The sequence below is a fragment of the Promicromonospora vindobonensis genome, assembly GCF_042685865.1.
GTDB classification, from domain to species: domain Bacteria; phylum Actinomycetota; class Actinomycetes; order Actinomycetales; family Cellulomonadaceae; genus Promicromonospora; species Promicromonospora vindobonensis.
The window spans coordinates 2,101,350-2,157,446 of sequence record NZ_JBHUOG010000001.1 but is presented as its reverse complement, the minus strand read 5'-3'; the positions used below and the strand labels follow the sequence as shown (position 1 = coordinate 2,157,446).

Below are 56,097 nucleotides of genomic sequence, written 5' to 3'. Positions count from 1 at the left end.
TTGCACGGCGTGCAGCTGTGGACGGCGCTGCCTGGCTCGGCGCTCGGCGTCGACCCGCACTTCGAGCACCACGGCGACCTTCCGGTCGCACGGCACGACGGCGCCGTCGTCCGGTTGTTCATCGGGCGCCTCGCCGTGGGCGGTCAGGCGCTCGACTCGCCCGCGACGACGTACACACCTCTCGTGGGCGCGCAGATCGACCTGGAGCCCGGCGCGGCGGTACGGATCGACGTCGACCCCGCGCACGAGCACGCCCTGCTCGTCGACACCGGCGACGTGACGTTCGAGGGCAGCGTGGTGCCGCCCGCCAACCTCGGTTACGCGGCGCCGGGCCGGCCTTCGCTCGTGGTGCGCGCCGCCGTCGGCGCGTCGGCCCGGGCGGTCCTGATCGGCGGCCTGCCGTTCGCGGAGGACGTCATCATGTGGTGGAACTTCATGGGCCGCACGCACGAGGACATCGTCAGGGCACGCGACGACTGGATGGCGCTGGTCGCGGAGCTGGACCCCGCGGCGCCGGGCGGAGCCACGCGGTACTCCGACGGCGCCGCCGACCGCCGGTTCGGCCAGGTGAGCGGTTATCCCAGCGGGCCGCTGCGCGCACCCGCCCTGCCGGACCTGCGCCTCAAGCCGAGGGCGCGTCCTGGCCAGGGCTGACCGGCCGGCTCAGGCTCTACTGGTTGCGGCTGAGCCTGCGGTTTCGCTCCGGGCGCGTGCCTCGTTCCTCGGCCCGCACCCTGCGCTGCACCTCCGGCTCAGCCGCCGATGTCGTAGCGGAGCATGAACTCACCTGCGTCGAGCACGACGTAGCTGACCTCGACGGGCGTGCCGTCCTGTGTGAACGCCGTCCGCGTGACCGACAGCACCGGCGTGCCTGGCTCGATCCGCAGCTCCTCGATCTCTTCGATCGTCGGCATGCGGCCGACCACGTCCTCGCGGAACCTCACCGGTGCGTGCCCGGCCTCGGTGAGCCGCGCGTGCGTGCCGCCCGGTCCCACCTCCTGGTCCGCGATGGGTGTGCCGGCCGCTATCGACGCAGGCAGGTACGACGTAGCGAACAGCACCGGCTTGCGCTCGCGCAGGTGCAGGCGCTCGCGCACGGTCACCTTGGCGCCGTCGGCGAGGCCGAGCGTCGTGCGGACCTTCTCGGGCGGATCGGCCTCCGCGGTGACGGCGAGCGTCCGGACGGTGAGCCCGGCGCCGGTCTCGTCGGTCTCTGCGGTGACGGTGGAGTCGCCGACCGCTGCGCCGGTGGTGTCCCGCACGATCGGCTCGAAGGCGCGGACGAACACGCCGGAGCCGTGCCGGGTCACTGTCAGGCCCTCGTCCTTGAGCATCGACAAGCCGTGGCGCGCGGTCATGCGCGCCACGCCGTAGTTCGACATGAGCGCTGCTTCGCTCGGAAGACGATCGCCCGGTTTGTAGGTCCCGGAGCGGATCGCGGCACGAAGATCCTTGGCGATGCTTGCGGCAGTCACACGTCCCTCTCTAGACACGGAACCCACCTAACCCGCAGCCAGTGCGTATACGCAACTTTTCGGCGCAGCGGTTGCGACGCCCGGTCGACCCCCAACAGGCTGTCTATGCGCCTAGAGGTAGGCGCGGAGAGGTGGGAGAGATGGCGACGATAGCGGGCAGCCTGGCCGAATCCGCGGCCGGTGCGGCGGACCTGCTGGCGGAGGTAGGGGACGCGCGGATCAAGTGGGTCGAGGTGTTCCGCGATCATCTGGTCGTGCATCCGGCGCGGTTGAGCGAAGGGGCGGACATCGCCGCCCAGCTCGGGATCACCGTCGCGACGGACTACCCGGCCACGAAGCCGGGCTTCACGGTCTGGACCGGGCACTGGAACAACATGGACATGTTCGTCTACGGCGAGCTTCGGGGGACGTCCCGGCTGGTCCGGGCGTGGCCGACGTGACGGCCGGGCCCTGCGACGCGGTTCCGGGCGCCGACGCCTGTCCGACGCCGGGGGCGCATCTCGCGGAGCTCGTCGAGGTCACCGCGCTGATCGCGCACATCTTCGACATCCACACCCTGGATGTCCGGGCGGGTGTCGATCACCTCGACCTGGAGGACGACGTGGTGGGTGTGGTGACCGTGGACGTCGTCGCCGCGCGGATGCGCGACGCCGTGCGGCTCGCCGGGATGCTGTACCTGGCGGAGAACCGGGGGTACCACGACGGCACCGGGCCAGCGGTGTGGCGGTGCTGGACGGGCTGGGTGCCGGTCTCCGAGCGTGGGCTGGCGGTCTCGCTGCGCCTGACGGCACCGGTCCGCGGCTGAGTCCGGCTCTGCCGGCCGAGGTACCCCTGGCACGTCCGTGGCACGAAGCCACCGCTGAGCCATCCGGAAACGACTCCGCCCCAGGTCAGGAAACATCCTCTGACCTGGGGCGGAGCCCTGTGGAGCGGGTGACGGGAATCGAACCCGCGCTATCAGCTTGGGAACTGTCCGCAACTACCTCTGACCTGGGGAAACACGCGCTTGCTGGGTGTCTGAAACGGCCTGGAGCGGCCACATCGGGCCTGGTGTTGGGGCCCATTGGGGCCCGCGCCTGTTGGCTGTCTGACCAACCATGGCTTGCAACGCTTGTTCGAATCATGATCCATACTGATCCCATGCGCGGCGGGAATCGGTACATCGGGTGGGCCACAGGCTTGGAGCCGGTGCCGATGCGGGATTCCGCCCAGGGCGCACCCGGTAAGGCGCGCAACGACCAGCGAGAGATCAAGGCTGCGGAGCCGCTACCAGTGTGGGTGTGGCTCGTCTTGAGCAATCGCGGGGACTACCGGGCCAAGGCGGAAGCGCTGGCCTGGACGGAAGCCCAGGTGTGGGTGCGGTTCATCGACCCGATCGGCCGGGAGGGCTTCGTCTGGGTATGGGCCAACGCTGTACAGCGTCGATGAGGCAAGAACCAGTGACTCCGAGTGGTACGGAGCCCCTGTACGAGGTGGCTTGACAGGCGCTCCAGACCGTGCCCCGCCCTAACTTTGACGGGCGGCCCTGTGGATGACGTTGTGCACGAACCTGTGTACGGCTGTGGATAGACCTGTAGATCTGTGGACAAGGTCTGTGGACAACCCTGTTTGTCACTTGCCGCCTACCTCAGCCCATCGCAGTTTCGGAGGCGTATTCGCAGGTCAGAGCCCACGGGTTGACAGGGTGATGCCCGTGGGGCAGCGTCGGACGCATGTTCGACGGTGAGCGCACAACACTCACATAGCGTCGCGCTTCCGTCCGGTTTGAGTGCAAGGATGGAGCCCAACGAGGAAGCCCCACCCGGTGCGAACGGGTGGGGCCGACGTCCTCGTTTTCGACGGTCATCGAGTGAGAGGAACATTGTGAGTCTAGGCGCTGACCCTGGGAACGCACACCTGCGCAAGTACCGCGCGCAGCTGGTTGTGCTGGCTGGAGTAGTTACCGCGCTCGTGTGGGACCTGAACGGGAGTGGCGAAATCGCGATAGCGACGGCTGCGTTGGTTCTGCAGCTCATCGAGATGACGAGGCCGGGCCCGCTGTAGAGATCGAGGTGGCCCCACTCTCTGAGAGTGGGGTCGCCCAGATCGGACCATTTGCTGGAGCGCGACTACGCGGGGTTGGCGACGATGTCCAGCCACTCGCGCGCCGAGGTTCGGGCCGCGCTGTAGTCGCCGGTTGCCATGCTGTCGCCGATGAGATCAGAGCCGACGCCGAGCGCGACCGCTCCGGCGTCGAGCCAGGAGCGGGCAGTCTCCCGGGTGATCGTTCCGGTTGGCATGATTCCGGCATCGGGCAGTGGCGGTAGGAGCTGGCGGAGGAACTTCGGGCTGTGCGAGCTGGCCGGGAAGAGCTTGACCACTTCTGCGCCCGCTTGGGTGGCCGCGTCGATCTCGCTCGGTGTGAAGACGCCAGGCACGAACCCGATGCCGCGATCCCGGGCGTACTCGATCACCGGCATGGACATGCTGGGTGCTACCAGGAAGTTCGCGCCCGCGTCGATGGCGCGCTGTGCGTCGGCGACGTTCCGCACAGTGCCGGCGCCGACATAGGCGGTGTCGCCGAGGCGTGCGGCGACCTTGGAGACCACGGACAGAACCTCTGGGCCGGCTATCGGGAACTCCAACGCCCGGATGCCCTCGGACACCAGCACCTCGGCGACGTCGGCGAGGCGTTCGACGTCGGCGCCACGCAGGATGGCAAGAAGCCGCGCGCTACGGATCGCCTCGGCCGCGCTGGACGGGCGGGCGGTCATGCTGCCCCCACCACGGTTGCGAGCATCTTGCTCGCCTGGCCCTGCAGTGGCTCGCTGGACGCGGAGTTGTCGATGGTGACGTGGTCCGCCACGGGCTGGAAGTCGAGGTCGATTCCCGCGACGTAGTCGTTCCAGTCCGCGAGCTTGCCCGTGTCGCGGGCGGCTCCGCGACGCTTGAGGTAGGTGTGCATCGTGTTCGCGTCACAGCGGACCCACACCAGGGTGAGGCCGACCCCTGCGGCGTTCAGGCGAGTGCTGACACGGTCGATCCAAGCGACGTCCTGGAACTCCCGGATGAACGGAGCCGTGGCGATCACACCGACACCGACCTCGGCGTTCTCCTGGATTGTCGCCAGCAGAGCCTCGTACTCGTGGGAGCGGACCTGCTCAAGGTAGGTGGCTGACTCGCGGTCGTGCGGCGGCCGGCTGAGCTCTTCGAGGAGCCGTTCTACGACAGGGCGCGTGATCGTGTCCTTGTCGACGATGGCGGCGCCGGCAAGGCGCGAGAGCACCCGGGCTAGTTCGGACTTGCCGCTACCGGCGTAGCCACCGATCAGGAACACGTGTGGCCTGCGCGGTTTGCCGCTCACAGACGGCGTGATGCCGCTGCGGACGATGCGACGCGAGCGAGAGACGTTCTCCACGAGGCCATCGGCCGCGAGGTGCTCCATCGCCTTGTTGACTGTCCAGGGGCTCACGCCCATCTGGTTGGCGAGGTCGCGGGTCGAGGGCAGCGCTTCGCCGTCGCGGAGCCTGCCCGCTTCGATGTCGTTCCTCAGGATTCGCTCGACTCGTTCGAGCTTCTGACCGCCCACATCCTCGGCGCTGTACTGCGACATGTGACCTACCTCACATTGAGATCTCACAACTGACTGGTTTCCGCCTAACAACTGGTCTGTGACCGATCATCCATGCCCTACGCCCGCTTGCCAAGTCCTGTTCAGCGTGACCAAACAGTTGACAGGTTTACCTCTCACGTTGTTAGGTCGCCATACAACAGAACTGTGACCGGCGACATTGAGCCAGATCACAGAAGCCCTGGGCCGATGGGCGGTCCGGGTGAGGCACCGAGGGAGTCCAGCAATGAAGCACAGACGATCTGAGGATCTAGACGTTGCGAGGCGGTACCTGTTCGACGCGTCCGAGGGCCTGACGAAGGCCGGCGGTCTGCTGACGCGCGCCGGGATGCCGGCTGATGGCCGTTCCGCGTCCCGGATGGGCCGCGAGGTCGAGGCGATCAAGGCCCGGGTTCGCAAGGCCCACGAGGCCGCGATCGCCGCCGAGCGTGGCAACGGCAGCAAGAAGTCCGGGGGGTGGAGCTGGTGAACACCCCCGACCTGCTGGCCGTACTCACGCTCGTTGAGGCCCTGATCGCTGCGGGCTTCGTCGGATGGGCGGTGCACGCATGGACCCGCTGACCTACACCGACTTTGACGCGTTCGACGTCGAGCCCACGTTCACCGCTCTCGCCGCCATCGCGGCTGAGGAGCCGGTCATCTCGGCTGAGGTCGCCGTGGTGGACGCGGAGTGCCGTCTGGCGGACTCGCCCGACGAGATCGCCGTCAAGGCTCACCGTCGCGCGGTGGCGGCTCTGAACGTCGCCATGCGTACCGCGATCGAGACCAGCACGAACCGCGCCACGACCACAGCCCCGGTCTTCCTGCCGGGTGCTGCACAGACGACGGGCCTTCGCCGCGTCGTGCTCCGCACATCCACGCGCACCACTGCTGCCTGAGAGGGGCTGCTCATCATGATCACTGTCTCCCTGCTGGTCTTCCTGGTCCTGGTCTCGTTCATCGCCGTGAAGTACGGCTCCGCCAAGGTCGGCACCCTGACGCTGGGTGTGTGCCTGGGCCTGGCGCTGGCGTCCACGTCGTTCGGCATGTGGGGCGTCGACGCCCTGAACGACCTGTTGAACAACCTGTTCACGGGTGCCAACTCGATGGCGGGTGTCTGATGACGACGCCGAACGACGAGCACACGCCGGCCGGGCACACCCCGGACGATGCCGAGCTGGAAGCCATGTTCAACCGTCCCGCCGCCGACCTCGCCGTCCGTGCCGGCGGACTGCTGGACCAGAACCCGGCGGACGAGGACAACGCGCTGTCGGGTGAGGTCATCGACGCCCCGACCGTCCCAGAGCCCGAGACCGCGCCGCGCCCGGCGCGTGTGGTCCAGCACCGCGGGGACCACGCCCCGCTGACGATCCTGCCCGAGTGGGCCAAGTCGCCCGAGGTGTTCCTGGCCGCCGCGTACCGGGAGGCCAAGTTCGTGGCGTCCTGGACCGGCCACCACGGTGTGCGGCTGCCGTTCGTGTACCTGCCGAAGTTCCTCGCCCGTGCCGGACTCGGGTTCGGGCTCTGTGTGCGGGGTCTGGCCCGGTGGGTGACCGACGCGGAGAACAAGGCGACCCGCGCCGCGCTCATGCTCGGCGTCAAGGGCACCTCGGAGTGGAAGACCCTGCGCAAGGAGCACGCCGACGGCGTCCGCGCCCGCCTGGCCGGTGTGGCCGCTGCCGGGTTCACCTCCGGTGTCGCCGGGGTGACCCTGCACACCTACACCGGTCCCGAGGGCCTGGCCGTCGCGGGTGTGGCGGCCGGCGCGGCCGCGCTCACGGCGTTCGGTGTCGTCGGTACCCGGCGTGCGGGCAAGCCGATCACTGAGTCGCACAAGGGCGACGTCCCCAAGCTGACGGTCGACGTCGTCACCGACGCGCTGCTGACCCTGGGTCTGGGGTCGATGGGGGAGGCCAAGCGCGGCAACGCGGAGATCAAGGTCCTGCGGATCTTCCCGACCACCGGCGGGGTCGAGATCCACATCGACCTCCCACCCGGTGCCACCGCTGCGGACGTGATCGAGCGCAAGGACCGCCTGGCGTCCGCGCTGCGCCGCCCCATGGACACCGTCTGGCCCGAGGGCAACCCCAAGGCCCACCCCTCCCGCCTGAACCTGTTCATCGCGGACAAGGGCCTCTCCGAGCGCGACGTGGCCCAGTGGAAGTACCGCACCAAGGGGCAGACGAACGTGTTCGAGTCGTTCGTCATCGGGGAGGACCAGCGCGGCCGCCCGGTCTCCACGAACCTGATGTACAACAACGGCGTCGTGGGTGGCCTGCCCGGCATGGGCAAGACGTTCTTCCTGCGGGTCCTGATCCTCGGTGCGGCCCTGGACCCGCGTACCGAGCTGCACATCCATGAGCTGAAGGGCACCGGCGACCTCATGCCGTTCGCGCCGATCGCTCACGTGTGCCGCGCCGGCGATGACCCCGACGACCTCAAGGCTCTGCTGGCCGACCTCATGGCCGTGCAGAAGGAGATGCGCCGTAGGGCCAAGATCATTCGCGACCTGCCCCGTGACGTGGCTGCGGAGTCCAAGGTCACCGACGAGCTGGCCAAGGTCGGTAACCCGTACGGGTTCAAGCCGCTGCTGTTCGTCATCGACGAGTCACAGCTCGGGTTCGGTGACCCCACCCTCGGTGCGGAGATCTCGGCGCTGACCGAGGACATCACCCGCCGTGGTCGCGCCCTGGGGATCATGCTCTGGCTCGCCACCCAGCGCCCGAACAAGGACGCCATCCCGACCGGTATCAGTGCGCTGCTGTCCCTGCGTGCCTGCCTGCGTGTGGGTGACGTGACGACCAACGACATGGTCCTCGGGACCTCGATGTACAAGGCGGGGCACCGGGCCACGATCTTCTCCCAGGAGGACAAGGGCATCGCCCTGCTCGCCGGAGAGAAGGCCGATCCGCAGCTCGTGCGCGGTGCGTTCCTCGATGGGGCCATGGCGGACAAGATCGTGGAGCGCGCCCGCGCCGTCCGCGAGGCCAAGGGCCTCCTCACCGGGATGGCGGCCGGGGACGAGGCCGCCGACACCGACCACTCCACGATCCTGGACCACCTCCTCGCGGTGTGGCCCGAGAACGACCCCGAGTGGCCCACCGGCAAGGTCTGGTCCGAGGAGCTCGCCGCCCGCCTGGCCGAGTCCAAGCCCGCCCTGTACGAGGGCTGGACGGCCGGGCAGGTCAACGCCGCCGCCAAGCGGCACGGCATCACCTCCAAGTCGATCAAGCACGGCACCGGGCAGAACAACGTCCGACGCGGCCTGGTCCGCACCGACGTCACCAAGGCCCTCACCGACGCCGCCACCCTGCCCGACCCGACCGACGACTGACCCCACCCACCCCGTACGACCGGAAGGAGCACCACCATGAGCACCACCGATCACACCACCACCCGGCCCGGCGGCTCGCGTCGCCTGGTCCTGACCGGAGCCGTCTCCGTCGCCCTGATCTCCACCGCGTCCGCCTACCTGGCGATGGTCGGGTTCGGTACCGACGTCCTCGGGATGGACGCGGCCACCGCGTACACCACGGCCGGCGTGTTCGAGCTGTCGCTCGTGACCGTGGCGCTGCTGGCTCGTGAGGCTGCACGGGACAACCGGCCCGGTGGCACGCTGCTCACGCTCACGTGGGCGCTGTCGTCCGCGTCCGGGGTGTTCGCCGCGATCCATGAGGTCTACATGGGCCACCCGGCCGGCGCGGTCGCGTTCCGGTTCATCGTGCCGCTGCTGGCCGCCCTGATGTGGCACCTCGCCCTGATCGGTGACCGCCACCTCGCGTCCGGCGCGTCCTGGTCCGGGATGCGGCAGTCCATGCGGATGCACGCCCTGTTCCTGACCACGGAGGACGCTGTCCGGGCACACGCCGCCGACGACGGCACCCCCGCCGCCCGCCGTGCCATCGCCAAGGCCGAGGCCCGCCGACGGGCCGCCCGGGCGGTCGCGCTCAAGTCCGTACCTCCGGCACAGATGCGGACACAGACCGGCGAGTGGATGGACTCGCTGTCCGCCGTCGCCGACGCCGTGACCGACGTGGCCCGCCTGCACGTCGAGGCCAACAACCGCGTCGCCGGGTTCGTCGCCGGGCCGGTCGTGTCTGGGCCGGACTACGAGGACAAGGCGGCAGACGCTGTCCGGGCCGAGCTGGCGGACATCGTCACGGACAGTGACCGCCTGTCCGCCACCCCGGCGGCCGGACAGACCACGTCCCGTGTCCGGGCCACCGTCCGACCAAAGTCGAACCGGACTGTCCGCCCGGTGTCGAACGGTGACCGGGCCGCCCGCCTGGACATCGTGTCCGGGGTGCTGGACACCAACCCGGACGCCACCGCCCGCGACGCCCTGGTTGCCCTGGCCGACGCCGGGCACCACGTGACCGACCGGACCGCCCGCCGCCTGCTGTCCGACGCCCGCCCTGCGGACACGGACGCCACCACGGCCACGGACACCGAGGCGGCGTGACATGTCGCCATCTTCCAGCGCGCCGCCCGGGAGCGGTCCGTGTTCGAGGAGATCGGGGGTGCCCCGTAACTCAACAACTTCAACTAGCCATTCCGATGCGGCCGAAAGCCCTCACCTGCGGAGATACGAACCTCCAACCCGGATCCCGCGCTCGAAGCGCTGGAAGCCGAGCCGAAAACCCCACATTCGGCCATTGCATCCGGCATGGCTGTCGGAACGTGCGAGCAACCTGGAGCCGAGGGAGCCGCCCGAGCGCTACTGGCCTATCTCACCAGTCCTGCACCACCCGCCACCCGCAGGAGGAACCGTGAACCGCAACGACAACCTCAGCCCGACCGAGTACGCCGACCTGGTCCGCGACGCCCGGCAGCTCGTGGCCGCCGTCGAGCGCGCCACCCGCCGCACCGCCACCGTGTTCGTCGCCGCCATGGGCGTCACCGTCGCCGCCACGGCCCTCGGGGTGCCAGTCGTCGGTGAGGTGGCCGCCGTGGTCACCGTGACCGCGTTCACCGCCGCGCTGGTCTCGCTCATGGCCCGGATCGCCCTCGGACCGGCGCCCACCGAGGTAGCCACCACCACCACCCCCGCCGAGGCCCTGCCCAGCGCGGCAAACGGTAGCGGGAGGCCCGCTACCGGTAGCGGCCCCGCTACCGCCGAAAACGGCGGGATTCCAACGAAGTAGCGGGGTAGCGCCCCGACGCGGCGCACTCCGAAAGCCCCACCACACGCACCGCTGAGGGCACGGCGGGCCGCTACCGCTACCCGCCGTGCCCCTACCCCCGCCATGCCAAAAACAGGCCGCACACCAGGAACGGAGACCCGCCATGACCACCACACCACGCACCTACAGCCGTCAGGTCATCGCCGCGTGGCTGCACGGCTACGACACCGGCCACAACGTCGGCCACCACGACGGCCGCACGGCCGGGTTCGCCGAGGGGTACGCCGTCGGGCACGCCGACGGCATCCCCGTAGGCCGCGACCTGGCCGACGACGAGGCCGCCGCGAGGTTCCGCGCCTACCGCGCCATGTCCGATGCGATCCGCCCGAACCTCGCCCGCCCCCTGCCCTGGGGCGAGGCCAAGCCGCTGCCGACACGGACCGAGTGTCTGGCCACCTGGCCCGCCCCGGCCGCAGCCCGCGCCCTGCGCACTGCCGCCTGACCGACACCGAGGGAGACACCGTCATGAGGAACACCACCCGCCGCCTGGCCGTCGTGCCGGCACGACCTGTCCGCCACGTCGAGGAGTTCGTGCTCGTCGTCCACCGCCCGTTCAAGAGCTGGGCCTACTACCCGCCGAACGACGGACAGTCCGGCCGGTCCGAGGCCTGCGAGATCCAGCCCGGGACCTACCCCGTGCGCGCCGTGCACATCGAGGGCCACACCAGCGCCGTCGTCGACCTGGACACCGTCCTGACCCGCCGCACCACGCTGCTGTGGCGGATCTTCCCGCGGATCGAGCGCCCCTACACGCGCGTCGTCGAGGTGTTCGCCTGGTCGCCCTCGGAGGTCATCGACGGAGCGCCCATGTTCGACGACGAGCACACCGACCCGGTCGCCACCTGGCACCGCATCGCCTGACCCCGCCCGGACACCGCTCCACGGAGAGGACACCGCCATGAGCACCAACCTCACGACCCCGCGGCACTGCGGGGCGAGCAACGGCCCGCACGACTGCCTCGAACCGGCCGACCACGTCGGCGACCACGTGTGCGCCGGATGCCACGACATGTGGAACCGAGGCCCGTGGGACGACGACCCCGACGACGTCGACCCCTGGGACGGGACCACGTGCCTGGACGACCTGAACGACGAGCTGGACGACGACGACGAGGAGAGCTGCTGATGAGCAACCTGACCATGACCGACCTGTTCTGCGGCGCCGGCGGCAGCTCCACCGGAGCTGTGTCCGTTCCCGGCGTGAGCGTGCGCCTGGCGGCGAACCACTGGGACAAGGCCATCGCCACGCACAACGAGAACCACCCCACCACCGATCATCTCCAGGCCGACATCTCCAACACCGACCCGCGCTACGTGCCCACCACGGACCTGCTGTGGGCGTCGCCGGAGTGCACGAACCACTCCCGCGCCAAGGGCCGCAAGCTGCACACCCAACCGGACCTGTTCGGCGACGTCCTCCCGGACGAGGCCACCCAGCGATCCCGCGCGACGATGTGGGACGTCGTCCGGTTCACCGAGGCCCACAACTACCGCGCGATCATCGTCGAGAACGTCGTCGAGGTCGCCGACTGGTCCAGCCCGACCGGCATCCGCGGCGGCCTGTTCGACGCCTGGCTGTCCGCCATGCACGTCATGGGCTACCAGCACCGGATCATCTCCCTCAACAGCATGCACGCCTCCCACGGCGGCATGCCCGCCCCGCAGTCCCGCGACCGCGTCTACATCACGTTCTGGCGCGCCGGGGAACGCGCCCCCGACTTCGAACCCATGCTTCGCCCGGCCGCGTACTGCCCCACCTGCGACTCCGTGGTGCAGGCCCGGCAGTGGTGGAAGAACGGCAAGGACGGCACCGACCGTCCGGGCCGGTACCGGTCGCAGTACCTCTACCGCTGCCCCAACACAAGGTGCCGTAACGCCATCGTGGAACCCGCCTGGCTCCCCGCCGCGTCGGTCATCGACTGGACCCTTCCGGGGATGCGGATCGGGGACCGGGAGTCGCTGGGGTTCAAGCCGCTGGCGGACAAGACCCGTCGCCGGATCGCGGCCGGGATCGCGCGGTACTGGTCGCCGTTCCACCTCGAAGCTGGAGGCAACACCTATGACGCCGCCGACCCCAAGCACGTCTCCCACGGCGACCCGAACGCCTACTACCGGGCTTGGTCCACCGCCGATGTCCTCAAGACGCTGCACACCATCGAGTCCAAGGCCCTCGCCATCCCCGTCGAGGGCCGCGACGGCAAGACCGCCCAGCCCATGGGACAGCCGCTGCGCACCCAGACCACACGCCTGGAGACCGCGATGGTGGCCCCGTTCATCGCCGAGCTGCGCGGCGGTGGCTCCACCGCCCGCTCCACCACCGACCCGCTGTCCACGGTCACCGCGTCGGGGAACCACCACGGGCTGGTGACCCCGGCGGGAGGGACGTGGAACGACGACGCCCGACCCACCACCGAGGCGCTGCGGACCCTGCACACCCGTGACGCCTACGCCCTGGTCATGCGGAACAACCGCGGCGACGCCGAGATGACCACCCCGGTCGGTGAGCCGCTACGGACCCTGACCACGGCGGGGCACCAGTCGATCCTCACGCCCGGCGACCTCGCCGCCGCCGAGGCTGCCGTGGACGACTGCACCTTCCGGATGCTCGAGCCCTCCGAGGTCAAGCAAGGCATGGCCTTCCCCGGTGAGTACGTCATGGTCGGCAACCGCCGCGAACAGGTCCGCCTCGCCGGCAACGCCGTCACACCCCCCGCCGCCCGCGACCTCATCGCGACCCTCGCCGCCGCCATTACCGGCGAGCACCACAGCACCACCGCCCAGCACACCGCCCTCGCGGCCTGACGAAGGGAACCTGCCATGACTGCCACCACGAGCCACGTGCAGCCCGAGCTGCCCGACGGCGACGCACCTACCAATGGTGCCGCCCTGCTGGACGAGGTCCGCGCCGCCCTGGCCCGGTACGTGATCCTGCCCGACGAGCACGCCATGACCGGTGTGGTCCTGTGGGTCGCCGCCACGCACGCCATGCCAGCCTGGACCCACGCCCCGCGGCTGGTCATCCGTGCCCCGGAGAAGCGCTGCGGGAAGTCGCGCCTGCTGGACATCACCGAGTCCATGTCCAACCGGCCCCTGATGACCGTGAACGCCTCACCGTCGGCCGTCTACCGGTCCATCGGCCTGCTGCCCTCTGACCCGCCCACGCTGCTGCTGGACGAGGCAGACACGATCTTCGGCCCCAAAGCCGGAGACAACGAGGACCTACGCGGCCTGCTCAACGCCGGGCACCAGCGCGGCCGCCCCGCCCTGCGGTACAACGCGGCGGCTAACGCCGTCGAGCCCATCGAGACGTTCGCCATGGCTGCCCTGGCCGGTATCGGGGCGATGCCCGACACCATCGAGGACCGCGCGGTCGTGATCCGGATGCGTCGCCGCGCACCGGGGGAGTCCGTGGCCCCGTTCCGGTCCCGGCGTGACGCGCCGGCCCTGGACCGCCTGCGTTCCCGGCTGCACCAGTGGGTCCGGGCCAACCTGCGAGACCTGGAGCTCGCCACCCCGGACATGCCCGTTGAGGACCGCGCCGCCGACACCTGGGAACCCCTGGTCGCTGTCGCTGACCTCGCCGGCGGGCACTGGCCCGAGGCCGCCCGCGCCGCCACGCTCGCGCTGACCGAGACCCGCGACGCGAACGCCAAGCAGTCCACCCAAACCCGTCTGCTGGCCGACTGCCGGGCCGCGTTCGGGGACGCCGAGGCGCTGCCGTCCGTGGCCCTGCTGGACCGTCTCAAGGCCGACCCCGAGGCTCCATGGGCGACCTACGGACCCAACGGGCTGACCCCGGTGCGGCTGGGCAACCTGCTGCGCGAGTTCGACATCACCTCCCGCAACCTGCGCCTGCAGACCGGGCAGGCCAAGGGTTACACCCGCGCCGACTTCACCGACGCCTGGGCCCGCTACTGCACGCCCGAAACCACCCACGACAGCACAGCGGGAGGGGGGAAGCCGTCCCAGCCGTCCCAGCCGTCCCACACCAACGAAACCGCAGGTCAGGCCCACCTTTTCGGTGGGACGGCTTAGAAAAGCAAGCCGTCCCAGAGCCGTCCCACTTCGGGATGGGACGGCTCTGGGACGGCTCGAATACCTCAAGCCGTCCCACCCATTTACCCCTCCTGACCTGCGCCGTTACCCGAGTGGGACGGCTGGGACGGCTGGGACGGCTCACCCCACCCCGAAACCGCTAGAGAACCTGCCCGATCTGCCCACGGAGGATGACCGATGGATGGCCTCATGACGATCGAGGAAGCCGCCGACTTCTTACGAATGAGTGCCCGGCACGTGCGCCGTCTCGTTGCTGAGCGGCGCGTTGGGTTCTGCCGACTCGGGCGAAGCGTGCGGTTCACCCGAGACGACCTGAACGAGTACATCGAGGCCACGCGCGTCACGCCGATCACGGCATCCGACGTCTGGGCTGATCTGAGGAAGGCAGGCTGAGATGACCAAGACGACAAAGGACAGGCAGAAGCGCTTCTACGGGACTGGATCTATCCGGCAGAGGCAGTCGGGTCGCTTCCAGGTCCGGTACTACGGGCCGGACGGCAAGCGGCACAACGCCCCGCGCACCTTCGAGGACCAGGGCGAGGCAGAGGCCTACCTCGCCCTCATCCGCGCCGACATCATGCGCGGCGAATGGGTGGCCCCGGAGGACCTGAAGATCCGGTTGCAGGACTATGCCGAGCGCTGGATCACGGAACGCGCCGGGCTCAGGCCCCGCACGGTGCAGCTCTACAAGTGGACGCTGGCAAAGCACATCACGCCCTACCTCGGTGACGTCACCCTCGGGAACATCACCACACCGATGGTCCGGCAGTGGCGCGTTCGCCTGGCCGCCGACGGAGTGAGTCCGGGCATGGTCGCGAAGGCGTACCGCCTGCTCCGGGCGATCCTATGGACAGCGGTCCGAGAGGACGAGCTGCTCCGCAAGAACCCATGCCGGATCAAGGGCGCCGATCAGGAGAAGGCTGCCGAACGACCCCACCTCTCGCTGGACCAGGTTCAGCGGCTCATGGATGTGATGCCGGACAAGCGGTACCGGATGTTCATCCTCACGGCCGCGATCGCCTCGCTCCGGTTCGGTGAAGTAACAGCGCTCCGTCGTCGTGACGTGGACCTCGGCCGGCGCATGATCCGGGTTGAGCGCCAGTTCCTGGAGGTCACCGGGGAAGGACTCACCGAGGGGCCTGTGAAGTCTGCTGCGGGGGTCCGTGACATCGCGGTGCCGCGTGAGTTCTTGGACTTGCTCAGCGAGCACTTGGAGGCGTTCGTAGCAGACCGACCCGACGCGCTCCTGTTCACGACAGGTACGGCACGGCCGATACGGCGTGGCGGGTTCGAGAAGCTCACCGGGTGGAGGAAGGGGGTTTCGTCGATCGGCTTCCCTGGACTCCACTTCCACGACCTGCGGCACACGGGCAACATGCTCGCGGCATCGTCGGGCGCTTCGACCCGTGACCTCATGGCCAGGATGGGGCACGACTCAATGAACGCGGCGCTGATCTACCAGCACCGCAACCGCGAGGCTGACCGGAAGATCGCCGATCACCTTGGTGGCGCGTTGCGAGCGTCAGCACAGGAGCCATAGGTCCGTCCGCAACGGCATGCCGCACGGCTTCACCTCAGGTCGAACTTGGCCTGGGGTGAAGTGCTGTCCAACGCTGGGACGCAGCCGTAGGTACCTGGGTAGCCTGATGTGGTGGGTACAACCGATTCCGTCACCATCACGCTCCGCTGTCCTCAGTGCGGCCTCACCGAGCCCGTTCGCATCCTGGACAAGGGGAGTGGGTGGGGTCCCTCCAACTGGCGGCGACCGTCGTTCGAGAGCTTCGAGGCCACCATCAGCGGCGGTGGAAATGATGAACCGGAAGTTGCTGCGCTTTGCCAGGAATGCCGAGTCCCGGCAGAGGTGAGCAAGCGCTACGGCACCTAATGTCGCCGCCCTGGAGTGGCGCCGTGTCGTGCTGATCGCGACCATGCGGGTGACGGTCGACCTATGCCTCAGGCTCTGTGGGCTGCTCGGCGAGAATGTAGTTCAGGACATGCGCACCGAGTCCCGTCGCGCTCCACCGCGTCTCCAGGTTCTCTGTCCTGAACTTAGCCTCACTGGGCCCGGGCCCAGTGGAGTTCAAGCTCAACATGGCTGCTGTCTTGGCGTCCCTCTGATAGCGGTCCAGCACGTTCTTGACGTCTTGTTCGGGTACCGCCAAGCCGTGGCGCTGTAGCGTGCCGAGCAAGCTCTGGAGGGATCCACGGAAACCAGGCCGAGCGAACTCAAGCTCGAACACCTTCCAGCGGGGGCGGGTATCTGGACGCCCATGCGTGCTCGAATCGTCCTTGACGCGCCTGGGGGGCTGCGTCTGTTCGCCCTGCCAGACCCTGCCGGGATAATAGTTGACGAGAAAGTCGAGCACAGTGATGTGGGGGGCTTCTAGATCATCCATAGCTCCGAGGATCAGATGGGTCTCGTCGAGACGGGCATCGTCATCGGCTAGGACTCCGTCCGCTAGTGCCCTGCCGAGCCCGCGGATCTTGTCCTTGTTGCGGGTCTTCGACCCGGCGGCGAACGCTATGCCGCCGAGTAGGCGCCGCACTTCATCTTGGCGGATGCTGTCCGCAAACTCGTCGGGTGTCTTGTCGCTGTACGAGCTGGCCTCAACGAGCACCTGTTCGGCCGATGCTTGGGAGTCGGACGCCAGTTCGTCCCAGACTCGCCTCATGACCGGTTCAAGCATCGAGCCCGCTGTTGCGCCCAGCACGGCTCCAGCAGGCCCGGCAACCGCCGCGCCAGCCAGCGCCCCGAGGCCTGCCGCTGCAGCCTTAGATACGGCATCCTTCGTGCCCTCCGACATGTTCAAAGGGTACGACCAAGTGTTCTGCCACTCGTTGCGTAGCCGGTCTGGTTTCGACGGGGTCGTCGCCGAGATCCGTCGACCACCCCCGCACTGGTGGCGCGTTGGGGCCGGTTTGGGGCCCGAGCCCGCGAGGCTCCCCGTGGAAACGGCTCCGCCCCAGGTCAGGAAACCTCCTCTGACCTGGGGCGGAGCCCTGTGGAGCGGGTGACGGGAATCGAACCCGCGCTATCAGCTTGGGAAGCTGAAGTTCTACCATTGAACTACACCCGCATCGTCCGGTTCTGCCGGGTATCTGCTGTTTGAGAATCCCGCTAGGGTTCCGCAACAGCGCCCGTGAACCTGGCGTGCGACCCGATCATACCCAACCTCGCCCGGATGCCCGAACCGGGTTTCGGAGCGAGTGTCGCCGAGCAGCCGGAGCAGCAGTGACCGAGCACCCCAGCGAGAAGCCGACCGAGCCGATCTACCAGGAGACCAAGCGGCTGCCCCCGCGGCCGTCCAGCCCGCCGAAGCCCCCGCCACCCCCGCCGGGTGACACGCGCGCCCTGAAGACGCCGAGGACCCCGGTCGGCAAGTCCTCGGGGGCGGGCCCAGCGAACTACCAGCAGCAGTACGACTACGACCGCCCCACGCCGCCGGTGGAGCACGTGCCTGGCCGCAAGTCCCGCATCACGGCCGGCCTGCTCGGGATCCTGCTCGGCGTCGTCGGCGCGCACCGGTTCTACCTGGGCTACAAGGGCCTGGGCTGGATCATGCTGCTCATCACCGCGGTGTCCCTGGGGCAGGCATGGTTCGTGCCGGCGATCTGGGGAGCCATCGAGGGCATCCTGTACCTCGTGATGCGCAAGGGGTACTGGTCGGTGGACTCGAAGCACAAGCCGCTGCAGTGGTGACGGTCACGCGATGACGTCGCGGTGCCACCCCGCTACGGGGCGGCACCGCCCCGTAGCGCCCAGTACCGTATCGGGGTGCTCCTCTCCGACCGCGATATCCGTGCCGAGCTCGAGGCCGACCGCGTAGTCCTCGACCCGTACGAACCGTCGATGCTCCAGCCGTCGAGCATCGACGTGCGTCTTGACCGGTACTTCCGGCTCTTCGACAACCACAAGTACCCGTTCATCGACCCGGCGGAGGACCAGCCCGAGCTGACCCGCCTCGTGGAGGCGGACAACGGTGACGCGTTCGTGCTGCACCCCGGCGAGTTCGTGCTCGGCAACACGTTCGAGGCCGTCACCCTGCCCGACGACGTCGCCGCCCGCCTCGAGGGCAAGTCCTCCCTGGGCCGGCTGGGCCTGCTCACGCACTCGACGGCCGGCTTCATCGACCCGGGCTTCAGCGGACACGTGACGCTCGAGCTGAGCAACGTCGCGACCCTGCCGATCAAGCTCTGGCCGGGTATGAAGATCGGGCAGCTGTGCTTCTTCCGGCTGTCGTCGGCGTCCGAGCACCCGTACGGGTCGGACCTGTACGGCTCCCGCTACCAGGGCCAGCGCGGCCCGACGGCGTCGCGCTCCGCGAAGAACTTTCACCGCACCGAGGTGTGATCGCATGGGCCGGACGGGGCCGCTGAGGGGGTTCGCCGGGCGGTAGGCTCCCGGGTGCCCGGCGCGGACCGGGCACCCGCCGTTCGAAGGGACCCCGATGGCCGCTCCCCAGCTCCCGCTCTTGCCGCGCACGGTTGCGCAGGCGCACCAGGCACGACACGTCCTGACCGTGCCTGGCGACGTGGAGCTGGACGAGATAGAGGTCCTCGCACTCTCCCGGTTCTCCGCCACCCGTTGGGACGTGGTGCCTGCGGGGATCCTCCCTGGCAACGTAGCGGGAGCCCCGCAGGGCCGGCGCGCGCAGGGCAAGGAGGTCGGTGTGCTGCGCGTCTCGCGGCACGCCGTGATCAACGGGCCGTACCTACCCGGCGGCGTGGGTTTCGACCTCGGTGTGCCGCCGGGCGCCGCGATGGCCTTCGACGTCGTCTGCCACCGGGAGCGTGGCGAGCCGCCGTTCCCTGCCGGCGACCGCGACGGCATCGGGCGGGCCTTTGCCGCTGGCATGCCCGAGCGCGAGGAGCGCCGCCTCGTCGAGTGGCTCGTCTCGGTGGCGCGCCGCCTCGGCGGGTCGCTCCGCCTGGACGTGGGTGGTCTGTGGGACGCAGCCAACGCTGCCGGCCCGACGGCGAAGCCGGGCGCCGGCGTCGTGCTCACCCCGGACGCAGGGGCCGCCATCGACATGACCGTGTACTCCGACGTCTGGCTCGACCCCCAGGCCGCCCACACGATCCTGCAGAAGGTTCATCCCCGCGCCCGCCTGCACATGGACGGCCAGGAGTGGGGCGGACCGCCCGACGGCATCGCAGAGAAGCCCCTGTTCCCCGGCGACCCCCTGGACCCCGAGCTGCGCAAGAAGCTCCACGCGGCCGCCGACGACTACGACATCAAGGCGCTCACCGGTCCGCGTGTCCTGGACGGGTACGGCCTGGTCGTGGAGCTCGGCGTCGACGGGATCGTCTCGGTGGAGATCAGCGGCGAGGAAAAGCTGCCACGCCTGCTGCGCGGCCTGCCGTGGGCCGAGCAGGGCGCGGTGCGCTACTGGGTGCACTGGGAGCCGCACGACCTCGTGGAGTCGCAGCGGGAGTTCCCGTCCATGGAGCTACGAGTCGCGCGTAAGCGCGCGGCGGAGCTGGTGGCCCGGCTCGCCGGCGCCATCCACGCCGCCGCTGGAGGCGAGATCGCCGACGAGGATGGCTTTCTGGTAGACCCCTCCGACCTCTGAGGTTCCAGGCCCTACCGCCGGGGCCGGGCCCGGAGCGCTCGCTCGTCGCCCCGGGTCAGAGGTACTGGCCGGGGGTCCGGCGCTCGCCGCCCGACTCGTCGTCCTGGCCGCCTGGCAGGGTGGGTCCGCCCGGTCCGCCCGGTCCGCCAGGGCCGAAGGTTCCGGTGCCTGGCGGCAACGCACGGCGCATCTGCGAGAGCTGTGCCTGAGCGGCCATCTGCTGTGCCACCAGCGCCGTCTGGATGCCGTGGAACAGGCCTTCCAGCCACCCCACCAGCTGTGCCTGAGCCACCCGGAGCTCCGCCTCGGACGGTGCGGAGTCGTCCGAGAACGGCAGCGTGATCCGGTGCAGCTCGTCGACGAGGTCGGGGGAGAGCCCGTCCTCGAGCTCGTGGATCGATCGCTCGTGGATCTCGGCGAGGCGCGAACGTGCTGCCTCGTCCAGCGGGGCGTCGCGGACCTCGTCGAGCAACCGCTTGACCATGCCGCCGATACGCATGACCTTGGCCGGCTCCTCGACCTGGCCCACCACGGCCTCGGCCTCGTTCATCTCGTCCTCGTCGTCAGCGCCCTCTGGCGTGCGGTCCGACGGTACGGCGGCGCCGTCGGGGGTGACCACCTGCGGGTGGGCGGTGGTGGTTCCGTCGTCGGGTCGCTCGCGGTGGCCGGAGTGGTCCTCGCGTCGCTCGTCGGGCTGGGGGTTGGCTCGCTCGTCGGTCATGACCCCAGTCTTGCCCGGATTGCCCGTCGTTCGCATGGCAGCGATCGCGCGGGAACGAAATTGTCGGCCATGCCTATATATAGGCACGGGTTGATCAGGGCACCAGGAGGACTTTGCCGAAGGCCTCGCCGGACTCCAGCAGCTCGTGCGCCGACTGCGCCTCGGCGAACGGGATGCGGGCGTGCACCACCGGCCGCACTCGCCCGTCCGCCACCAGCGGCCACACGTGCTGCTCGGTGTCGGCGACGATGCGCGCCTTCTCGTCCGCCGGTCGCGACCTGAGGAGCGTGCCGGTGACGGTCCCCCGCCGGGCGAGGAGATCGCTGAGGTCGAGCTCGCCGCGCCGCCCCTGCTGCATACCGATCACGACAAGGCGGCCACCCCTGGCGAGTGCGCGGACGTTGTCGCCGAGGGCACCTCCGCCCAGCAGGTCGAGCACGACGTCGGCGCCGCGGCCGTCCGTCGCCCGCCGCACCTCGTCCACGAAGTCCTGTTCCCGGTGGTCGATGACCAGGTCGGCTCCGAGCGCCGCGCACCGCGCGGTGCGCTCCGGCCCGCCGGCGGTGGTCGCCACGTGCGCGCCGAGCGCTCGGGCGATCTGGATCGCGATGGTGCCGATGCCGCCGGACCCGCCATGGACCAGCACCCACTCGCCGGGCTGCAGTCGCCCGACGTCGACGACGTTGTTCCAGACCGTGCACGCGGCCTCGGGAAGCGCTGCGGCGTCGACCAGGTCGACACCGTCGGGAACCGGCAGAACCTGGGACTCGCGGACCACTACTTCCTCCGCGTAACCTCCACCTTCGAGCAGGGCGGTGACCCGGTCTCCGGCGCGCCAGCGCGACACGCCGGGTCCGACACGCCTCACAGTTCCCGATATCTCAAGACCCGGCCAGTCGGGGGCACCCGCCGGAGGGGGGTAGTATCCGGCGCGTTGGAGCAGGTCAGCACGGTTCACTCCGGCAGCGGCGACGGTGATCACCACGTCCCTTTGGCCAGCAATCGGTGGATTCAGGGATGAAACGGAGAGTTTCCCTGATGGGCCCGGTCCGGATATCGTGACGGCTCGCACATCGATGAAGCCTACTTCCGTGTGGCCTCACGAGGGACAGCGGAAACCGGGTGCCGGTAACTTGTACGCAGCACCGAGGGGCGTTCGGCGGGCACGACGCACGCCACCCCCTTCCGGATCAGTGATGGAGAGAGGTACGCATGTTCCGCAGGTTGGGAGTGCGCGGGAAAGTTCTTGCGACACTGGTCACGCCTGCCATCGTCCTGGTCATCGCGGCGGCGTACATCATCGGTCTGTCGGTGGTCGACGCGATGCGCGCGCAGCAGACGAGTGATCTCGTCGCCGCGCTGGAGTACCAGGACGAGGCAGGAACGACGTTCGCGCAGGAGCGGTCGTACAACATCGTTGCGATGATCGACGACACCGAGAGAGGCAGCCTGGCCCGTACCGCCCTGTTGCAGGGCGTGCCGGAGATGGAGGACGACGGCGTCACCCAGGCGACCAACAAGGACGGCAGCCCCAAGTGGGCGAAGCCGGCCGCTCAGGCGCAGACGATCAAGGCTCTCGACGAGCGCGACGAGGCTCTCCTCGACATCGACATCTCGATGCTCGACCAGCGCGTCAAGACCGCCGTGGCAGAGACCATCGAGGACCGCGCTGCCATCACCGACGTGCAGAAGAAGGTCGCTGACGGACGGCTCACCGAGCAGGCGGCGACGGATGCGTACGGCGGCTACATCGACGGAGCTCTCGAGGTGATGGACGCCATCGCCGACACGTCGGAGGACCGTGAGCTGGGTACCCGGCTCGAGGCGTACCACTCGATGGACCAGCTCATGCTGACGAACACCTACGAGCGCCCTGTCGTCGCCCTGGCGCTCGGGATCTTCCACAACCACCCGCAGAAGGCGGAAGCTGCCAGGACGATGTCGCTCCGTGCGGCGGACCTGGTGAACCTCGGCGACCGCCAGTGGGACGAGACGCAGGACCTCTACGACCGCATCCCCGGTGACTACCAGGTGCCCGTCATGGACGGCGTCCTCGGCACGGTCCGCGGCTACATGGCGCGGGGCCAGCTCGACGCCATCCAGGGGGCGCAGGTCGACGCCTTCGAGGGCGAGTCCGCCAAGTGGGTGGAGGAAGGCCGCATCGTCCGCGACGCGGTCCGTCAGGATGCCGCGGGCTTCGCGCAGGAGCAGGCCGACGTCGCCGCGAACCGCGCCTACCTCACCGGTGGCATCGCGATCGCGGCCCTCGGCTTCTCGATCATCACGGCGCTCGTCATCGCTCGTCGTCTGGTCTCCCCGCTGCGCCGCCTCACCCAGGCCGCCGGCGTGGTCCGTGACCGCCTCCCCACCCTGGTGGAGCAGGTGTCGGTCCCCGGACAGGGCCCGAGCATCGACCTCGACCCGATCACCGTCGAGTCGTCGGACGAGATCGGCCAGCTGGCCGCGGCGTTCAACGACGTCAACCGAACAACCATCGACGTAGCTCGCGAACAGGCAGCCCTCCGAGGCTCCATCGCCGAGATGTTCGTCAACGTGGCCCGGCGTGACCAGGTGCTCCTCAACCGCCAGCTCGCGTTCCTCGACGACCTGGAGCGGTCCGAGGAGGACCCGTCGACGCTGTCGAACCTGTTCCGCCTCGACCACCTCGCGACCCGGATGCGGCGCAACGCCGAGTCCCTCCTGGTTCTCGCAGGCATCGACTCCGGCCGTCGCGTGCGCCAGCCCATGCCGGTCTCCGACGTCATCCGTACGGCGTCCTCCGAGATCGAGCTGTACGACCGCGTGCGTCTGAACCTCGTGGTCGACCCGATGATGCTGGGGCACAACGCGCTGAACGCCGCGCACCTGCTGGCCGAGCTCCTCGAGAACGCGACGATGTTCTCCGAGCCGCACACGCCGGTCGAGGTCACGACGGCTCGTGACGAGCAGTTCGTCACCGTCGTCGTCCGTGACCACGGCCTGGGCATGAACCCCGACGAGGTGGCCGAGGCGAACCGCAAGGTGCTCAGCCACGCCGCGTCGGACGCCGTCGGCGCCCAGCGCCTCGGCCTCTACGTGGTCGGCCGCCTGTCGGACCGGCTCGGTGCCCTGGTGGAGTTCGGCGTCGGCGAGGGTGGCACCGGCACCGAGGTGACGGTCCGCTTCCCCGCGGTGCTGTTCATGCCGGACAACGCGATGCCGCTACCGATGCCGACGGACCCGCTGGAGGCCAACACGCAGGCGGCCGCCTCGCAGTTCAACGGCGGTCTTGCTACAGGTCCGGGCACCGGAGCGATGCGGGGCGCTGGTGCGCCCACCAACGGCTTCGGCTCGCCCGCCGTCACCGCGGCTTCGCCCGCCACGACCTCCTTCCCGCAGCAGAGCGGCATGCCGGTCCCGACCGGTACGTCGCAGATTGCCGCTGCCGCCTTCGCGGCGCAGCCTGCGCCCGCCGCGCAGCAGGTCGACATCAACGCCCTGACGGACGGCACGACGGCGCTCGGCCTGGCCCGACGCCGCAGCTCGACGGCTGCGCAGCCGACGGCGGAGACGACGCCCACCGGCTCGATCGTGCTGCCGGAGATCCAGACGCCGTCGCTCCCGCAGGAGTACCAGGGTGACGACAACGCCTGGGCACCGCCGGCGAACGTGTCCGAGGGCAGCTCGCTCCCGAGCCGCCAGCGTGCGCCGCAGCCGGAGGAGCCGGTCGCGCCGGTCTTCGAGGACACCACGCCTGCCGCGGTGGACGTCGACCAGCGCAGCGCCCTGTTCTCGAGCTTCCGTTCGCTGAACACGATCGACCCGGTCGACGGCGGCGGCACACAGTCGCTGCAGCTCGACCCGATCACGCAGGACCCGGCGGCCCTGCCGGGCATGTCCGACACCGACGTGATGCGGTTCCCGGCTGGGAATGGCGATCAGTCGTCCCACGCACCGGCGTCCGCCCGGAGCTTCGGCGGACCGCAGCAGAGCTACGGCGGTCCGAGGCGGGGCGACGACGGGCAGTCGGAGGGCTTCGGGGCAGACGCTCCGGAAGGACCCGACTCGTCCTTCGAGGCGCTGCCCGCGTTCGAGGAGCTCATGGCGGATCTCCCGAGCCGCCGCTCGACCGGCTCGGGCACCCAGCAGGGTGCCAAGCCGGCCCAGCAGAAGCGCGGCCTGTTCGGCCGCAGGCCGGGTCAGCCCGCCACCGGCGAGCTGCGTGCCTACCAGCCGCAGGAGCGCCCGGCCTCGCGTCCCATCCAGACGGTGAGCGGGCCCGTCGCCGGTGTGCCGAGCTTCGGTGCACCGAGTGCCCCCACTGCGCCGAACGCGGAGACGCAGAGCTTCCAGGCACAGAACTTCCAGGCACCTGCCGGCCCGCCGCAGGACTTCCAGGTCCCGAACGGTCTGCAGGACTTCCAGGCGCCGAGCGGCCCGTCGCAGGGCGCTCCCGCCCCGCAGCCGACGAGGCCGATGACGGGTACTTTCCCGACCCAGGCTCCCGCACGGCCCCAGCCGGCTCCGGCTCCCGCCCAGCCTCTTGCGGACCCGACATATCAGCGGGGTTACCAGGAGGGCTACCAGCGGGCGGTTCAGGAGTCGCTGACGTCGGCGATGCCTGCCGTGCCGAACGCTCCCGCCGGGGGCACCGTGCCCGTGCCGAACCCGGCTCCCGCGCCGGCTCAGGGCAGCAACCCGTTCGTCGACGCGGCGCCGCGCGCAGCAGCGCCGGCTCCCGCGCCGGCTCCTGAGCAGGTGCCCACCTCGTTCGCCTCGAGCCCGGCCACCCAGGCCGTGCCGATGACGACCGCGCAGCAGTCCTTCGAGGCTCCCGCTCGCGAGTTCAGCGAGCCGTACCCGACGGGTGCTGTGTACGACCCCACGTACGGCTCGCCGGCACCGCTCGCCAAGCGGGCGGCCGGTACGGACGGCGACGGGAAGGATCCGCTGGACCCGGAGTACGTGCGGGACTCGGTGGAGGCTCGGTCGGAGTGGACCGCTTCGGCGGTTCTCTACGAGGAGATGACGAGCCTCCTTCGCCGAGGGGCTTTTCAGGAAGATGATGTGAAAGAGAACGACTCGTACCGTCCGGCGGCCGTCAACACCGAGGTTGTGGGCGGCGGTCTGACCCGCCGCACTCGCGGTGCCTCCGGCACCGGGGCGGATCCCACCGTCGAGCGCCTCTCAGCTCGCATTGACCGTGATCCCGAGCAGCTCCGCTCACGACTCTCGGCGTTCCAGTCGGCCACCGCACGTGGCCGGTCGGAATCCGTGGACGGGAGCGGATCGGACCACGAGAACGGCAAGAAGGGCGATGGGGACTCGACGTGGGCACCCTCGACCGTGAATCATGTCCCTGACTCAGCGCCGCAGTCGCGGTGACAAGCGCGTCTGTGGATTCTGACTAGGAGGAACAGAGAGTGACCCTCAGCACCGAAGCAACGAATTTCGGGTGGCTGCTCGACAACTTCGTGCGTACGGTTCCCGGCAGCCGGCACACGCTGGTCGTGTCGGCGGACGGCCTGCTCATGGCGATGTCCGACCAGCTGGACCGCACCAGCGGCGACCAGCTCGCGGCGATCGTTTCGGGTATGTCAAGCCTTACGCGTGGAGCTTCTCGGCAGCTCAACGGCGGTAATGTCCGTCAGGCAATCATCGAGATGGACAATGGCTTCCTTTTTCTGATGAACGTCTCGAACGGGTCCGTGCTCGGCGTGGTCGCGGAGGCTACGTGCGATATCGGTCTTATCGGCTACGAGATGGCTCTCCTGGTGTCCCGCACCGAGGCCACGCTCACGCCGCAGCTGATCTCGGAGATGCGTGGCAGCCTCCCGGTCGATGGGCAGACCCGAGCCGCCAGCGTGGGATGAGGACTCGACCATGACGTACGCACCTTTCGGTTCCCAGGGACATGGGGAAGTCCGTGAGACGTCCACCGTGCGCCCCTACGCGGTCACCGGAGGCCGGGTCCGGTCGGAGTTGTCCGACCTGCCGCTCGAGGCCCTCGTGGAGGTTCTGCCCGGCGCGGTCAGCAGTTTCGGGTTGCCGCCCGAGAAGCGCGCGATCCTCCAGCACGCCGCGCACACGTACGTGTCGATCGCCGAGCTCTCAGCCCTCTTGCGGCTGCCCCTTGGTGTCGTCCGGATTCTTGTGTCGGACATGCAGGAGGAAGGGCACGTCACCGTGCACACCTCGACACCGGTTAACGTCCACACAGGCCACGGCAGCTCGAACTCGGGCCTGTCGCTGAGCGTCTTGGAGAGTGTTCTGAATGGCATTTCCGCCCTCTGACGGCGGGGCCCGCAGCGGTCCCAACTGGGCCCCGGTGTCGGGTAACGCCGGCACTGCGACCGCTAGCTCGAACACGCCTGCGCGCCAGAGCGTGCTGGGTGGCGGCGGTGGGGCTCCAGCGCCCACCGCACAGGCGTCACGCCCGGCGCAGGCGCAACCGGCACCGCCGGTGATGCAGCAGGCTCCGACCGGTAACGCCGGCGCACAGGCGGCCCCGGGCGCACAGCCCGCTGCCGAGCGCACTGCGCCGACTGTCGTCAAGATCGTCGTCGCGGGCGGCTTCGCCGTGGGCAAGACGACGTTCATCGGGTCGATCTCCGACGTCGAACCGCTGAACACCGAGGCTGCCATGACGGAGCACTCGGTGGGCGTCGACGACGCCGGTGGGGTCACCGACCGCAAGACCACCACGACGGTGGCCATGGACTTCGGTCGCGTGGAGCTTCCGGGCAACCTGTGGCTCTACCTGTTCGGTACCCCGGGCCAGGACCGCTTCCTCTTCATGTGGGACGACCTGGTGCGCGGTGCGATCGGTGCCGTCGTCCTGGTCGACACCGACCGCCTGGAGCAGTGCTTCCCGGCGATCGACTACTTCGAGTCGCGCAACATCCCGTTCGTCGTGGGCGTGAACTGCTTCGACGGCGTGGCCAAGCACCGGCTCGAGGACGTGCGCGAGGCGCTGCAGATCCCCTCGCACGTGCCGATGCTCTACACCGACGCACGCTCCCGCGCGGCGACGAAGCAGACTCTCATCGCGCTGGTCCAGCTCGCGATGCGGCAGCTCCGGTCCGGCGCGCAGGCGCAGGGCTGAGTCACTCTCCAGTACTCCGCGGACGGCGGGCCACCCTGAGGGCGGCCCGCCGTCGCTGTCCGGGCAGAGGCTAGACTGTGTGGCCGCGTCGTCCTGCCTGTTGCATGGCGGGTCCGACGCGGCGAGGAGGGCTGACAGAGCGGCCTAATGTGACGGTCTTGAAAACCGTTGTGGGGCAACCCACCGGGGGTTCGAATCCCTCGCCCTCCGCCGGCGGTACGTACGACGATGGCTGGAACCCGACCCGGGTTCCAGCCATCGTCGTGTCCGCCCCGAGGACAGCGGTCAGGTGATGCCGACGATGGGCAGGCGCAGTGCGGCGGGTGCTGCCTCCGGCACGACCGGAGCGGTGGGGCGCACCGGTTCCACGGCCCTGTAGCCCGCCCCGAGGACCGGACGTGAGTCCGGCTCGCCCACGTTGGGCCACAGCGCGCACGCGCGCTCGGCCTGCGCCGTGATGGTGAGCGAGGGGTTGACCCCGAGGTTGGCGGTCACCGCCGCGCCGTCCATGACGTGCAGGCCCTCGTGGCCGAACACCCGCAGGTAGGGGTCGACCACCCCGCTGTCGACGTCGGACCCGATGGCGCAGCCACCCAGGATGTGCGCGGTCAGTGGGATGTTGAACGGGTCCCCGATGGTGCCGCCGGCGATGCCTTCGACACCCTCGTCGCCCATCTTGTCGGCGATGCGGCGCGCGGCGTCGTGTCCCTCGGGGATCCAGCTCGGGTTCGGGGCTCCGGTGCCCTGCGTGGACGTCATGAACCGGCCGAAGAGCGCCCGCCTGGTGACGGTGGTCAGGGAGTTGTCCTGTGCCTGCATGACCAGGGCGATGATCGTCCGCTCCGACCAGCGGCGCCAGTCGAGCAGCACGGGGAGCGACCTGAGGTTCTTGCCCATCTCGCCGAACCACCGGAGGAACCGGAACGGCCCGCCGTCGACCAGGATGTGCTGGAGCGCGGCCATGACGTTGGAGCCGTGGCCGTAGCGCACGGGCTCGATGTGCGTGCTCTCGCTCGGGTAGAACGACGAGGTGATGGCGACACCGCGTGAGTAGTCCGTCGTGCCGACCTTGTGCGTCATCGCACCGAGCAGCGCCTCCGAGTTGGTGCGCGTGAGATGCCCGAGGCGTTCCGACAGGCGCGGCAGCGTCCCGGTGTCCTTCATGGCGTGCAGCAGGCGCTGCGTGCCGAGGGTGCCTGCGCCGAACACGACCTGACGTGCGGTGAACCGCTGTCTGCCGCCCCATCTCCTGCCGGTGCGGTGCGTACGGATCTCGTAGCCGCCGTCGGGCAGCGGTCGTACGACGTCGGCCGTCGTGAGCGGGTGGACCACCGCGCCCCCGCGTTCCGCGAGGTAGAGGTAGTTCTTGACCAGAGTGTTCTTGGCGCCGTGCCGGCAGCCGGTCATGCACTCGCCGCACTCGGTGCAGCCGCTGCGCTCCGGTCCAGCACCGCCGAAGTACGGGTCGGCGGCACGGCAGCCGGGCGCCGGGTCCTCGGCGCCGCCCGGCCCGAAGTAGACCCCCACACGCGTGGGCCGGAACGTGTGGCTCACTCCCATGTCCTCTGCGACGCCTCGGATGATCGCGTCGGCGGGGGACCGGCCGTGGTACTGGACGACGCCGAGCATGCGCTCCGCCTGGTCGTAGTACGGCGCGAGCTCCGACTTCCAGTCGGTGATGTGGGACCACGCGTGATCCGCGTAGAACGGGTCGAGGGGCCGGTACAAGGTGTTGGCGTAGACCAGAGATCCGCCGCCGACGCCCGCGCCCGTCAGGCACAGGACGTTGCGCAGCAGTCGCACCCGCTGGATCCCGTAGCAGCCGAGCGCCGGCGCCCACAGGAACTGCTTGAGGTGCCAGGAGTTCTTGGCGAACTCGTGGTCCTCGTACCTGCGGCCCGCCTCGAGCACGCCGACCCGGTACCCCTTTTCGGTCAGGCGGAGGGCGGCAACGCTGCCGCCGAAGCCTGACCCGATCACCAAGACGTCATAGTCCATGACCGCGAATGTACTCGCTATTGACGCTGTATGAAATACGGGTCCGGATGGCGCAGCGGACCATGCAGGGCCGTCCGCACGGCTGCGGGTTCGGGTGGAAAAATCGGCGGGATGCCGCGGATCGGAGGTCGATCGAGGCGCCGGCGAGCCCTCCGCTTTGCTCAGCGCGCCGTACGCCAGGTAGCCTGGGCCGCGCGGCATGGGCCTACCTGGTAGAGCCAACCGCGAGGAGACGTCGCATAGTCAGGTCTAGTGCGCCACCCTGCTAAGGTGGTAACGGGGCAACCCGTTCGAGGGTTCAAATCCCTCCGTCTCCGCCAGGAAGGTCCCGGCCGCGCGTGACGCCCGGGGCCTTTTCTGTGGAAGGGCCCGTGGCGTAGGTGCGGTGCGAGCGGGCCATCCGGAGGGCTGTGACGGAGTTCTCCCCTGCTGAGGTGGATTTGGGTTTGGGCCCACGTCGAACAGGCGGTAATGTTCTCGTCGGTCGGCCGTGTGAACGGCAGGCCAGTAGTGTGCAGTACAACTAGCGCCCGTAGCTCAACGGATAGAGCATCTGACTACGGATCAGAAGGTTGGGGGTTCGAATCCCTTCGGGCGCACATACTGCGAAGAGCCCCGACCGGCACCATGCCGGTCGGGGCTCTTCTGTTGTGCGTGTTGTGCGCAGGGGAGCCGACAGGTCACGGCCCCATCCGCAGGTCCCGATCGGGTCACGGTTGTGACCCAGGCCACTCGACTGTTGACCAAGGCTCCGGGCTGTCGCTACGTTCACGTGCGGCACACCCGTTCGGAGTGCGACCAGGGCGGCAGGCGTCGGAGCTCAACGATGCGCTCCGCCGTCGGCCCTGGGAGGACCCCGGACGGGCGTGCCGCCCAGGCGACGCACCCCCGCCGGTCGCACGTGTGCGAGCTGCAGCGGCCGGATGCCCGGCCGAGGATGCAGAGCGGAAGCGCACGCGGCAGGGAGGACCCGAGATGAGCGAGATCGTTCAGGACGCCGGTACCCGGTCGGGGGAGTTCGTCCAGTCCCTCGAGCGGGGGCTCGCGGTGATCCGCGCGTTCGGCTCGGATCGCGCTCGGATGACCTTGAGCGAGGTCGCTCGGGAGGCCGAGCTGAGCCGGGCATCGGCACGCCGCTTCCTGCACACCCTGGTGGAGCTCGGTTACGTGGTGACCGACGGGCGGGTGTTCGCGCTCCGTCCCCAGGTGCTCGAGCTCGGGTACGCCTACCTGTCGAGCCTGTCGCTGCCCGAAGTGGCGCAGCCCCACCTGGAGCAGCTGGTGGAGGACGTAGGGGAGTCGTCGTCGGTGGCGGTGCTCGACGGTGCCGACATCGTTTACGTCGCGCGCGTGGCCACTCACCGCATCATGTCCGCTGCCATCCAGGTCGGCACGAGGTTCCCGGCGTCTGCCACCTCGATGGGACGCGCGGTCCTTGCGCACGTGTCCGACGGCGAGCGCGAGGCCTTCCTGGCCGCCGCCGCCCTGGTGCCGTTGACCGCGCGCACGATCACGGACAAGGGGGTGCTGCGCGCCGAGCTGGCTTCGGTCCGGGAGCAGGGCTGGGCGCTCGTCGACCAGGAGCTGGAGGAAGGCCTGCGCTCGATCGCCGCACCGCTGTGTGACGCCGGCGGGCGGGTGATCGCCGCGGTGAACGTCTCCGCCCCGGTTCGTCGCGGCCCGGTCGAGGAGATGGTCGCCGAGTTCCTGCCGCCGCTGCTGCGTGCGGCCCGTGAGATCGAGGCCGATCTCGCCCGTACCCGAACCTGAGCTCCGCTGCTAGCGTGAATGTGCGCAGATAGAACGTATGTGCGCTCTGCGAACAAGCGGGGGTGGAGATCATGAAGCACGCAATCGTCCACGACGAGACGCGCGTGCCGTGCGGCCGCCGAGGCGCGGCGTGACTGTCGAGCTCGCGCCGACCGCAGCGGAGGCCCTTGGCGACGTCGCCGACGGTTCGACAGTGATGATCGGCGGGTTCGGACCCGCAGGGCAGCCGGTCGAGCTCATCGAGGCGCTGCTGGAACACGGCGCGGGCGATCTCGTCGTCGTCTCGAACAACGCGGGCAACGGTGACGACGCGCTGGCGCGACTGATCCACCTCGGCCGTGTTCGCCGCATCGTCTGCTCCTTTCCCCGCCAGGTGGACTCCTGGCACTTCGACGCGGCCTACCGTGCAGGCCGGATCGAGCTCGAGCTGGTGCCACAGGGGAACCTGGCCGAGCGGATCCGAGCGGCAGGGGCCGGCCTGGGCGGCTTCTTCACGCCGACCGGTTACGGCACGCCGCTCGCCGCGGGCAAGGAGACCCGGGTGATCGACGGCGTCCCGATGGTCTTCGAGTCCCCGCTCCGCGCCGACCTCGCCCTGGTCAAGGCATTCAGGGCCGACGGCGCAGGCAACCTCGTCTACCGCAAGACGGCCCGGAACTTCGGACCGGTCATGGCTACGGCAGCGCAGAGGACGGTGGTTCAGGTGAACGAGGTGGTGCCCGCCGGGGCGATCGATCCCGAGACGGTGGTGACACCTGGCATCTACGTCGACGCGGTGGTGCCGATAGAGGGCTCGACCACGCTCGCGGGCGCGCGGCCCTCAGAACGGGGAGCTGCCACGTGAGCGCGGAGGTGATCCCGGGCGGTGCACGAGGTACCGCCCCGTTGTCCACGGTGCAGATGGCTGCTCGCGTGGCCGCCGACATCCGGCCCGGCTCGTACGTGAACCTGGGCATCGGGCTTCCGACGCTCGTGGCCGAACACCTGCCCGAGGGTTCCGGCATCACCCTGCACACGGAGAACGGGCTGCTGGGTATGGGACCGACGCCGCATCCGGAGCACGTGGACCCGGAGCTGATCAACGCGGGCAAGGTCCCCGTGACCGAGCGTGCCGGCGCCTCGTACTTTCACCAGGCCGACTCGTTCGCGATGATGCGCGGCGGCCACATCGACGTCTGTGTGCTGGGCGCGTTCCAGGTGTCGGTATCAGGCGACCTCGCGAACTGGTCCACCGGTGAGCCCGGTGCGGTCCCCGCGGTCGGAGGGGCGATGGACCTTGCCGTGGGCGCCAAGCGGACTGTCGTCATGATGAAGCTGCTGACCAAGGACGGCCAGCCCAAGCTCGTCACCGAGTGCACGCTTCCGCTCACGGGCGTCGGTTGTGTGTCGCGGATCTACAGCGACGTCGCGGTACTCGACGTCGGGCCGGACGCTTCGCCCGGCGGCGGCGCCCGCGTCGTCGAGACCTACGGCGTCTCGCACGGGGAGCTCGAAGAAATGCTCGGCCTGAGCCTGGGCTCCACCTCGAGGTAAGGCTCCCGCCCCATTGGCCTGGCGGCCGCCGGCCCGACGGCGTCTCGGGGGCCGTGCGGGCCTGCCGGTTCGGGCCGCGCGAGCGCTCGTTTGCGTTGATGGCGAAATCTGAATCAAAGATTACGTACACATGGCCGACCGGGGGAGTTCTTGGCCTGGCCACGCCCAAGCGACGGCTCCAGGGGGCGGCAACGGCCCTCGACATGGCCTCGGGTCGCTCGAACCTGAGGCGCTCTTGGAAAAACAGTCGGTGAACAGCGGCTCTGTGTCCGCCGTCACCGGCCCCGGCTTTGACGCACCCCAGCACCTGACGTACTGTTCTGGATGTCAGCCCGACGGGCCGACGGACACGAGGGCCGGAAACGGTCCGAGTGGCCGCGCCGGGGCTGGATCCCATCTCTGATGCAAGGCAGATCGTATTGCCTTGCGGGATATCGGATGTGGATCCTCTCGTATAGAGCATGCTGGTCCATCAGGATTAGCGAGTTTGCGGGGCGGGATCCGGTCTGGTAAGTTGAAGAGGTTGCCCCGGATGGGGTCAGCATCTAGAAGATGATGACTCTGACGGTGTGCGTCGGTTGTTTGAGAACTCAACAGTGTGCTTGATAGTCAATGCCAAAGTTTTAACCCTTGTGGGTGTGGCTGTGCTGACCGTTCGGTTGGTGTGGTCATGTTCTGTGAGGGGTTGTTTGGACAGATCTTAATCATCAGATTGGTCTGGCCGGTATCATTGTTCGTGCCTGCCCTTTTGGGGTGGGTGTGGATGTTTCTCTTTTACGGAGAGTTTGATCCTGGCTCAGGACGAACGCTGGTGGCGTGCTTAACACATGCAAGTCGAACGGTGAAGCCCAGCTTGCTGGGTGGATCAGTGGCGAACGGGTGAGTAACACGTGAGCAACCTGCCCCCTACTTCGGGATAAGCCTTGGAAACGAGGTCTAATACCGGATATGAACACGTACCGCATGGTGTGTGTTGGAAAGTTTTTCGGTGGGGGATGGGCTCGCGGCCTATCAGCTTGTTGGTGGGGTAATGGCCTACCAAGGCGTCGACGGGTAGCCGGCCTGAGAGGGCGACCGGCCACACTGGGACTGAGACACGGCCCAGACTCCTACGGGAGGCAGCAGTGGGGAATATTGCACAATGGGCGAAAGCCTGATGCAGCGACGCCACGTGAGGGATGACGGCCTTCGGGTTGTAAACCTCTTTCAGCAGGGAAGAAGCGAAAGTGACGGTACCTGCAGAAGAAGCGCCGGCTAACTACGTGCCAGCAGCCGCGGTAATACGTAGGGCGCAAGCGTTGTCCGGAATTATTGGGCGTAAAGAGCTCGTAGGCGGTCTGTCGCGTCTGGTGTGAAATCCCATGGCTCAACTGTGGGCTTGCATCGGGTACGGGCAGACTAGAGTACTGTAGGGGAGACTGGAATTCCTGGTGTAGCGGTGGAATGCGCAGATATCAGGAGGAACACCGATGGCGAAGGCAGGTCTCTGGGCAGTTACTGACGCTGAGGAGCGAAAGCATGGGGAGCGAACAGGATTAGATACCCTGGTAGTCCATGCCGTAAACGTTGGGCACTAGGTGTGGGGCGGGTTCCACTCGTTCTGTGCCGTAGCTAACGCATTAAGTGCCCCGCCTGGGGAGTACGGCCGCAAGGCTAAAACTCAAAGGAATTGACGGGGGCCCGCACAAGCGGCGGAGCATGCGGATTAATTCGATGCAACGCGAAGAACCTTACCAAGGCTTGACATGTACGAGAAAGCCCCAGAGATGGGGTTCTCTTTGGACACTCGTACACAGGTGGTGCATGGTTGTCGTCAGCTCGTGTCGTGAGATGTTGGGTTAAGTCCCGCAACGAGCGCAACCCTTATCCTATGTTGCCAGCGGGTTATGCCGGGGACTCATGGGAGACTGCCGGGGTCAACTCGGAGGAAGGTGGGGATGACGTCAAATCATCATGCCCCTTATGTCTTGGGCTTCACGCATGCTACAATGGCCGGTACAGAGGGCTGCGATACCGTGAGGTGGAGCGAATCCCAAAAAGCCGGTCTCAGTTCGGATCGGGGTCTGCAACTCGACCCCGTGAAGTCGGAGTCGCTAGTAATCGCAGATCAGCAACGCTGCGGTGAATACGTTCCCGGGCCTTGTACACACCGCCCGTCAAGTCACGAAAGTTGGTAACACCCGAAGCTCACGGCCCAACCCCTTGTGGGAGGGAGTGGTCGAAGGTGGGACTGGCGATTGGGACTAAGTCGTAACAAGGTAGCCGTACCGGAAGGTGCGGCTGGATCACCTCCTTTCTAAGGAGCTCATCTCCATCAGGCCTCACATCGTGGGGTCGCCGGCCAGCTCTTCGGGGCCGCTCTTCGGGGCGATGGTTGGTGCTGGTGGCAGAGGCCAGGCCCAGGCCGTTCGTGTCTGGGGTGGTTGCTCATGGGTGGAACATTGACGAAGAGTCTTCCTCGTTCGGGGTGGCTGCTAGTACGCCGGTGCTTGTCACGGGTTGGAACGCGGTCTGCCGGGGGTGGGGGTTCGCCAAGCACACTGTTGGGTCCTGAGACCACCGGCCATGTGTCGGGTGTTTCTGGTTCGAGTACGGGTCACGAGGTTCGTGTCATACCCGCTCATGCTGACTGGTTCAGTGGTGGGTGTGGTGTCACGGGTTGCCTGGTGGGTTCGTCCGTTGCTTGAGAACTGCATAGTGGACGCGAGCATCTTTGAAATTTTCCAAGATTGCGACCGTGAAATGGTGGGCCATGTGCTTTCGGGTGTGTGGTTCCTTGTTTTGTGGTCATCTTGGTTTCTGTGATTGTAGTGTTGTTCGAAGTTTTTTAGGGCACATTGGTGGATGCCTTGGCACTAGGAGCCGAAGAAGGACGTTGTAGCCTGCGATAATCCTCGGGGAGTTGGCAGACGAGCTGTGATCCGAGGGTCTCCGAATGGGGGAACCCAGCCGAAGTCATGTTCGGTTACCCGCGCCTGAATGTATAGGGCGTGTGGAGGGAACGTCGGGAAGTGAAACATCTCAGTACCGACAGGAAGAGATATTCCGTGAGTAGTGGCGAGCGAAAGCGGATGAGGCCAAACCGTATGCGTGTCAAGCTGTCAGGCGTTGCGTGTGCGGGGTTGTGGGACCTTCTGGGAAGATCTGACAGTCTTCCAGCCAGTAAGAAAGTCGTGTCATAGTCGAACCGGGTTGAATACCGGACCGTAGTGGGTGGGAGTCCCGTAGACGAAATGGCGCGGCCTGGTGGAGGGGATCCCAAGTAGCACGGGGCCCGTGAAATCTCGTGTGAATCTGGCAAGACCACTTGCTAAGCCTAAATACTACCTAGTGACCGATAGCGGACAAGTACCGTGAGGGAAAGGTGAAAAGTACCCCGGGAGGGGAGTGAAATAGTACCTGAAACCGTGTGCCTACAATCCGTCGGAGCCTCCATAGTAGGGGTGACGGCGTGCCTTTTGAAGAATGAGCCTGCGAGTTAGTGCTCGGTGGCGAGGTTAACCCGTGTGGGGTATCCGTAGCGAAAGCGAGTCCGAATAGGGCGATTGAGTCGCCGGGTCTAGACCCGAAGCGAAGTGATCTAGCCATGGGCAGGTTGAAGCGCCGGTAAGACGGCGTGGAGGACCGAACCCACCAGGGTTGAAAACCTGGGGGATGACCTGTGGTTAGGGGTGAAAGGCCAATCAAACTTCGTGATAGCTGGTTCTCCCCGAAATGCATTTAGGTGCAGCGTCGCGTGTTTCTTACCGGAGGTAGAGCTACTGGATGGCTAATGGGCCTCACCAGGTTACTGACGTCAGCCAAACTCCGAATGCCGGTAAGTGCAAGCGCGGCAGTGAGACTGCGGGGGATAAGCTCCGTGGTCGAGAGGGAAACAGCCCAGATCACCGGCTAAGGCCCCTAAGCGTGTGCTCAGTGGGAAAGGATGTGGAGTTGCACAGACAACCAGGAGGTTGGCTTAGAAGCAGCCACCCTTGAAAGAGTGCGTAATAGCTCACTGGTCAAGTGATTCCGCGCCGACAATGTAGCGGGGCTCAAGCACACCGCCGAAGCCGTGGCACTCACACGTTAGCCCAGCATGCGCCCTTGTGGTGTGTGTTCAGGTGTGTGGGTGGGTAGGGGAGCGTCGTGTGGGCAGTGAAGTCGCGGAGTGATCCAGCGGTGGAGCCTACACGAGTGAGAATGCAGGCATGAGTAGCGAATGACGGGTGTGAATCCCGTCCGCCGAATGACCAAGGGTTCCAGGGCCAGGTTCATCCGCCCTGGGTAAGTCGGGACCTAAGGCGAGGCCGACAGGCGTAGTCGATGGACAAGGAGTTGATATTCTCCTACCGGCGAAGTACCGCCCATACCGAGCCCGGTGATACTAACCACCCCGAGCTCACACCGACACCTTCGGGTGTCATCGTGAGTAAGGCGTGGGACCTGATCCGGTAGTAGGTAAGCGTGTTAACAGGGGTGACGCAGGAAGGTAGCCAGGCGTGGCGATGGTTGTCCACGTCCAAGGTTGTAGCCCGTCCCATAGGCAAATCCGTGGGGCATTAAGGGTGAGAGCTGATAGTGACCGTGTATGCGGGAATCTGGTGATCCTATGCTGCCTAGAAAAGCCTCGACGCGAGGGACTAGCCGCCCGTACCCTAAACCGACTCAGGTGGTCAGGTAGAGAATACTAAGGCGATCGAGAGAATCGTGGTTAAGGAACTCGGCAAAATGCCCCCGTAACTTCGGGAGAAGGGGGGCCTGAACCGTTAACCCACTTGCTGGGGGACGCGGGGAGGGCCGCAGAGACCAGGGAGAAGCGACTGTTTACTAAAAACACAGGTCCGTGCGAAGTCGCAAGACGATGTATACGGACTGACGCCTGCCCGGTGCTGGAAGGTTAAGAGGACGAGTCAGCCTTCGGGCGAAGCTCAGAATTTAAGCCCCAGTAAACGGCGGTGGTAACTATAACCATCCTAAGGTAGCGAAATTCCTTGTCGGGTAAGTTCCGACCTGCACGAATGGCGTAACGACTTCTCCGCTGTCTCAACCGCGAACTCGGCGAAATTGCACTACGAGTAAAGATGCTCGTTACGCGCAGCAGGACGGAAAGACCCCGGGACCTTTACTATAGCTTGGTATTGGTGTTCGGTGCGGTTTGTGTAGGATAGGTGGGAGACTGTGAAGTCCGGGCGCCAGCTCGGGTGGAGTCATTGTTGAAATACCACTCTGATCGCTTCGGATGTCTAACCTCGGTCCGTAATCCGGATCAGGGACAGTGCCTGGTGGGTAGTTTAACTGGGGCGGTTGCCTCCTAAAATGTAACGGAGGCGCTCAAAGGTTCCCTCAGCCTGGTTGGCAATCAGGTGTCGAGTGCAAGTGCACAAGGGAGCTTGACTGTGAGACCGACAGGTCGAGCAGGGACGAAAGTCGGAACTAGTGATCCGGCGGTGGCTTGTGGAAGCGCCGTCGCTCAACGGATAAAAGGTACCCCGGGGATAACAGGCTGATCTTGCCCAAGAGTCCATATCGACGGCATGGTTTGGCACCTCGATGTCGGCTCGTCGCATCCTGGGGCTGGAGTAGGTCCCAAGGGTTGGGCTGTTCGCCCATTAAAGCGGTACGCGAGCTGGGTTTAGAACGTCGTGAGACAGTTCGGTCCCTATCCGCTGCGCGCGCAGGAAACTTGAGAAGGGCTGTCCCTAGTACGAGAGGACCGGGACGGACGAACCTCTGGTGTGCCAGTTGTTCCGCCAGGAGCACGGCTGGTTGGCTACGTTCGGAAGGGATAACCGCTGAAAGCATCTAAGCGGGAAGCCTGCTTCGAGATGAGGTTTCCAGACACCCTTGTGGTGTGAGAGGCACCCAGCAGACCACTGGGTTGATAGGCCGGATGTGGAAGACAGGACTAACGACTGTCGGAGCTGACCGGTACTAACTGCCGATAACTTCACAACACATCTTCATGGCTAATAAGTTTCATTGATTGTTGACGCGTCCACTATGCGGTTCCCGAGTCACGGGCACCAACCCCTTTTACACCCCCGCACCACTACTCTCTTGAGTGGGTGGGTGTGTGTGGGTGGGCTGGGGGTTTGCCTTCTCGATAGTGTTACGGTGGTCATAGCGTAGGGGAAACGCCCGGTCCCATTCCGAACCCGGAAGCTCAGCCCTACAGCGCCGATGGTACTGCCCTGGAGACGGGGTGGGAGAGTAGGACGCCGCCGGACAACCATTCCCAGCAGGGGGTGGAACCCGCACAACCCTTCAGGGGTTGGTGCGGGTTCCACCCCCTGACTGCATTTCCCTCATGACCACTGGAACCCCCGACCAGGCCCCACCCACGACGGTGCAGGGCAGGTGCGGCCGGCCGCGTCCCTGGGCAAGTTGCCGGGCACACAGCCGCCCCGGCTATCGTGACTGTGTGAACGCAGACACAACCCGCACCGGTGCGGGCACCACCAGCAACCAGTCCGCAGGCACCACTGGGGCCTCGTGGCGCAGGGACCACTTCGTCTCGCTGCTGCGTTTCGCCGAGGGCTCGATCCGTGCGGACGGGGCCGCCTGTTGGCTCGACGACGAGGGCCGCCCCGACGATTCACACCCGGTGGAAACGTGGATCACGTCGCGGATGGCGCACATCTTCGCGGTCGGGCATCTGCTGGGGGTGAGCGGTGCCGACGAGTATGCCGCGCGGGCTATCAGCGGTCTCCGGGACGTGCTGGCCGACGCCGAGTTCGGCGGGTGGCTCGCTGCCAGGGGCGAGGGCGACGAGCTGGTCGGCACCAAAGAGGCCTACGCGCATGCCTTCGTGGTGCTTGCCGCGTCGACCGGCAAGGTTGCCGGTATCCGCGGTGCGTCAGAGCTGCTCACCATGGCTCTCGCGGTGCTCGACGCCCGGTTCTGGGAGCCGGAGCACGAGCTGCACCTGGACGAGCGGTCACGCGACTGGACTTCGGCGTCGGACTACCGCGGGGTGAATGCGAACATGCACTCCGTCGAGGCACTGCTCGCCGCGCACGCCGCGACGGGCGACGGCCTGTGGCTGGAGCGGGCGGCGGCGATCGGGGACCGCGTGGTGGGCTGGGCCTCGTCGAACGAGTGGCGGATTCCGGAGCACTTCGATGCCGCGTGGACCCCGCAGCTCGAGTACAACGCGGACCGGCCCCATGACCCGTTCAAGCCGTACGGCGCGACACCCGGCCACGGTCTCGAGTGGTCCCGGCTGCTGCTGCAGATCGACGCGGAGGCCGGCACGGAGGGGCGCCGGACCGAAGCGGCCGTCGCGCTGTTCGACCGCGCGGTCGCGGACGGCTGGGACGTCGACGGTGGCGGCTTCGTCTACACGACCGACTGGTCGGGTACGCCGGTCGAGGCGCGCCGCTTCCACTGGGTTGCCGCCGAGGCGGTCGCCACCGCGCACGTGCTGGGGCGGGTCACGGGCGAGGCGCGCTACGCGGAGCTCGAGGCCGAGTGGTGGGCGTGGATCCAGGCGAACCTGATCGACACCGAGCACGGGTCCTGGCACCACGAGCTCGACACGGAGAACCGGCCGTCGGGCCGCACGTGGGTCGGCAAGCCCGATGTCTATCACGCCGCCCAGGCAGTCATCCTGCCCGAGCTGCCGCTGACCGGCTCGTTCGCGGCCTCGGCGCAGCGCGTGGGCCAGATCCTGGCCTGACGGCGACGCCAGCGGGCGGGGGCCGAGAGCCCCTACCGCAGGAGCACCGTCACCTCGGCTGCCTTCACGACGAACCAGAGCCGTTCCCCGGGCACCGCGCCGAGCTCGGCGACGGCGGCGGGCGTGAGGTCGGCGGCTATCTGCGTCGGGGCCGTCGGGCTGTCCGCGCAGGCAGCCCCGGTGTCCCCGGTACCGGGTTCGGTGTGTGGGCGTCGTCCGGCGGTGGCCCACATCCGCAACAGGGGGCCATGGGGTTCGATCCCGGTCAGCAGGACCCGGAAGGCGTTGCGTGGGCTCCCACCTGGTGGGTCCCGGTGCACCGACACCGCGCGCGGTTCGAAGAGGGCGACGGCCTCCGCGCCGGCGTCGAGCACGTCCTCCGTGGTGCCGTGGACCTCGCCGAGCGTGGTGGCCACCTCCGCGCTCGACCCCTCGGCGGCTTCGGCCGCACGCCCGCGCCCGCCTCCGGCTGCAGCCCTCACCACCCTGCCCACCAGCAGGTTCACGCCGGCGAAGCGCCCGCCGAACGTCGACCGCGGCCGCGTGAGCACCTCGCCGGCTGGACCGTCCTCGACCACACGGCCTTCCTCGAGCACGACGACCCGGTCGGCGAGCTGGGCGACGTCCAGCAGGTCGTGCGTGACGAGCAGGGTGGTGCGGGGCGCGGCCCGGTGCGCCGCCTGCAGCAGCAGCCGGGCATGCTGGGCTGCACCGACGTCGAGCGCCGAGAACGGTTCGTCCACGAGCAGCACGTCGGGGTCGGTGGCCAGCGCCCGAGCGATCGCCACACGCTGCCCCTGGCCGCCCGAGAGCTCGTGGGGGCGGCGGCCTGCGAGGTGCGCGGCACCGACGTCGGACAGGAGGGACATCGCGAGAGCGCGGGCCGCGTCCCGTGACATACCCCGGGAGACGGGGCCGAAGGCCACGTTGTCGACCACCGACAGGTGCCGCAGCAGCAGGGCACGCTGCCCGAGCCAGCCGACGCGCCGGTCACGCGGCGGTGTGGTGCGTACACCGGGACCGGCGAGGACACGGTCCCCGATCGTGACAGTGACGTCTCCGCGGTGACCGCCGAGGCCCGCTACGGCCTGGAGCAAGGTCGACTTGCCCGCACCGTTCGGCCCCAGGACGGCGACGACCTCGCCCGGCGCCACGTCGATGGCGAGGTCGACGCCACGTTCCGGTACCCGGAGGCGCACGTGCAGCGGGGCGGGCGGCCTGGCCCGGCCGCCCACCGTCGCTCCGCCGGCGACGGGCCCGCCGGCTGCCGCCGCGTCGAGCGCCGGTCCGCCGCCTCCGGTACCGCGCGGCCGCCCGCCGGGTCGAGCGGCCGCGGACGACCACCCGTCCGGTTCGGCCGCCGGGCTTGGTGAGGTCCGGCCGTTCGCCGGCGTCGGTCCACCGGTGCCGGCGGCACCCTGCTCGGGGACCTGAGGGAACCACGGACCGTACGCGGCGATGATGATCGCCAGCGCGACGACCACCAGCACGAGGGAGAGCGCTACGGCGGCGTCGGGGTCGGACGAGCGCTGCAGGTAGATCTCGAGGGGCAGGGTCTGGGTAACGCCCTGGAGCGCGCCCGCGAACGTGATGGTCGCGCCGAACTCGCCGAGCGCGCGGGCGAAGGCCAGGACCGTTCCCGAGACCAGCGCCGGCGCGAGGGCGGGCAGCGTCACCCGCAGCAGGATCCGGGTCGGCCGGGCGCCGAGCGTCGCGGCGACGTCCTCGTGCGCTGTGTCGTGGGACCGCAGGGCGCCGTCCAGCGTCAGGACCAGGAACGGGAGGGCCACGAATGCCTGTGCGAGCACCACGGCCGCCGTCGTGAACGGGACGCGCATCCCGAGGACCTCGAGCACACCGCCCAGCAGCCCGCTGCGCCCGAGCAGGGTCAGCAGCGCCAGGCCGCCCACCACGGGCGGCAGCACGAGCGGGAGCAGGAGCAGGGCGCGTACGACCCGTCGTCCGGGGAACGCGGCGCGCGCCAGGAGCAGCGCGAGCGGCACGCCGAGCGCCACGCACAGGACCGTCGCGACGACCGAGGTGCGCAGCGACAGCCAGAGCGCGTCGCGGGCACCTGGGGCCGTCAGGAGGGGCCAGAGCGAGCCGACGTCGACCCGGGTCAGCAGCGACGCGACCGGCAGCACCACCAGCAGCGCCCCGAGCACCGCAGGGAGGACCACCCAGCGCGGCAGGCCGTTCACGGGGTGCCGAACCCTGCCTCCGACAGTACCGACCGGCCCTCCGCGCCCGTGACGAGGGCTACCCACTCGTCGGCGAGGTCGGGGGTGGGCGGGTCGGAGAGCACTGCCAGGGGATACCGGTTGACGACGTCGGCGGCTTCGGGCGTGTGGACGGTCTCGACGTCGTCGGGCTCCGTGGCTGCGTCGGTGACGTAGACGAGGCCTGCGTCCGCCTCGCCGAGGGCGACCTTCGCCAGCACGTCCGTGACGCTCGGCTCGGCGCTCACCGTGTGCGGGGTGACGCCGGCGCCCTCGGTCACCGCGGCTGCAGCACGGCCGCACGGGACCTCCGGTGCGCAGAGCACCACGTCGACGTCGCGTCGGCCCAGGTCAGTGAGGCTCTCGACGCCCGAGGGGTTGCCGGTGGGCACCACGATCGTGAGCACGTTCGTGGCGAAGACGGTCGGCGAGGCGACCAGGCCGGCGTCCGACAGACGAGCCATGGTGCGTTCGTCCGCGGTGGCGACGACGTCGGCGGGCGCACCGGCCTCGACCTGGTCGGCGAGGTCGGAAGAACCGCCGAACGAGATCGTGACGTCCACTCCAGGGTGCTCTTCCTCGAACGTGGTCTCGAGCGCGGCGAACGGCTCACGCAGGGAGGCGGCGGCCAGCACGGTCAGCTGCTCGCCGTCGGGCTCCGGTGCGCACCCCGTCAGGACCAGGCTGACGCTCAGTGCAGCGGCCACGCGCGGCGCGAGCGCCCGGCGCGGCGCTCCGGTTGGCGACTTCGCGACTCCCGACACGGTGCCGAGGTTATCCCGGCACGCTGCGCGCGACGTACAGGAGAGAATGGGATGCATGAGGATCTCCGCACGAGCCGACTACGCCGTCCGGGCAGCCGCCGAGCTGGCGGCTGCCGACCACGACGGACCTGTCCGCGCCGAGGCCCTGGCCCGCGCCCAGGATATTCCGCACCGCTTCCTCGAGGGGATCCTGAGCGATCTGCGCCGCGACGGGCTGGTCACGAGCCACCGAGGTGCCGGCGGCGGCTACCGGCTGGCCCGCGCGGCGGATTCCATCACCATCGCCGACGTCGTGCGCGCTGTCGACGGTCCGCTCGTCTTCGTCCGCGGCAACCGGCCGTCGGACCTGGAGTTCCAAGGCCCTGCCGCGCCCCTGCTCCACGTGTGGGTGGCGCTGCGCGCCAACGTCCGCGCGGTGCTGGAGGCGGTCTCCCTCGCCGACCTGGTCTCGGGCACACTGCCCGACGACGTGCGCGCCCTGACCCAGGGCGACTCGGCCTGGGCCAACTCCTAGGCAACCCGGCCGGTTCCGCAAGACCCCGAGCCTGCGGCCTGCTCCGCTGCCGTCGGCGTACCTACTTATCCGATGGGTGGAATGCCTGTTGTTTCCGACCGGGTTAGGTGGTTACTCTGACTCCGGCCGTCCAGACGCGGCCTGTGCCGTATCCCCGGACGTGGAAGGTCGAAGACCATGAGAACCCTGATCCTGCTGGCGCTCGTCGGCCTCGGCGCCCAGCTGGTGGACGGCAGTCTTGGCATGGCCTACGGCGTGACCTCGACCACGCTGCTGCTGGCGATCGGCACGAACCCCGCCGCGGCGTCGGCCACGGTGCACCTCGCGGAGATCGGCACCACCCTCGCGTCCGGAGCATCCCACTGGCGCTTCGGCAACGTGGACTGGAAGGTGGTGGCTCGCATCGGCATCCCCGGTGCGATCGGTGCCTTCGCCGGCGCCACGTTCCTGTCCTCGCTCTCGACCGAGGTCGCCGCACCGGTGATGTCCCTGATCCTGCTGGCGCTCGGCCTCTACGTGCTGCTCCGCTTCACGCTGCAGGGCCTGCCGACCCGCTCGAACAAGCCGCTGCGCCGCCGCTTCCTCACGCCGCTCGGCCTCGTCGCCGGCTTCATGGATGCCACCGGTGGCGGTGGCTGGGGCCCCGTGGGCACTCCCGCGATCCTGGCGAGCGGCCGCATGGAGCCGCGCAAGGTGATCGGCTCGATCGACACCAGCGAGTTCTTCGTGGCGATCGCGGCCAGCGTGGGCTTCTTCGTCGGTCTCAGCGGCGAGGGCATCGACTTCACCTGGGTGCTCGCCCTGCTCATCGGCGGCGTGATCGCCGCACCGATCGCCGCGTGGCTGGTGCGGCTCGTACCGCCGCGCGTCCTCGGCTCGCTCGTGGGCGGCGTCATCGTCCTCACCAACTCCCGGACCCTGCTCAACAGCGACTGGATCGCCGCCACCGACGGCGTGAAGATCGCCGTCTACATAGTGGTGTGGGTCGCCTGGCTCGCCGCCGTGGCGTGGTCCGTGCGCGCGCACCGCCGGAACAAGGCCGCCGAGGCAGCGCAGCCCCAGCAGCCGGAGGCCGATAGCGTGTCGGTATGACGTCCGACCGGGTAGCGGTGATCACTGTGTCCGACCGTTGCGCACGTGGTGAGGCCGAGGACCGGTCCGGCCCGACGGCGGTGTCGCTGCTCCGGGAGGCCGGGCTCACCGACGTGCGCAACCACCTGGTGCCCGACGGCGTCGAGTCGGTCCGGGACGGGCTGCGGGCCGCGCTCGACGACGGAGCCCGGCTGGTGATCACCACCGGTGGCACGGGGATCACCCCGCGCGACCTCACGCCCGAGGGGACGCGCACGGTGCTCGACTACGAGATCCCGGGGATCGCCGAGGTCGTCCGCCAGCAGGGCATCGCAGCGGGCGTGCCGACCGCCGCGCTCTCCCGAGGACTGGCGGGCCTGGCCCGTGCGGCCGACGGGGGACGGGCGCTCGTCGTGAACCTGCCCGGGTCGTCCGGCGGCGTCCGGGACGGGCTCGAGGTGGTGCTCACGCTCTGGCCCCACGTCCGCTCCCAGCTCGAGGGCGGCGACCACCCGCTGCCCACGTCGACGTAGAGCCGCCACGGCTCCTCGCCAGAGCGGGTCAGCCGCCGGCGAAAGGGGGGAGCACGTCCACCGTGACGCCGTCGGGGACCTCCGCCTCGTCGGACGTCGCCCGAGCGCCCGCCACCAGCAGCGCGCACCTCGGCAGCACCGGGACCAGGCCCGGACGGGACTCGGCGAGGACCTCGCGGAGGGCGGCGACCGACGTCGGCCCGCCCAGCTGGTCGGTGGTGACCCCGGCGGCCTCGCGGGCGCCGGCGAAGTAGCGGACGGTGATCATTCCGCACGCACCCAGTCGCCCGACTTGCCGCCCGTCTTGCGCTCGAGGCGCACGTCGGCGAGCGAGACGGACTTGTCCAGTCCCTTGACCATGTCGACCACGGCGAGGCCGGCCACCGCCACCGCGGTGAGCGCCTCCATCTCCACACCCGTGCGGTCGGCGGTACGGACGGTCGCCGAGATCACGACGCCGTCGTCGGTGACCTCGAGGTCCACCGCCGCACCGTGCACGCCGATCACGTGCGCCAGCGGCAGCAGCTCCGGCGTCCTCTTGGCGGCGGCGATACCCGCGATGCGGGCCACCGCCAGCACGTCACCCTTGGGTACCGCGCCGTCGCGCAGCGCCCGCACCACGTCGGGACCGCAGCGGACGGTGCCCGACGCCGTCGCGGAGCGGATCGTCGGCTGCTTTGCGGTGACGTCGACCATGCGGGCCTGGCCCCGGTCATCAAGATGCGTGAAGCTCACGGGACCAGGGTGCCACGGCCGCGAACCGATCTGAGCGCCGCTGCGAGTGAAGCGGCCCCGGTGCACCGTGGAACCGTGCGGTCGAGACCAGGCTGCCGGACCTCCGGCGAGAGGACGACCCATGAGCAGCGACGTCTGGACCCGATGCCCCGGCGAGGCCCCGCGATGAGGGCCGTCGTCACCGGCGGAGCCGGATTCGTCGGCAGCAGGGTCTGCGAGGCGCTCGTCGACTCCGGTGCGGAGGTGGTGTGCCTCGACAACCTGCTCACCGGGGCGCCCGGCAACGTGGCGGGTCTCCGCGGCCACCCGGCGTTCCGGTTCGAGCACTGCGACGTCGCGGAGGGCTTCACCTCCCGCGCGGTCCGGGCAGCGCTCCGCCCCGACCTCGACCTGGTGCTGCACCTGGCCTCGCCGGCCTCGCCCGTCGACTACCTCGAGCATCCGATCGAGACGCTCGACGCGGGGTCACGCGGCACGCGCGCGGCGCTCGACCTGGCCGGCGAGCACGGCGCGCGCCTCGTCCTCGCCTCCACGTCGGAGGTGTACGGCGATCCACAGGTTCATCCCCAGACCGAGGAGTACTGGGGAAACGTGAGCAGCGTCGGCCCCCGGAGCGTCTATGACGAGTCCAAGCGGTTCGGCGAGGCGCTCACCGCCGGATACCGGCGCGCGTTCGGGACCGACACCGGCATCGTCAGGATCTTCAACACCTACGGGCCGAGGATGCGGGCCCACGACGGGCGCGTGGTGCCGACGTTCGTGCGCCAGGCGCTCGCGGGCGAACCGCTCACCGTCGCGGGCGACGGCAGCCAGACACGGTCGCTCTGCTACGTCGACGACCTGGTGGCGGGCCTGCTGGCGTTCGCGCACAGCGGCCATCCCGGGCCGATGAACCTCGGCAACCCGCACGAGCTGACCGTCGCCCGGATCGCCGAGGACGTGATCCGGGCGACGGGCTCGACGTCGCCGGTCGTCCAGGTCGAGCGGCCCGTCGACGACCCGGGCAAGCGCTGCCCCGACATCACGCTTGCGCGTGCGGAGCTGGGCTGGGAACCGCGGATCTCGTGGCTGGACGGTCTGGCCAGGACGGTGTCGTGGTTTCGTTCGCGGTCGCGGGGAGCTGCGTGAGTGCGGACTCGCACGCGGCGACCACCTCGTCCACCGGAATCTGGGCGAGCGCCGGGTCCAGGCGCCCCGCGTTCGGGTCCCGCGGCGGAGCGCCGGGCTCGCCGTGCCAGACGACGGCGTGCCGGGCGAGGTCGATCGTCGGCCCCCACAGCGAAGGCGGCGTGGGCCCGAACAGCGTGACGGACGGCGTGCCGTACGCGGTGGCGAGGTGGGCGACCCCCGTGTCCCCGCTGACCAGCAGCCGGGCCGTGGACACCAGCTCGGCCAGCGCGGGCAGGCCGAGCTCGCCGGCGGCGTTGCGCACCGCGGCACCCTGACCTGCCCCTTGCCGGACACGGGCACACAGGCCCCGTTCGGCCTCCGACCCGGTCAGGACGACGCGGTGGCCCTGCGCGGTGAGTGCCACGACGACCTGAGTCCACCGCGCGGCGGGCCAGCGGCGGGCCTCTGCGGCGGCTCCCGGGTGGACTATCACCTCTGCCTGCCCGCCTACCTCGCTCCTCCCGCTCAACGGGTCGGAGGGGCCCAGCCGCAGGTCCTCCGGGCCGCAGTGGCCACCCACGCTCTGCACCAGACGGCACCAGCGCAGCACCTCGTGCTCCGTCTCGTCCCAGTCGGGGCCGATGTGGCCGGCCTCCGTGTTGTCGAAGGCGACAAGGGCGTCCGGCCGGGTCGCCTGCAGCACCCGGTGGCTCTGGGGCCCTCGACCGTGCAGGTTCACCGCCAGGCACCCCGGCGCGTCCTGTGCGCCGCCAGGCCCCGCCCACGGCCAGGGCAGCTGCGACAGCCCGCGGGTCGGCAGCACGGCGTCCACCACCCCGTGGTCGGCCAGCCACTGGCCGATCGGCTGGGGTGCTGCGAGCACCACCCGGTGTCCTGGCCAGGCTCTCCGCACCCCACGGAGCGCCGCCACGCCGGCCAGGGCGTCGCCGAGGCCCAGCGCACGGAGCACGAGCACAGTCATGGCAGCCTCCCGACGGCCCGCCCGGTCATGGCCATGACGCCTCGCCCGAGGCCATGACGAGCATCTCCCGGATCTCGCTCCCCGGAGGCTGCGTCAGCGCGGTCACCACGGCGGCGGCGGTCGCGGCAGGGTCGTTGAGGTCGGCGTCCGGTCCCGGCTTGTACTGCTCGGTGCGACCGTCGAAGAACGGCGTCCGCATCCCACCGGGGATCAGGCACGTGACCCCTACGCGGCCCGCGTACTCGGCAGCGAGGGCCTGGGTGAACCCGCGGATGCCCCACTTCGACGCGCAGTACGCCGTCGCGTCGCCGGCGCCGCGCAGCGCGAGCGTCGAAGCGACGGTGACCACGGTGCCGTGCCGTTCCTCCAGGTACGGCAGCGCCGCCCGGACCATCGACACCGTGCCGAACAGGTTGACCCGGACCACGCGCTCCCACTGCTCCGGGTCGATGTCGAGCAGCGGCCCGCACGCGTCGATCCCCGCGGCGGTCACCACGGCGTCGGGCGGGCCCACCTGCTCCACCAGCGAGCTGACGGCTGCCTGCGCGGCGTTCGGGTCCCCGAGGTCCGCGCCGGCGAAGGGCACGTCGGCGGTCGGTTCGGCCAGGTCGACGACGGCGGGCGTACCGCCGACGGCGGCCAGCACGTCGACGAGCGCCGCGCCGAGCCCTGACGCACCGCCCGTGACGAACACCGTGCCGACGGATCTCGGTGCGAGCGGGGAGCTCGCGGGAGCCGGGACGGCGAACGGCTCGCTCGCGGCGGTGGTGGATGTGGTCATGATGACCTCCTCATGGTCGGTGGGATCGAGGCGGGAACAGGTTCGGACGCCCGGACCTGGCTGAAGAGCCCGGTGGTCGAGCGGCCCGGGAGAAACGGCAGGGTCACGACGCGCCCGCCGTAGGACCGGACGACCGCCGCCTCCGGCAGCTCCGACCCGGTGTAGTCGCCGCCCTTCGCCCAGATGTCGGGGCGGAGCGCGGCCACGGCGTCCGACGGTTCGTCGGCGTCCAGCACGACCGCCGCGTCCACGCTGCCGAGGCTCTCCAGGACCCTGAGCCGGTCGGCCAGGGGCACGACCGGCCGTTCGGGTCCCTTGAGGCGGCGCACGGACCGGTCGGAGTTGACCAGCACCACGAGGTGCTCGCCCAGCTGCCGTGCGGCGTCGAGCATGGTGACGTGACCGGCGTGCAGCAGGTCGAAGCAGCCGCTCGTCGCGACGAGCACCCCGCCCGCCGCCCGGAGCCGGGCACCGAGCTCCGCCAGGGACTCGGCGGCGCTGCGCTCGGTGACCTGCTCGGCGGCCTGGAGACCCCTGCGGAAGCCGTCGGCGCCACCTGCGGCCACCCAGGCGCTCGCGGCGACCACACCCTCACGGACCGCTGTGGCGGCGCCGTCCCCGCGGGCCAGCCGGTCCACCACCGTCGCGGCGAACCGGTCACCGGCACCACACGGATCGGGGCCGTGCGCGGCCCGGGTGGGCAGGTGCCGAACGGCGACGGGGCCGTCGTCGGCGTGCTCGTCGTCGGCCTGCCGGGAGGCGACGAACGCACCCCGGTCCCCTGCCGTGACGCTGACGGCCTGTGCGGCCCAGGCCCGGCGCAGCACGTCGGCCACCGCAGGGACCTCGGTGTCCGTGCCGGCGGGCGGCAGGGGGAGCCGGCGTGCCGCCCGCTCCGCCTCCGCGACGTTCGGCGTCACCAGCGCCGCGCCGGGGACCGGCTCACCGCCCCGCGGGTGCGGGTCCCAGACGAGCGGCACGCGCTCCGCCGACTCGGTGAGCAGCTCCCGCAGGAGCGGGTCGCGGGTCACCCCGCCGCCGTAGTCGGCGACGAGCAGGGCGTCACAGCCGGCGAGGGCGTCGCGCACGCGGTGCACCGTCGCCGCATCGACACCGACGGGCGTGCCCGGCCCGCCGTCGTCCACCCGGACCAGGCCCTGCCCGGAGCTCCGGACGCGCGTCTTGCGGCGCGTCGGGCCGTCATGGTCCAGCGCGACGAGCGTCAGGTCCGCGAGCTGACGACGTAGCTCCTCGCCGGCCGCGTCGTCGGCCACGGGGGCGACGAGCACGACGTCGGCCCGCTGGGCGCACAGCAGGGCGGCGAGCCCGGCGCCACCGGGGCTCTGGCGCACCTCTGTCACGTCGACGACGGGTACCGGTGCGTCCGGCGCGAGCCGGGTGACCGAGCCGTCGACATCCCGGTCGAGCAGGAGGTCCCCGACGACGGCGATGCGCGGCCGGGCCGGCCCCGCGCCGGCCGCCGAGCCGGCCAGCTTGCGCGAGATGTCACCGATGGTGGAGCCGTTCCCGGTCATGTGCGCACTCCCGCCTTCTGCGCCCCCGCCCGCCGTACCCGCGTGCGGCCGGCGATCCGGGCGTCGAGCACCGCGCAGAGCGTGTGCGCGACGACGAGGTGGACCTCCTGCACCGCCGACGTGGACACGGAAGGGACGGTGAGCGCGTCGTCGCACAGCGCAGCCAGCGGGTTGGGTGCCTGCCCGGTGAGGGCCCAGGTCGTGAGCCCGAGCTCGTGGGCACGGCGCGCCGCGACGAGCACGTTGGCGCTCGAACCGGACGTCGACAGGCACAGCAGGACATCGCCGGGCCTGCCGTGCGCGGCGACCTGCCGGGCGAACATCTCGTCCTGGCCGTAGTCGTTGACGATCGCGCTGAGGCTGGAGGTCTCGGCGTGCAGGGCGATCGCGGCGAGCGGCACTCGCTCGCCCTCGAACCGGCCGACCAGCTCGGCGGTCAGGTGCTGGGCCTCTGCGGCGCTGCCTCCGTTGCCTGCGACCAGCAGGCGCTGGCCGGCGAGCAGCCGGTCGGCGAGGTCCTGTCCCCACGCCTCGATCCGGCCGAGGCTGGCGGTCACGTGGTCGAGGCCGATCGTCAGGTCGGCACGGTGCTGGCGTAGCCAGCTCCGGCCGCTGGAGGTGTCGGGCTGGAGGGCGGACGGGCGGACGGGCTCGGAACTCATCGGGTACCTCCTGCGGAGACCAGCGGAGCGTCCGACGCGGGCCACTGCTGCAGGGGCTCGCGAGCGGACGAGGAACTGACGACCTCGGCGTAGGCCTCGGCCGTCTGGCGGGCCACTGCGGCCCAGCCGTACCGGCGCTCGGCGCGCACCCGGGCGGCGGCACCGAGGCGAAGGCGGAAGCGGCGGTCCGACAGCCGCAGCAGTGCGTCGGCCACGGCGGCGGGGTCCCGCGGCGGGACGAGGAGTCCCGTGCGGTCGTGCACCACGGTGTCGAGCATCCCGCCGACCGCCGACGCGAGGACCGGCAGGCCACATGCGGCCGCCTCCAGCGGCACGATCCCGAACGGCTCGTACCAGGGGGTGCAGGCCACGACATCGACGCTGCGGAGCAGGTCAGGGACCTCGTCGTGCGACACCGCGCCGAGGAACCGGACCCGGTCGGCGACGCCCAGACGCTCGGCCAGGGCACGGAGACGCCGCACCTCGGGATCGCGTCGGAGCTCGTCGAGCGGCGGGCCGCCGGCCACCTGCAGCTCGACCGGGGGGGCCCTGCTCGCCGAGCCGGGCCAGCGCCTCGACGACGGTCGCCACGTCCTTGCGCTCCACGAGCCGGCCAAGGGACAGCAGCCGCAGGGGCGTACCGTCGTCCGCTGCGCGTGCGCGGGTGGTGCTCGGCGTGAACACACCGAGGTCGACGCCGCACGGCACCACGCGGACGCGGTCGTCCGTCGCACCCATCCGGCGCAGCTCGCTGACCTCGTCATGACAGGTGGCGACGACCAGGTCCACGTCCGCGCACAGGGTCCGCTCGAGGGCGATCCGTGCGGTGGGGCTGGTGTCGGCGGCACCCTGGTACCGGCGCTTGACGGAACCCAGCGCGTGGAAGGTCTGGACCACCGGGACCCTCGGTCCCTGCGCGCGGTCCGTCCGGCGGGTGGCGCGCAGCGCCGCCAGGCCCGACATCCAGAAGTGGGCGTGCACCACGTCCGGTCGGACGTCCGGGTCGCTGAAGCGGGCCGCGAGGTCATCGCCGAACTCCGGCATCCAGCGCAGGAGCTCGTCCTTGGGCACACGTTCGGGCGGGCCGGCGTCCACGTGCACCACGTCGACCCCGTCCGTGAGCTGCACCCGCTCCGGGAGCGCCGGATCGTCCCGCCGGGTGTAGACGTCCACCACGTGGCCGTCCGCCGCGAGGCGCCGGGCCAGCGCCGCGACGTGGACGTTCTGCCCACCGGCGTCAGCCTCCCCGAGGGTGGCGAGCGGGCTGGCGTGCTCAGAGATCATGCCGATCTTCACGGGACACCTCCTGTGTCAGCAGCGTGGTCCAGCGGTCGAGGAACACGTCGAGGGAGTAGTGGGCGAGGACGTGCTCGCGGGCAGCCTTTCCGTACGTCGCGGCTTCCGCCGGGTCGGCGAGCCACCGGCGGGCGACCGCCGCGAGCTCGTCGGGGTCGGCGCTGAGCACCCCTGCCTCTGGCGGTACCGCCGCGTAGGCGGCCGTGACGGGTAGCGCGAGGACCGGCAGGCCCAGCGCCATGGCCTCCAGCAGGGCGAGCCCGAGACTCGTCCACCGGTACGGGTGCAGGTAGGCGCGAGCGCCGGCGAGCCGGGCGTGCAGCTCGGACTGCGGCAGGTCGTACAGGCGCCCGGCGGCCCCCGCCGCCGTCGGGCCGAGCGGGGAGAGGTGCTCCGCCAGGAGCTCCGTCCCCATGCCGTACACCTCGGCGGGGACCTCGCGCGCCACGTGCAGCAGCACGTCCGTCCCGGCCGCCCGCCAGCGGCGCACCGGCTCGTTCACGACCGCAGCGACCCGCTCCCGCTCGCCCGTGTAGCGGTGGCCCGGGTCGGGAACGCCGTGCTCGATCACGGCAGTGCGCGCGGAGCCGGTGTCCCACATCAGCGCGTTGAACCGGGTGACGTGGACGATCGGGACCCGCCCGTCGGCGACGACGCCGACGTCGGCCAGGGGATGCCGGGTGGCAGCGGCGGGGCCGCCGGGCGCGTCGTGCTCAAGGTAGACGGCGGGCACGTCCCGCCCGGCCCGGTAGCCGGTCCACTCGTGCAGGAGGCCTGCCTCGTGCGGCCGCTGGAGCAGCACGGCGTCGACGCCTTCCGTGTCGAGCGCACGCCGCAGCTCTCGCGGGTCCAGCTCCCGTACCGATCCCGGCCAGTCCCACGTCCTGGCGCGCCCGCGGCCGTCGGCAGGCCGTCCGGGCAGCACCGGGACCAGGTACTCGTGTGCGCCCTGGACGAAGGCGGTGGTCCACGACCCGTGGACGTGCCACAGCAGGATCCTCATGACGACCACCCCTCGACGTGGGGCCGGCTGGCGGTGGCCGGCGACCGAGGTGGCAGGTGCGTGAGGCGCTCGACGGCGTCGGACACCTGCTCCGGCGTGACCGACGCGAGGCAGGGGTGGCCCGGTACGGGGCACGTGCGGGCCCGCGTGCCCCGGCACACCGCGCCCTGGTCGCCAAGGACCAGCCGGGGCACCCCGTAGGGCACCCACCGGTCCGCGGGCACGACCGGAGCGAACAGGCTGACGACGGGCGTGCCGACGGCAGCGGCCAGATGGGCGGGCCCGGTGTTGCCGACCACCACGCACGCCGCCGACTCCAGGACCGCTGCGAGCTCGGCCAGGTCGGTCTGCCCGCCCAGGTCGGTGGCGTGGCCACCGGCCACGTACGCGGTCAGGTCCCGTTCCGCGGTGGAGCCGGTCACGAGCACGTCCCAGCCGTCGCGTGCCAGGCGCGCTGTCATGGCACGGGCATCCTCGGGCAGGGGAGCCCGGGCGGGCACGGACGCCCCCGGGTGGACGACGACGGAGCGCTGCCTCCAGGCGCCCCCTACCCCCAGCGTGTGCTCGGCCCGTCGCGGCACCGCAGGCAGCGGACGCCGGACGGCGAGCAGTCCGTCGTCGCCGACGGGCAGCCGGGCACCCGCCTGGTCGGCGAGGTCGAGAGCTGCCTCCACCTCGTGCAGGCCGGGCGGGCGGCGGTGACGTACGTCGAGCAGCGAGCCGGGATAGTCCTCACTCACCCCGACGATGTGGCGCACGCCTGCCAAGCGGGCCAGCAGCGCCATGGGGAGCGGTGACTGGTGGAAGGACGTGAAGATGACCGCGAGCTGGTAGCGGCGCGCGACGAGGCCGGCCACCAGGTCCAGCACCGCCTCAGCGGAGACGCGGGGCGGCTCCGCGCCGGACCACGGCGCATCGAACCGGAGGGTCTCGGTCACGCCGGGCAACAGCTCAGCCGCCTGGACGCCTTGGCCGGAGACCAGCAGGTCCACCTGGTCGTACGTCGCGGCCAGCGCGCGCACGGCTGGTCCGGTGAGGAGCACGTCCCCGTCGCTGTCGAGCCGGACCGCGAGAACACGGACACGGTGCTTCGTGGGAGTCATAGCAGTGTCACCACCTCGTCGAGAGTGGCGGCCACCACGGGGGCCGCTGACAGCTCCTCGCGTCTGGTCACCTCGGTCGGCACCAGGACGCTTCGCGCACCGGACGCCACGGCGGCGCCCACGTCCGAGCCGATATCGCCCACGACCGCGCACTCGGCCGGGAACATGCGAAGCTCTGCCGCCGCCCGCAGCACGAGACCCGGCTCGGGCTTGCGGCACGTGCACTCGTCCTCCGGCCGGTGCGGGCAGCGCTGCCAGGTGTCGAAGGGGCCCAGCAGCCGGCGGACCCGCTCGTCCACGGCGTCCACCCGCGCGCTCGTCAGCAGACCCCTGCCGATGGCGGACTGGTTGGAGACCACGCCGACCCGCAGGCCGTCGGCCCGCAGGCCGTCCAGGACCCGGCGGGCGCCTGGCACCGGTACGACCGCGTCCGGGTCACCGTTGTAGGGCACGTCGTGGACGAGCGTGCCGTCCCTGTCGAACAGGACGGCACGGATCGGCAGGGGCCAGGCCGGCACGCGTCCGCCGAGGGCCCGCCGCCACCGCCAGGTGCCCTGCAGCCGCCGGCCCACGGCAGCGAACGGGATGAGCACGCTGGTCAGCACCATGCGGCGCAGCTCGGGGCCGTAACCCTCATCGCCGCGTCGTGGACCGGGCGCGAGGCGTCTCGCCGCGAAGGCCGCGGTGAGGCCTGCCCAGGCCGAGCCGGCGAGGACGGCGCTCGTGCGCGCAGCGCGGGGGTCTCGCGCAGCCGGGCCGACGGCGGCCAGGCACCCCCCGAGCGCGGTGAGCCCCGCAGCGACCGTCGCCAGGTGCCACGGCAGGCGGCCCCGGCCGGCTCCGGTGAGCCTGCGCCAGTCGCGGCCGTGGAGCGTGCGCAGCAGCGCGTCGTCCGCGTTGCCTGCCTGTGCGCGCACGCTCGCCAGGGGGCCTGCGGCGGCCCGGACGGGGTGCTCGACGAACCGGACGCCGTGCTCGAGCTCCCAGCCCGCCTTGCGCACGCGCAGGGCCAGGTCGGCGTCCTCGCGGTACGCCCGGACGAAGCGCTCGTCGAATCCGTGCACCGTCAGCAGTGCGGCCCGGCGGTAGACCATGTCGGCAGTCGCCCACGCAGCGGTCTCGAGACCGGCGGTGTTGCGCTCGAAGT

At 69.7% G+C, this 56,097-nt stretch carries 50 protein-coding genes, 4 tRNA genes, 3 rRNA genes and 1 pseudogene (2 of these 58 running past the window's edge); 38 read left to right on the top strand and 20 right to left on the bottom strand.

Translation table 11 applies throughout. The annotated features are described in order from the left end of the window. Positions 1 to 654: the 3' portion of a pirin family protein gene (locus ACFS27_RS09820; RefSeq protein ID WP_377182388.1), read on the top strand. It extends 399 nt beyond the left edge of the window; 654 of the gene's 1,053 nt are visible here — the last part of the coding sequence; its start codon lies off the left edge, out of view; its stop codon occupies positions 652 to 654. 98 nt (positions 655 to 752) lie between these two features. Here the strand turns inward: ACFS27_RS09820 and ACFS27_RS09815 are convergent, their stop codons facing one another. After that, positions 753 to 1,475, bottom strand: a complete 723-nt coding sequence (locus tag ACFS27_RS09815; protein ID WP_377182386.1) for a GntR family transcriptional regulator — start codon at positions 1,473 to 1,475, stop codon at positions 753 to 755. Positions 1,476 to 1,615: 140 nt separating this feature from the next. On the opposite strand from ACFS27_RS09815, the gene ACFS27_RS09810 reads away from it, so the two are divergent. The 3 genes from ACFS27_RS09810 (at position 1,616) to ACFS27_RS09800 (ending at position 2,903) form a co-directional block, all read left to right on the top strand. After that, on the top strand, positions 1,616 to 1,915 hold the full coding sequence (locus ACFS27_RS09810; protein WP_377182384.1) for a hypothetical protein: 300 nt from the start codon (positions 1,616 to 1,618) through the stop codon (positions 1,913 to 1,915). Beyond that, positions 1,903 to 2,280: a hypothetical protein gene (locus ACFS27_RS09805; protein ID WP_377182382.1), complete on the top strand. Its 378-nt coding sequence runs from the start codon at positions 1,903 to 1,905 to the stop codon at positions 2,278 to 2,280. Before ACFS27_RS09810 ends, ACFS27_RS09805 begins: the two co-directional genes overlap by 13 nt. 335 nt (positions 2,281 to 2,615) lie before the next feature. After that, entirely contained in the window at positions 2,616 to 2,903 is a 288-nt protein-coding gene (locus ACFS27_RS09800) for a hypothetical protein (RefSeq protein ID WP_377182380.1), read from the top strand. A gap of 680 nt (positions 2,904 to 3,583) precedes the next feature. On the opposite strand, the gene ACFS27_RS09795 is transcribed toward ACFS27_RS09800, so the two are convergent. Continuing rightward, positions 3,584 to 4,228: a bifunctional 4-hydroxy-2-oxoglutarate aldolase/2-dehydro-3-deoxy-phosphogluconate aldolase gene (locus ACFS27_RS09795; RefSeq protein WP_377182378.1), complete on the bottom strand. Its 645-nt coding sequence runs from the start codon at positions 4,226 to 4,228 to the stop codon at positions 3,584 to 3,586. Next, positions 4,225 to 5,067, bottom strand: a complete 843-nt coding sequence (locus ACFS27_RS09790) for a GntR family transcriptional regulator (protein WP_377182376.1) — start codon at positions 5,065 to 5,067, stop codon at positions 4,225 to 4,227. Before ACFS27_RS09790 ends, ACFS27_RS09795 begins: the two co-directional genes overlap by 4 nt. 244 nt (positions 5,068 to 5,311) lie before the next feature. Between ACFS27_RS09790 and ACFS27_RS09785 the strand changes: the two genes are divergently transcribed. The 13 genes from ACFS27_RS09785 to ACFS27_RS09725 all read left to right on the top strand — a co-directional run bounded on the left by ACFS27_RS09785 (position 5,312) and on the right by ACFS27_RS09725 (position 15,843). After that, positions 5,312 to 5,554 carry a hypothetical protein gene (locus ACFS27_RS09785; RefSeq protein WP_377182374.1) on the top strand — a complete coding sequence of 81 codons (243 nt, stop codon included), beginning with the start codon at positions 5,312 to 5,314 and terminating at the stop codon, positions 5,552 to 5,554. A gap of 79 nt (positions 5,555 to 5,633) precedes the next feature. Beyond that, complete coding sequence (locus ACFS27_RS09780; protein ID WP_377182372.1) at positions 5,634 to 5,963, top strand: DUF6284 family protein; 330 nt, start codon at positions 5,634 to 5,636, stop codon at positions 5,961 to 5,963. 15 nt (positions 5,964 to 5,978) lie between these two features. Further along, a complete protein-coding gene (locus tag ACFS27_RS09775; protein WP_377182370.1) occupies positions 5,979 to 6,185 on the top strand; it encodes a hypothetical protein in 207 nt (68 codons plus the stop codon). Next, the gene (locus ACFS27_RS09770; protein WP_377182368.1) at positions 6,185 to 8,398 is read left to right on the top strand and encodes an FtsK/SpoIIIE domain-containing protein; all 2,214 of its coding nucleotides are present in this window, start codon (positions 6,185 to 6,187) and stop codon (positions 8,396 to 8,398) included. The genes ACFS27_RS09775 and ACFS27_RS09770 overlap by 1 nt, the downstream gene beginning before the upstream one ends. Positions 8,399 to 8,434: 36 nt before the next feature. Continuing rightward, the gene (locus ACFS27_RS09765; protein ID WP_377182366.1) at positions 8,435 to 9,526 is read left to right on the top strand and encodes a hypothetical protein; all 1,092 of its coding nucleotides are present in this window, start codon (positions 8,435 to 8,437) and stop codon (positions 9,524 to 9,526) included. Positions 9,527 to 9,833: 307 nt separating this feature from the next. Then, positions 9,834 to 10,208, top strand: a complete 375-nt coding sequence (locus tag ACFS27_RS09760) for a hypothetical protein (protein WP_377182364.1) — start codon at positions 9,834 to 9,836, stop codon at positions 10,206 to 10,208. 142 nt (positions 10,209 to 10,350) lie between these two features. Further along, positions 10,351 to 10,689 carry a hypothetical protein gene (locus tag ACFS27_RS09755; protein ID WP_377182362.1) on the top strand — a complete coding sequence of 113 codons (339 nt, stop codon included), beginning with the start codon at positions 10,351 to 10,353 and terminating at the stop codon, positions 10,687 to 10,689. A 23-nt stretch (positions 10,690 to 10,712) separates the two neighbouring features. Then, on the top strand, positions 10,713 to 11,108 hold the full coding sequence (locus ACFS27_RS09750; protein ID WP_377182360.1) for a hypothetical protein: 396 nt from the start codon (positions 10,713 to 10,715) through the stop codon (positions 11,106 to 11,108). 37 nt (positions 11,109 to 11,145) lie between these two features. Then, positions 11,146 to 11,373, top strand: coding sequence for a hypothetical protein (locus ACFS27_RS09745; protein ID WP_377182358.1), 228 nt, complete (start codon positions 11,146 to 11,148; stop codon positions 11,371 to 11,373). Continuing rightward, positions 11,373 to 13,049: a DNA cytosine methyltransferase gene (locus tag ACFS27_RS09740; protein ID WP_377182356.1), complete on the top strand. Its 1,677-nt coding sequence runs from the start codon at positions 11,373 to 11,375 to the stop codon at positions 13,047 to 13,049. Before ACFS27_RS09745 ends, ACFS27_RS09740 begins: the two co-directional genes overlap by 1 nt. A 15-nt stretch (positions 13,050 to 13,064) precedes the next feature. Next, a complete protein-coding gene (locus tag ACFS27_RS09735) occupies positions 13,065 to 14,282 on the top strand; it encodes a DUF3631 domain-containing protein (RefSeq protein WP_377182354.1) in 1,218 nt (405 codons plus the stop codon). 210 nt (positions 14,283 to 14,492) lie between these two features. After that, complete coding sequence (locus tag ACFS27_RS09730; RefSeq protein WP_377182352.1) at positions 14,493 to 14,696, top strand: helix-turn-helix domain-containing protein; 204 nt, start codon at positions 14,493 to 14,495, stop codon at positions 14,694 to 14,696. Position 14,697: 1 nt separating this feature from the next. Continuing rightward, the gene (locus ACFS27_RS09725; protein ID WP_377182350.1) at positions 14,698 to 15,843 is read left to right on the top strand and encodes a tyrosine-type recombinase/integrase; all 1,146 of its coding nucleotides are present in this window, start codon (positions 14,698 to 14,700) and stop codon (positions 15,841 to 15,843) included. A gap of 406 nt (positions 15,844 to 16,249) precedes the next feature. Here ACFS27_RS09725 and ACFS27_RS09720 read toward each other — a convergent pair whose 3' ends face one another. Further along, positions 16,250 to 17,107, bottom strand: coding sequence for a hypothetical protein (locus ACFS27_RS09720; RefSeq protein ID WP_377182348.1), 858 nt, complete (start codon positions 17,105 to 17,107; stop codon positions 16,250 to 16,252). Between the two features lie 199 nt (positions 17,108 to 17,306). Further along, positions 17,307 to 17,380, bottom strand: a tRNA-Gly gene (locus ACFS27_RS09715). Between the two features lie 155 nt (positions 17,381 to 17,535). Between ACFS27_RS09715 and ACFS27_RS09710 the strand changes: the two genes are divergently transcribed. The 3 genes from ACFS27_RS09710 to ACFS27_RS09700 all read left to right on the top strand — a co-directional run bounded on the left by ACFS27_RS09710 (position 17,536) and on the right by ACFS27_RS09700 (position 19,876). Then, positions 17,536 to 18,003 carry a TM2 domain-containing protein gene (locus tag ACFS27_RS09710; RefSeq protein WP_377182346.1) on the top strand — a complete coding sequence of 156 codons (468 nt, stop codon included), beginning with the start codon at positions 17,536 to 17,538 and terminating at the stop codon, positions 18,001 to 18,003. Positions 18,004 to 18,078: 75 nt separating this feature from the next. Continuing rightward, positions 18,079 to 18,654: a dCTP deaminase gene (dcd, locus tag ACFS27_RS09705; protein ID WP_377182344.1), complete on the top strand. Its 576-nt coding sequence runs from the start codon at positions 18,079 to 18,081 to the stop codon at positions 18,652 to 18,654. Between the two features lie 97 nt (positions 18,655 to 18,751). Further along, entirely contained in the window at positions 18,752 to 19,876 is a 1,125-nt protein-coding gene (locus ACFS27_RS09700) for a hypothetical protein (protein ID WP_377182342.1), read from the top strand. A 55-nt stretch (positions 19,877 to 19,931) separates the two neighbouring features. Here the strand turns inward: ACFS27_RS09700 and ACFS27_RS09695 are convergent, their stop codons facing one another. After that, a complete protein-coding gene (locus tag ACFS27_RS09695) occupies positions 19,932 to 20,597 on the bottom strand; it encodes a bacterial proteasome activator family protein (protein WP_377182340.1) in 666 nt (221 codons plus the stop codon). Between the two features lie 94 nt (positions 20,598 to 20,691). Then, the gene (locus tag ACFS27_RS09690) at positions 20,692 to 21,669 is read right to left on the bottom strand and encodes an NAD(P)H-quinone oxidoreductase (protein WP_377182338.1); all 978 of its coding nucleotides are present in this window, start codon (positions 21,667 to 21,669) and stop codon (positions 20,692 to 20,694) included. A gap of 140 nt (positions 21,670 to 21,809) precedes the next feature. Between ACFS27_RS09690 and ACFS27_RS09685 the strand changes: the two genes are divergently transcribed. From ACFS27_RS09685 to ACFS27_RS09665, 5 genes are all read left to right on the top strand, one after another. Then, positions 21,810 to 25,961 (top strand): ATP-binding protein, encoded by a 4,152-nt coding sequence (locus ACFS27_RS09685; protein ID WP_377182336.1) that lies wholly within the window; start codon positions 21,810 to 21,812, stop codon positions 25,959 to 25,961. A gap of 38 nt (positions 25,962 to 25,999) precedes the next feature. Next, on the top strand, positions 26,000 to 26,449 hold the full coding sequence (locus ACFS27_RS09680; protein ID WP_020017525.1) for a roadblock/LC7 domain-containing protein: 450 nt from the start codon (positions 26,000 to 26,002) through the stop codon (positions 26,447 to 26,449). Positions 26,450 to 26,459: 10 nt separating this feature from the next. Next, positions 26,460 to 26,870, top strand: coding sequence for a DUF742 domain-containing protein (locus tag ACFS27_RS09675; RefSeq protein ID WP_377182334.1), 411 nt, complete (start codon positions 26,460 to 26,462; stop codon positions 26,868 to 26,870). Positions 26,871 to 27,042: 172 nt separating this feature from the next. Beyond that, positions 27,043 to 27,681, top strand: coding sequence for a GTP-binding protein (locus ACFS27_RS09670; RefSeq protein ID WP_301313119.1), 639 nt, complete (start codon positions 27,043 to 27,045; stop codon positions 27,679 to 27,681). Between the two features lie 125 nt (positions 27,682 to 27,806). Beyond that, positions 27,807 to 27,891: transfer RNA gene (locus tag ACFS27_RS09665), tRNA-Ser, on the top strand. 75 nt (positions 27,892 to 27,966) lie between these two features. On the opposite strand, the gene ACFS27_RS09660 is transcribed toward ACFS27_RS09665, so the two are convergent. After that, positions 27,967 to 29,679 carry a GMC oxidoreductase gene (locus ACFS27_RS09660; protein ID WP_377182332.1) on the bottom strand — a complete coding sequence of 571 codons (1,713 nt, stop codon included), beginning with the start codon at positions 29,677 to 29,679 and terminating at the stop codon, positions 27,967 to 27,969. A 228-nt stretch (positions 29,680 to 29,907) separates the two neighbouring features. Between ACFS27_RS09660 and ACFS27_RS09655 the strand changes: the two genes are divergently transcribed. The 9 genes from ACFS27_RS09655 to ACFS27_RS09615 all read left to right on the top strand — a co-directional run bounded on the left by ACFS27_RS09655 (position 29,908) and on the right by ACFS27_RS09615 (position 40,642). After that, positions 29,908 to 29,999 (top strand) — tRNA-Ser (locus ACFS27_RS09655). A gap of 206 nt (positions 30,000 to 30,205) precedes the next feature. Further along, a tRNA-Arg gene (locus ACFS27_RS09650) sits at positions 30,206 to 30,278 on the top strand. A 376-nt stretch (positions 30,279 to 30,654) separates the two neighbouring features. Further along, positions 30,655 to 31,449 (top strand): IclR family transcriptional regulator domain-containing protein, encoded by a 795-nt coding sequence (locus ACFS27_RS09645; protein WP_377182330.1) that lies wholly within the window; start codon positions 30,655 to 30,657, stop codon positions 31,447 to 31,449. A gap of 130 nt (positions 31,450 to 31,579) precedes the next feature. Then, positions 31,580 to 32,293 carry a 3-oxoacid CoA-transferase subunit A gene (locus ACFS27_RS09640; protein WP_377182328.1) on the top strand — a complete coding sequence of 238 codons (714 nt, stop codon included), beginning with the start codon at positions 31,580 to 31,582 and terminating at the stop codon, positions 32,291 to 32,293. Positions 32,294 to 32,349: 56 nt separating this feature from the next. Next, positions 32,350 to 32,982 (top strand): 3-oxoacid CoA-transferase subunit B, encoded by a 633-nt coding sequence (locus tag ACFS27_RS09635; RefSeq protein ID WP_377183672.1) that lies wholly within the window; start codon positions 32,350 to 32,352, stop codon positions 32,980 to 32,982. A 773-nt stretch (positions 32,983 to 33,755) separates the two neighbouring features. Beyond that, positions 33,756 to 35,278, top strand: a 16S ribosomal RNA gene (locus ACFS27_RS09630). A gap of 520 nt (positions 35,279 to 35,798) precedes the next feature. After that, positions 35,799 to 38,918, top strand: a 23S ribosomal RNA gene (locus ACFS27_RS09625). Between the two features lie 156 nt (positions 38,919 to 39,074). Next, positions 39,075 to 39,191, top strand: a 5S ribosomal RNA gene (gene rrf / locus ACFS27_RS09620). The 16S, 23S and 5S rRNA genes sit together here, the layout of an rRNA operon. A 194-nt stretch (positions 39,192 to 39,385) precedes the next feature. Then, positions 39,386 to 40,642, top strand: coding sequence for an AGE family epimerase/isomerase (locus tag ACFS27_RS09615; RefSeq protein ID WP_377182326.1), 1,257 nt, complete (start codon positions 39,386 to 39,388; stop codon positions 40,640 to 40,642). A 32-nt stretch (positions 40,643 to 40,674) separates the two neighbouring features. On the opposite strand, the gene ACFS27_RS09610 is transcribed toward ACFS27_RS09615, so the two are convergent. Both ACFS27_RS09610 and modA read right to left on the bottom strand, forming a co-directional pair. Beyond that, entirely contained in the window at positions 40,675 to 42,843 is a 2,169-nt protein-coding gene (locus tag ACFS27_RS09610) for an ABC transporter permease (RefSeq protein ID WP_377182324.1), read from the bottom strand. Then, positions 42,840 to 43,625: a molybdate ABC transporter substrate-binding protein gene (gene modA / locus ACFS27_RS09605; protein ID WP_377182322.1), complete on the bottom strand. Its 786-nt coding sequence runs from the start codon at positions 43,623 to 43,625 to the stop codon at positions 42,840 to 42,842. The genes ACFS27_RS09610 and modA overlap by 4 nt, the downstream gene beginning before the upstream one ends. A 55-nt stretch (positions 43,626 to 43,680) precedes the next feature. Here modA and ACFS27_RS09600 point away from each other — a divergent pair, with 55 nt between their 5' ends. From ACFS27_RS09600 to ACFS27_RS09590, 3 genes are all read left to right on the top strand, one after another. After that, positions 43,681 to 44,139: an RrF2 family transcriptional regulator gene (locus tag ACFS27_RS09600; RefSeq protein ID WP_253870973.1), complete on the top strand. Its 459-nt coding sequence runs from the start codon at positions 43,681 to 43,683 to the stop codon at positions 44,137 to 44,139. Positions 44,140 to 44,316: 177 nt separating this feature from the next. Further along, entirely contained in the window at positions 44,317 to 45,231 is a 915-nt protein-coding gene (locus tag ACFS27_RS09595) for a sulfite exporter TauE/SafE family protein (protein ID WP_377182319.1), read from the top strand. Next, a complete protein-coding gene (locus tag ACFS27_RS09590; RefSeq protein ID WP_377182317.1) occupies positions 45,228 to 45,743 on the top strand; it encodes a MogA/MoaB family molybdenum cofactor biosynthesis protein in 516 nt (171 codons plus the stop codon). The genes ACFS27_RS09595 and ACFS27_RS09590 overlap by 4 nt, the downstream gene beginning before the upstream one ends. 28 nt (positions 45,744 to 45,771) lie before the next feature. On the opposite strand, the gene ACFS27_RS09585 is transcribed toward ACFS27_RS09590, so the two are convergent. After that, entirely contained in the window at positions 45,772 to 46,011 is a 240-nt protein-coding gene (locus ACFS27_RS09585) for a MoaD/ThiS family protein (RefSeq protein ID WP_377182315.1), read from the bottom strand. Continuing rightward, entirely contained in the window at positions 46,008 to 46,478 is a 471-nt protein-coding gene (gene moaC / locus ACFS27_RS09580; protein WP_253870965.1) for a cyclic pyranopterin monophosphate synthase MoaC, read from the bottom strand. Before moaC ends, ACFS27_RS09585 begins: the two co-directional genes overlap by 4 nt. Before the next feature lie 165 nt (positions 46,479 to 46,643). Here moaC and ACFS27_RS09575 point away from each other — a divergent pair, with 165 nt between their 5' ends. Further along, a complete protein-coding gene (locus ACFS27_RS09575) occupies positions 46,644 to 47,606 on the top strand; it encodes an NAD-dependent epimerase/dehydratase family protein (RefSeq protein WP_377182312.1) in 963 nt (320 codons plus the stop codon). Here ACFS27_RS09575 and ACFS27_RS09570 read toward each other — a convergent pair. The 8 genes and pseudogenes from ACFS27_RS09570 to ACFS27_RS09530 form a co-directional block, all read right to left on the bottom strand. Beyond that, complete coding sequence (locus tag ACFS27_RS09570) at positions 47,500 to 48,570, bottom strand: glycosyltransferase family 9 protein (RefSeq protein WP_377182310.1); 1,071 nt, start codon at positions 48,568 to 48,570, stop codon at positions 47,500 to 47,502. The genes ACFS27_RS09575 and ACFS27_RS09570 overlap by 107 nt on opposite strands. A gap of 25 nt (positions 48,571 to 48,595) precedes the next feature. Further along, on the bottom strand, positions 48,596 to 49,351 hold the full coding sequence (locus ACFS27_RS09565; protein WP_377182308.1) for an SDR family oxidoreductase: 756 nt from the start codon (positions 49,349 to 49,351) through the stop codon (positions 48,596 to 48,598). Then, positions 49,348 to 50,886 carry a PfkB family carbohydrate kinase gene (locus tag ACFS27_RS09560; RefSeq protein WP_377182306.1) on the bottom strand — a complete coding sequence of 513 codons (1,539 nt, stop codon included), beginning with the start codon at positions 50,884 to 50,886 and terminating at the stop codon, positions 49,348 to 49,350. The genes ACFS27_RS09565 and ACFS27_RS09560 overlap by 4 nt, the downstream gene beginning before the upstream one ends. Next, on the bottom strand, positions 50,883 to 51,548 hold the full coding sequence (locus ACFS27_RS09555) for a D-sedoheptulose-7-phosphate isomerase (protein ID WP_377182304.1): 666 nt from the start codon (positions 51,546 to 51,548) through the stop codon (positions 50,883 to 50,885). The genes ACFS27_RS09560 and ACFS27_RS09555 overlap by 4 nt, the downstream gene beginning before the upstream one ends. Then, a pseudogene (locus tag ACFS27_RS29750) lies at positions 51,545 to 52,844 on the bottom strand (glycosyltransferase). Before ACFS27_RS29750 ends, ACFS27_RS09555 begins: the two are co-directional and overlap by 4 nt. After that, complete coding sequence (locus ACFS27_RS09540; protein ID WP_377182302.1) at positions 52,822 to 53,847, bottom strand: glycosyltransferase family 4 protein; 1,026 nt, start codon at positions 53,845 to 53,847, stop codon at positions 52,822 to 52,824. Before ACFS27_RS09540 ends, ACFS27_RS29750 begins: the two are co-directional and overlap by 23 nt. Beyond that, on the bottom strand, positions 53,844 to 54,950 hold the full coding sequence (locus ACFS27_RS09535) for a glycosyltransferase family 9 protein (RefSeq protein WP_377182300.1): 1,107 nt from the start codon (positions 54,948 to 54,950) through the stop codon (positions 53,844 to 53,846). Before ACFS27_RS09535 ends, ACFS27_RS09540 begins: the two co-directional genes overlap by 4 nt. Next, positions 54,947 to 56,097, bottom strand: the 3' portion of a protein-coding gene (locus tag ACFS27_RS09530) for an HAD-IIIA family hydrolase (RefSeq protein WP_377182298.1). The gene runs 412 nt beyond the window's last position; 1,151 of the gene's 1,563 nt are visible here — the last part of the coding sequence; the start codon falls outside the window, past its right edge — the gene reads right to left on this strand; its stop codon occupies positions 54,947 to 54,949. Before ACFS27_RS09530 ends, ACFS27_RS09535 begins: the two co-directional genes overlap by 4 nt.

Excerpts from the sequence above, each read along its gene's own strand:
- ACFS27_RS09810 (WP_377182384.1), top strand. The coding sequence starts at position 1,616 with ATGGCGACGATAGCGGGCAGCCTGGCCGAATCCGCGGCCGGTGCGGCG.
- ACFS27_RS09800 (WP_377182380.1), top strand. The coding sequence starts at position 2,616 with ATGCGCGGCGGGAATCGGTACATCGGGTGGGCCACAGGCTTGGAGCCG.
- ACFS27_RS09795 (WP_377182378.1), bottom strand. The coding sequence starts at position 4,228 with ATGACCGCCCGCCCGTCCAGCGCGGCCGAGGCGATCCGTAGCGCGCGG.
- ACFS27_RS09790 (WP_377182376.1), bottom strand. The coding sequence starts at position 5,067 with ATGTCGCAGTACAGCGCCGAGGATGTGGGCGGTCAGAAGCTCGAACGA.
- ACFS27_RS09785 (WP_377182374.1), top strand. The coding sequence starts at position 5,312 with ATGAAGCACAGACGATCTGAGGATCTAGACGTTGCGAGGCGGTACCTG.
- ACFS27_RS09780 (WP_377182372.1), top strand. The coding sequence starts at position 5,634 with ATGGACCCGCTGACCTACACCGACTTTGACGCGTTCGACGTCGAGCCC.
- ACFS27_RS09775 (WP_377182370.1), top strand. The coding sequence starts at position 5,979 with ATGATCACTGTCTCCCTGCTGGTCTTCCTGGTCCTGGTCTCGTTCATC.
- ACFS27_RS09770 (WP_377182368.1), top strand. The coding sequence starts at position 6,185 with ATGACGACGCCGAACGACGAGCACACGCCGGCCGGGCACACCCCGGAC.
- ACFS27_RS09765 (WP_377182366.1), top strand. The coding sequence starts at position 8,435 with ATGAGCACCACCGATCACACCACCACCCGGCCCGGCGGCTCGCGTCGC.
- ACFS27_RS09755 (WP_377182362.1), top strand. The coding sequence starts at position 10,351 with ATGACCACCACACCACGCACCTACAGCCGTCAGGTCATCGCCGCGTGG.
- ACFS27_RS09750 (WP_377182360.1), top strand. The coding sequence starts at position 10,713 with ATGAGGAACACCACCCGCCGCCTGGCCGTCGTGCCGGCACGACCTGTC.
- ACFS27_RS09745 (WP_377182358.1), top strand. The coding sequence starts at position 11,146 with ATGAGCACCAACCTCACGACCCCGCGGCACTGCGGGGCGAGCAACGGC.
- ACFS27_RS09740 (WP_377182356.1), top strand. The coding sequence starts at position 11,373 with ATGAGCAACCTGACCATGACCGACCTGTTCTGCGGCGCCGGCGGCAGC.
- ACFS27_RS09735 (WP_377182354.1), top strand. The coding sequence starts at position 13,065 with ATGACTGCCACCACGAGCCACGTGCAGCCCGAGCTGCCCGACGGCGAC.
- ACFS27_RS09730 (WP_377182352.1), top strand. The coding sequence starts at position 14,493 with ATGACGATCGAGGAAGCCGCCGACTTCTTACGAATGAGTGCCCGGCAC.
- ACFS27_RS09725 (WP_377182350.1), top strand. The coding sequence starts at position 14,698 with ATGACCAAGACGACAAAGGACAGGCAGAAGCGCTTCTACGGGACTGGA.
- ACFS27_RS09720 (WP_377182348.1), bottom strand. The coding sequence starts at position 17,107 with ATGTCGGAGGGCACGAAGGATGCCGTATCTAAGGCTGCAGCGGCAGGC.
- ACFS27_RS09700 (WP_377182342.1), top strand. The coding sequence starts at position 18,752 with ATGGCCGCTCCCCAGCTCCCGCTCTTGCCGCGCACGGTTGCGCAGGCG.
- ACFS27_RS09695 (WP_377182340.1), bottom strand. The coding sequence starts at position 20,597 with ATGACCGACGAGCGAGCCAACCCCCAGCCCGACGAGCGACGCGAGGAC.
- ACFS27_RS09685 (WP_377182336.1), top strand. The coding sequence starts at position 21,810 with ATGTTCCGCAGGTTGGGAGTGCGCGGGAAAGTTCTTGCGACACTGGTC.
- ACFS27_RS09675 (WP_377182334.1), top strand. The coding sequence starts at position 26,460 with ATGACGTACGCACCTTTCGGTTCCCAGGGACATGGGGAAGTCCGTGAG.
- ACFS27_RS09670 (WP_301313119.1), top strand. The coding sequence starts at position 27,043 with ATGCAGCAGGCTCCGACCGGTAACGCCGGCGCACAGGCGGCCCCGGGC.
- ACFS27_RS09660 (WP_377182332.1), bottom strand. The coding sequence starts at position 29,679 with ATGGACTATGACGTCTTGGTGATCGGGTCAGGCTTCGGCGGCAGCGTT.
- ACFS27_RS09645 (WP_377182330.1), top strand. The coding sequence starts at position 30,655 with ATGAGCGAGATCGTTCAGGACGCCGGTACCCGGTCGGGGGAGTTCGTC.
- ACFS27_RS09635 (WP_377183672.1), top strand. The coding sequence starts at position 32,350 with ATGGCTGCTCGCGTGGCCGCCGACATCCGGCCCGGCTCGTACGTGAAC.
- ACFS27_RS09600 (WP_253870973.1), top strand. The coding sequence starts at position 43,681 with ATGAGGATCTCCGCACGAGCCGACTACGCCGTCCGGGCAGCCGCCGAG.
- ACFS27_RS09595 (WP_377182319.1), top strand. The coding sequence starts at position 44,317 with ATGAGAACCCTGATCCTGCTGGCGCTCGTCGGCCTCGGCGCCCAGCTG.
- ACFS27_RS09590 (WP_377182317.1), top strand. The coding sequence starts at position 45,228 with ATGACGTCCGACCGGGTAGCGGTGATCACTGTGTCCGACCGTTGCGCA.
- ACFS27_RS09585 (WP_377182315.1), bottom strand. The coding sequence starts at position 46,011 with ATGATCACCGTCCGCTACTTCGCCGGCGCCCGCGAGGCCGCCGGGGTC.
- ACFS27_RS09575 (WP_377182312.1), top strand. The coding sequence starts at position 46,644 with ATGAGGGCCGTCGTCACCGGCGGAGCCGGATTCGTCGGCAGCAGGGTC.
- ACFS27_RS09570 (WP_377182310.1), bottom strand. The coding sequence starts at position 48,570 with ATGACTGTGCTCGTGCTCCGTGCGCTGGGCCTCGGCGACGCCCTGGCC.
- ACFS27_RS09565 (WP_377182308.1), bottom strand. The coding sequence starts at position 49,351 with ATGACCACATCCACCACCGCCGCGAGCGAGCCGTTCGCCGTCCCGGCT.
- ACFS27_RS09560 (WP_377182306.1), bottom strand. The coding sequence starts at position 50,886 with ATGACCGGGAACGGCTCCACCATCGGTGACATCTCGCGCAAGCTGGCC.
- ACFS27_RS09555 (WP_377182304.1), bottom strand. The coding sequence starts at position 51,548 with ATGAGTTCCGAGCCCGTCCGCCCGTCCGCCCTCCAGCCCGACACCTCC.
- ACFS27_RS09540 (WP_377182302.1), bottom strand. The coding sequence starts at position 53,847 with ATGAGGATCCTGCTGTGGCACGTCCACGGGTCGTGGACCACCGCCTTC.
- ACFS27_RS09535 (WP_377182300.1), bottom strand. The coding sequence starts at position 54,950 with ATGACTCCCACGAAGCACCGTGTCCGTGTTCTCGCGGTCCGGCTCGAC.